This window comes from Flavihumibacter cheonanensis, from assembly GCF_022352215.1.
Classification (GTDB): domain Bacteria; phylum Bacteroidota; class Bacteroidia; order Chitinophagales; family Chitinophagaceae; genus Flavihumibacter; species Flavihumibacter cheonanensis.
The window spans coordinates 1-57,671 of sequence record NZ_JAKRWF010000006.1; the positions used below are offsets into that span (position 1 = coordinate 1).

Annotated in this window: 59 protein-coding genes (1 of these 59 running past the window's edge); 39 read left to right on the top strand and 20 right to left on the bottom strand. The window is 43.4% G+C overall.

What is annotated here, in order from left to right:
- Positions 1–112 precede the first annotated feature (112 nt).
- Positions 113–2,467: an outer membrane beta-barrel family protein gene (locus MD536_RS19830; protein WP_239603333.1), complete on the bottom strand. Its 2,355-nt coding sequence runs from the start codon at positions 2,465–2,467 to the stop codon at positions 113–115.
- A gap of 203 nt (positions 2,468–2,670) precedes the next feature.
- Between MD536_RS19830 and MD536_RS19835 the strand changes: the two genes are divergently transcribed.
- From MD536_RS19835 to MD536_RS19845, 3 genes are read left to right on the top strand one after another with little or no spacing between them, the layout of a single operon-like run.
- Entirely contained in the window at positions 2,671–3,156 is a 486-nt protein-coding gene (locus MD536_RS19835) for an RNA polymerase sigma factor (protein ID WP_239603334.1), read from the top strand.
- Positions 3,149–3,760, top strand: a complete 612-nt coding sequence (locus MD536_RS19840; RefSeq protein ID WP_239603335.1) for a hypothetical protein — start codon at positions 3,149–3,151, stop codon at positions 3,758–3,760. The genes MD536_RS19835 and MD536_RS19840 overlap by 8 nt, the downstream gene beginning before the upstream one ends.
- 28 nt (positions 3,761–3,788) lie before the next feature.
- Positions 3,789–4,643 (top strand): dienelactone hydrolase family protein, encoded by an 855-nt coding sequence (locus MD536_RS19845; protein WP_239603337.1) that lies wholly within the window; start codon positions 3,789–3,791, stop codon positions 4,641–4,643.
- A gap of 38 nt (positions 4,644–4,681) precedes the next feature.
- Here the strand turns inward: MD536_RS19845 and MD536_RS19850 are convergent, their stop codons facing one another.
- The 5 genes from MD536_RS19850 to MD536_RS19870 form a co-directional block, all read right to left on the bottom strand.
- Complete coding sequence (locus MD536_RS19850; protein ID WP_239603339.1) at positions 4,682–6,937, bottom strand: T9SS type A sorting domain-containing protein; 2,256 nt, start codon at positions 6,935–6,937, stop codon at positions 4,682–4,684.
- A gap of 12 nt (positions 6,938–6,949) precedes the next feature.
- On the bottom strand, positions 6,950–9,670 hold the full coding sequence (locus tag MD536_RS19855) for a sialate O-acetylesterase (protein ID WP_239603340.1): 2,721 nt from the start codon (positions 9,668–9,670) through the stop codon (positions 6,950–6,952).
- Positions 9,671–9,964: 294 nt separating this feature from the next.
- Positions 9,965–10,834, bottom strand: coding sequence for an OmpA/MotB family protein (locus MD536_RS19860; RefSeq protein ID WP_234868527.1), 870 nt, complete (start codon positions 10,832–10,834; stop codon positions 9,965–9,967).
- A 122-nt stretch (positions 10,835–10,956) separates the two neighbouring features.
- Positions 10,957–11,529: a 1-acyl-sn-glycerol-3-phosphate acyltransferase gene (locus MD536_RS19865; RefSeq protein WP_239603342.1), complete on the bottom strand. Its 573-nt coding sequence runs from the start codon at positions 11,527–11,529 to the stop codon at positions 10,957–10,959.
- 59 nt (positions 11,530–11,588) lie between these two features.
- Entirely contained in the window at positions 11,589–12,053 is a 465-nt protein-coding gene (locus tag MD536_RS19870; RefSeq protein WP_239603344.1) for a DUF4920 domain-containing protein, read from the bottom strand.
- 212 nt (positions 12,054–12,265) lie between these two features.
- Between MD536_RS19870 and recA the strand changes: the two genes are divergently transcribed.
- Positions 12,266–13,267, top strand: a complete 1,002-nt coding sequence (gene recA, locus MD536_RS19875) for a recombinase RecA (protein ID WP_239603345.1) — start codon at positions 12,266–12,268, stop codon at positions 13,265–13,267.
- A gap of 72 nt (positions 13,268–13,339) precedes the next feature.
- Entirely contained in the window at positions 13,340–14,128 is a 789-nt protein-coding gene (locus tag MD536_RS19880) for a phosphatase PAP2 family protein (RefSeq protein WP_239603347.1), read from the top strand.
- Positions 14,129–14,137: 9 nt separating this feature from the next.
- Here MD536_RS19880 and MD536_RS19885 read toward each other — a convergent pair whose 3' ends face one another.
- Genes MD536_RS19885 through MD536_RS19900 form a run of 4 tightly spaced genes read right to left on the bottom strand, consistent with a single transcriptional unit; the run spans position 14,138 to position 18,095 of the window.
- A complete protein-coding gene (locus MD536_RS19885; protein WP_239603348.1) occupies positions 14,138–15,412 on the bottom strand; it encodes a hemolysin family protein in 1,275 nt (424 codons plus the stop codon).
- 52 nt (positions 15,413–15,464) lie between these two features.
- A complete protein-coding gene (gene gmk, locus MD536_RS19890) occupies positions 15,465–16,040 on the bottom strand; it encodes a guanylate kinase (RefSeq protein WP_239603349.1) in 576 nt (191 codons plus the stop codon).
- Positions 16,040–17,344 carry a UDP-N-acetylglucosamine 1-carboxyvinyltransferase gene (gene murA / locus MD536_RS19895; RefSeq protein ID WP_239603350.1) on the bottom strand — a complete coding sequence of 435 codons (1,305 nt, stop codon included), beginning with the start codon at positions 17,342–17,344 and terminating at the stop codon, positions 16,040–16,042. Before murA ends, gmk begins: the two co-directional genes overlap by 1 nt.
- A gap of 34 nt (positions 17,345–17,378) precedes the next feature.
- Entirely contained in the window at positions 17,379–18,095 is a 717-nt protein-coding gene (locus MD536_RS19900) for a DUF4290 domain-containing protein (protein WP_239603352.1), read from the bottom strand.
- 82 nt (positions 18,096–18,177) lie between these two features.
- Between MD536_RS19900 and MD536_RS19905 the strand changes: the two genes are divergently transcribed.
- The 18 genes from MD536_RS19905 to yidD all read left to right on the top strand — a co-directional run bounded on the left by MD536_RS19905 (position 18,178) and on the right by yidD (position 34,038).
- A complete protein-coding gene (locus MD536_RS19905; RefSeq protein ID WP_239603355.1) occupies positions 18,178–19,296 on the top strand; it encodes a glycosyltransferase in 1,119 nt (372 codons plus the stop codon).
- Positions 19,297–19,329: 33 nt separating this feature from the next.
- Positions 19,330–19,680, top strand: a complete 351-nt coding sequence (gene gldC / locus MD536_RS19910; RefSeq protein ID WP_234868545.1) for a gliding motility protein GldC — start codon at positions 19,330–19,332, stop codon at positions 19,678–19,680.
- A gap of 98 nt (positions 19,681–19,778) precedes the next feature.
- On the top strand, positions 19,779–20,228 hold the full coding sequence (locus tag MD536_RS19915) for a GatB/YqeY domain-containing protein (RefSeq protein WP_239603358.1): 450 nt from the start codon (positions 19,779–19,781) through the stop codon (positions 20,226–20,228).
- 46 nt (positions 20,229–20,274) lie between these two features.
- Positions 20,275–20,826, top strand: coding sequence for a CvpA family protein (locus MD536_RS19920; protein WP_239603359.1), 552 nt, complete (start codon positions 20,275–20,277; stop codon positions 20,824–20,826).
- 88 nt (positions 20,827–20,914) lie between these two features.
- Positions 20,915–21,691, top strand: a complete 777-nt coding sequence (locus MD536_RS19925; protein ID WP_234868550.1) for an alpha/beta fold hydrolase — start codon at positions 20,915–20,917, stop codon at positions 21,689–21,691.
- A 29-nt stretch (positions 21,692–21,720) separates the two neighbouring features.
- On the top strand, positions 21,721–22,383 hold the full coding sequence (locus MD536_RS19930; RefSeq protein WP_239603373.1) for a CBS domain-containing protein: 663 nt from the start codon (positions 21,721–21,723) through the stop codon (positions 22,381–22,383).
- Positions 22,384–22,487: 104 nt separating this feature from the next.
- The gene (locus MD536_RS19935) at positions 22,488–23,939 is read left to right on the top strand and encodes a POTRA domain-containing protein (protein WP_239603377.1); all 1,452 of its coding nucleotides are present in this window, start codon (positions 22,488–22,490) and stop codon (positions 23,937–23,939) included.
- Positions 23,940–23,971: 32 nt separating this feature from the next.
- Positions 23,972–24,853, top strand: a complete 882-nt coding sequence (locus MD536_RS19940; RefSeq protein WP_239603380.1) for an NAD kinase — start codon at positions 23,972–23,974, stop codon at positions 24,851–24,853.
- A gap of 46 nt (positions 24,854–24,899) precedes the next feature.
- Positions 24,900–25,754 carry a type IX secretion system protein PorG gene (porG, locus tag MD536_RS19945; RefSeq protein ID WP_239603382.1) on the top strand — a complete coding sequence of 285 codons (855 nt, stop codon included), beginning with the start codon at positions 24,900–24,902 and terminating at the stop codon, positions 25,752–25,754.
- Between the two features lie 64 nt (positions 25,755–25,818).
- Complete coding sequence (uppS, locus tag MD536_RS19950) at positions 25,819–26,574, top strand: undecaprenyl pyrophosphate synthase (RefSeq protein ID WP_239603384.1); 756 nt, start codon at positions 25,819–25,821, stop codon at positions 26,572–26,574.
- A gap of 54 nt (positions 26,575–26,628) precedes the next feature.
- Entirely contained in the window at positions 26,629–29,355 is a 2,727-nt protein-coding gene (locus MD536_RS19955) for a BamA/OMP85 family outer membrane protein (protein ID WP_239603386.1), read from the top strand.
- Between the two features lie 28 nt (positions 29,356–29,383).
- Positions 29,384–29,896, top strand: coding sequence for an OmpH/Skp family outer membrane protein (locus MD536_RS19960; RefSeq protein ID WP_239603388.1), 513 nt, complete (start codon positions 29,384–29,386; stop codon positions 29,894–29,896).
- 68 nt (positions 29,897–29,964) lie between these two features.
- Complete coding sequence (locus MD536_RS19965) at positions 29,965–30,471, top strand: OmpH/Skp family outer membrane protein (RefSeq protein ID WP_239603391.1); 507 nt, start codon at positions 29,965–29,967, stop codon at positions 30,469–30,471.
- 69 nt (positions 30,472–30,540) lie between these two features.
- A complete protein-coding gene (gene murI, locus MD536_RS19970; protein ID WP_239603393.1) occupies positions 30,541–31,371 on the top strand; it encodes a glutamate racemase in 831 nt (276 codons plus the stop codon).
- Entirely contained in the window at positions 31,368–33,002 is a 1,635-nt protein-coding gene (locus tag MD536_RS19975) for a beta-N-acetylhexosaminidase (protein ID WP_239603395.1), read from the top strand. The genes murI and MD536_RS19975 overlap by 4 nt, the downstream gene beginning before the upstream one ends.
- A gap of 139 nt (positions 33,003–33,141) precedes the next feature.
- Positions 33,142–33,297, top strand: a complete 156-nt coding sequence (rpmH, locus tag MD536_RS19980; protein WP_072038984.1) for a 50S ribosomal protein L34 — start codon at positions 33,142–33,144, stop codon at positions 33,295–33,297.
- Positions 33,298–33,403: 106 nt separating this feature from the next.
- Positions 33,404–33,802, top strand: coding sequence for a ribonuclease P protein component (rnpA, locus tag MD536_RS19985; RefSeq protein ID WP_239603397.1), 399 nt, complete (start codon positions 33,404–33,406; stop codon positions 33,800–33,802).
- Positions 33,803–33,804: 2 nt separating this feature from the next.
- On the top strand, positions 33,805–34,038 hold the full coding sequence (gene yidD, locus MD536_RS19990; protein WP_239603399.1) for a membrane protein insertion efficiency factor YidD: 234 nt from the start codon (positions 33,805–33,807) through the stop codon (positions 34,036–34,038).
- Between the two features lie 200 nt (positions 34,039–34,238).
- On the opposite strand, the gene MD536_RS19995 is transcribed toward yidD, so the two are convergent.
- The 4 genes from MD536_RS19995 to MD536_RS20010 all read right to left on the bottom strand — a co-directional run bounded on the left by MD536_RS19995 (position 34,239) and on the right by MD536_RS20010 (position 36,515).
- Positions 34,239–34,832 (bottom strand): hypothetical protein, encoded by a 594-nt coding sequence (locus MD536_RS19995; protein WP_239603401.1) that lies wholly within the window; start codon positions 34,830–34,832, stop codon positions 34,239–34,241.
- A 61-nt stretch (positions 34,833–34,893) separates the two neighbouring features.
- Positions 34,894–35,499 (bottom strand): superoxide dismutase, encoded by a 606-nt coding sequence (locus MD536_RS20000; protein WP_239603403.1) that lies wholly within the window; start codon positions 35,497–35,499, stop codon positions 34,894–34,896.
- 133 nt (positions 35,500–35,632) lie between these two features.
- Positions 35,633–36,004: a hypothetical protein gene (locus tag MD536_RS20005; RefSeq protein ID WP_239603406.1), complete on the bottom strand. Its 372-nt coding sequence runs from the start codon at positions 36,002–36,004 to the stop codon at positions 35,633–35,635.
- 70 nt (positions 36,005–36,074) lie between these two features.
- Positions 36,075–36,515: a nucleoside deaminase gene (locus MD536_RS20010; RefSeq protein WP_239603408.1), complete on the bottom strand. Its 441-nt coding sequence runs from the start codon at positions 36,513–36,515 to the stop codon at positions 36,075–36,077.
- 3 nt (positions 36,516–36,518) lie between these two features.
- Here MD536_RS20010 and MD536_RS20015 point away from each other — a divergent pair, with 3 nt between their 5' ends.
- Together MD536_RS20015 and MD536_RS20020 are read left to right on the top strand one after the other, a co-directional pair.
- Positions 36,519–37,961: an aldehyde dehydrogenase family protein gene (locus MD536_RS20015; RefSeq protein ID WP_239603410.1), complete on the top strand. Its 1,443-nt coding sequence runs from the start codon at positions 36,519–36,521 to the stop codon at positions 37,959–37,961.
- 62 nt (positions 37,962–38,023) lie between these two features.
- On the top strand, positions 38,024–38,572 hold the full coding sequence (locus MD536_RS20020; protein WP_239603412.1) for a glutathione peroxidase: 549 nt from the start codon (positions 38,024–38,026) through the stop codon (positions 38,570–38,572).
- Positions 38,573–38,574: 2 nt separating this feature from the next.
- Here MD536_RS20020 and dusB read toward each other — a convergent pair whose 3' ends face one another.
- A complete protein-coding gene (dusB, locus tag MD536_RS20025) occupies positions 38,575–39,609 on the bottom strand; it encodes a tRNA dihydrouridine synthase DusB (RefSeq protein WP_239603413.1) in 1,035 nt (344 codons plus the stop codon).
- A gap of 76 nt (positions 39,610–39,685) precedes the next feature.
- Between dusB and MD536_RS20030 the strand changes: the two genes are divergently transcribed.
- The 6 genes from MD536_RS20030 (at position 39,686) to MD536_RS20055 (ending at position 45,628) form a co-directional block, all read left to right on the top strand.
- Positions 39,686–40,639, top strand: a complete 954-nt coding sequence (locus MD536_RS20030; protein ID WP_239603415.1) for a CPBP family intramembrane glutamic endopeptidase — start codon at positions 39,686–39,688, stop codon at positions 40,637–40,639.
- A gap of 14 nt (positions 40,640–40,653) precedes the next feature.
- Positions 40,654–41,502, top strand: a complete 849-nt coding sequence (locus MD536_RS20035; RefSeq protein ID WP_239603417.1) for a phosphatidate cytidylyltransferase — start codon at positions 40,654–40,656, stop codon at positions 41,500–41,502.
- A gap of 51 nt (positions 41,503–41,553) precedes the next feature.
- Positions 41,554–42,585, top strand: a complete 1,032-nt coding sequence (gene pheS / locus MD536_RS20040) for a phenylalanine--tRNA ligase subunit alpha (RefSeq protein ID WP_239603419.1) — start codon at positions 41,554–41,556, stop codon at positions 42,583–42,585.
- Positions 42,586–42,597: 12 nt separating this feature from the next.
- Positions 42,598–43,446, top strand: a complete 849-nt coding sequence (locus MD536_RS20045) for a 3-hydroxyacyl-CoA dehydrogenase NAD-binding domain-containing protein (RefSeq protein WP_239603421.1) — start codon at positions 42,598–42,600, stop codon at positions 43,444–43,446.
- Positions 43,443–44,465: an NAD-dependent epimerase/dehydratase family protein gene (locus MD536_RS20050; RefSeq protein ID WP_239603424.1), complete on the top strand. Its 1,023-nt coding sequence runs from the start codon at positions 43,443–43,445 to the stop codon at positions 44,463–44,465. The genes MD536_RS20045 and MD536_RS20050 overlap by 4 nt, the downstream gene beginning before the upstream one ends.
- Before the next feature lie 74 nt (positions 44,466–44,539).
- Positions 44,540–45,628: a carboxypeptidase-like regulatory domain-containing protein gene (locus MD536_RS20055; protein WP_239603426.1), complete on the top strand. Its 1,089-nt coding sequence runs from the start codon at positions 44,540–44,542 to the stop codon at positions 45,626–45,628.
- Positions 45,629–45,631: 3 nt separating this feature from the next.
- Here the strand turns inward: MD536_RS20055 and MD536_RS20060 are convergent, their stop codons facing one another.
- A complete protein-coding gene (locus MD536_RS20060) occupies positions 45,632–46,576 on the bottom strand; it encodes a UDP-3-O-(3-hydroxymyristoyl)glucosamine N-acyltransferase (protein ID WP_239603429.1) in 945 nt (314 codons plus the stop codon).
- A gap of 212 nt (positions 46,577–46,788) precedes the next feature.
- Here MD536_RS20060 and MD536_RS20065 point away from each other — a divergent pair, with 212 nt between their 5' ends.
- Genes MD536_RS20065 through MD536_RS20085 form a run of 5 tightly spaced genes read left to right on the top strand, consistent with a single transcriptional unit; the run spans position 46,789 to position 50,482 of the window.
- Positions 46,789–47,373 (top strand): pseudouridine synthase, encoded by a 585-nt coding sequence (locus MD536_RS20065; protein ID WP_239603430.1) that lies wholly within the window; start codon positions 46,789–46,791, stop codon positions 47,371–47,373.
- 45 nt (positions 47,374–47,418) lie between these two features.
- Complete coding sequence (locus tag MD536_RS20070) at positions 47,419–48,294, top strand: YicC/YloC family endoribonuclease (RefSeq protein WP_239603432.1); 876 nt, start codon at positions 47,419–47,421, stop codon at positions 48,292–48,294.
- A gap of 15 nt (positions 48,295–48,309) precedes the next feature.
- Entirely contained in the window at positions 48,310–48,783 is a 474-nt protein-coding gene (locus tag MD536_RS20075; protein ID WP_239603434.1) for a gliding motility lipoprotein GldH, read from the top strand.
- Between the two features lie 2 nt (positions 48,784–48,785).
- Entirely contained in the window at positions 48,786–49,769 is a 984-nt protein-coding gene (locus MD536_RS20080; protein ID WP_239603435.1) for a sensor histidine kinase, read from the top strand.
- A 5-nt stretch (positions 49,770–49,774) separates the two neighbouring features.
- Entirely contained in the window at positions 49,775–50,482 is a 708-nt protein-coding gene (locus MD536_RS20085; protein ID WP_239603437.1) for a response regulator transcription factor, read from the top strand.
- 3 nt (positions 50,483–50,485) lie between these two features.
- On the opposite strand, the gene MD536_RS20090 is transcribed toward MD536_RS20085, so the two are convergent.
- Genes MD536_RS20090 through MD536_RS20100 form a run of 3 tightly spaced genes read right to left on the bottom strand, consistent with a single transcriptional unit; the run spans position 50,486 to position 53,973 of the window.
- Entirely contained in the window at positions 50,486–52,324 is a 1,839-nt protein-coding gene (locus tag MD536_RS20090) for a BatD family protein (RefSeq protein WP_239603438.1), read from the bottom strand.
- An 11-nt stretch (positions 52,325–52,335) separates the two neighbouring features.
- Complete coding sequence (locus MD536_RS20095) at positions 52,336–53,034, bottom strand: SDR family oxidoreductase (protein ID WP_239603440.1); 699 nt, start codon at positions 53,032–53,034, stop codon at positions 52,336–52,338.
- A gap of 18 nt (positions 53,035–53,052) precedes the next feature.
- Positions 53,053–53,973 (bottom strand): DUF2167 domain-containing protein, encoded by a 921-nt coding sequence (locus tag MD536_RS20100; RefSeq protein ID WP_239603442.1) that lies wholly within the window; start codon positions 53,971–53,973, stop codon positions 53,053–53,055.
- A gap of 80 nt (positions 53,974–54,053) precedes the next feature.
- Between MD536_RS20100 and MD536_RS20105 the strand changes: the two genes are divergently transcribed.
- Positions 54,054–54,752, top strand: a complete 699-nt coding sequence (locus MD536_RS20105) for a YjjG family noncanonical pyrimidine nucleotidase (protein ID WP_239603445.1) — start codon at positions 54,054–54,056, stop codon at positions 54,750–54,752.
- A 229-nt stretch (positions 54,753–54,981) separates the two neighbouring features.
- Here MD536_RS20105 and MD536_RS20110 read toward each other — a convergent pair whose 3' ends face one another.
- Positions 54,982–55,644, bottom strand: a complete 663-nt coding sequence (locus MD536_RS20110) for a phosphatidylserine decarboxylase family protein (RefSeq protein WP_239603446.1) — start codon at positions 55,642–55,644, stop codon at positions 54,982–54,984.
- 63 nt (positions 55,645–55,707) lie between these two features.
- Between MD536_RS20110 and MD536_RS20115 the strand changes: the two genes are divergently transcribed.
- Both MD536_RS20115 and MD536_RS20120 read left to right on the top strand, forming a co-directional pair.
- Complete coding sequence (locus MD536_RS20115; protein ID WP_239603448.1) at positions 55,708–56,847, top strand: formimidoylglutamase; 1,140 nt, start codon at positions 55,708–55,710, stop codon at positions 56,845–56,847.
- Between the two features lie 22 nt (positions 56,848–56,869).
- Positions 56,870–57,671 carry the 5' portion of a D-alanyl-D-alanine carboxypeptidase/D-alanyl-D-alanine-endopeptidase gene (locus MD536_RS20120; RefSeq protein ID WP_239603450.1) on the top strand. 539 nt of this gene lie beyond the right edge of the window, so the window shows 802 of its 1,341 coding nt (coding positions 1–802); the start codon lies at positions 56,870–56,872; the stop codon falls past the right edge of the window.

Here is a 57,671-nt window from a genome sequence, read left to right on the forward strand (position 1 = left end):
TAGTAAGGAAAAAAACACACTTCTGAAGGCGAAGGGTGGTTGGAATTTCCCTTCTGGCTATCCTTTGCTTTCAAAAGAAAAAAGTTGATATTTTTTCACTCCCTCTAAAGGCCTATATACATAGGAAACGCCAGTTGAAGCTGATTGTTGCTACCCTGCTGTCCCTGCTTTGATTGAATCTTTCCCGCACATTCTGGTAGCGGATTTCACCCTGGATTTGTTGCGTAAAAAAGATATCTCTCATATTCAGACGGATCGTGCCTTTACCTTTCAGTACCTGTTTACCAATACCTGCTGCAACCTGGCCAAAGCCATAGATGGTAAATTGTGCATCCCTGCTTTTTGCATTGTAAAACCCGGATAATTCGGCGGACCATCCTTTGCCAAACTTAAACTGATTGTTGATATTCCCGTTGCCGCTGAACATTTCACTGTCGAAATCACTGTTCATTCCAACGCCGTTAACCTTCTGGTAAGTGCCGGTAAGATTGATGGTAGCAGACCACCATTTTGCCGGCTTAAGCTGTGCTGTCAGACTCAGGTTCAGGTTTTTCATATTAGCGAGGTTACCTTCCGTCAGAATAGTTACCCTGCCTTCGGTTTTGAAGATTTGTGAGAAATATTGCTTGGTATCACCGTATTCCAATGAGGTAGTCAACCAACCCTTATAGGTATGCGAAAACTGAAAATTCCAGGTAAACTGTGGTTGTATGTAAGGGTTACCCACCTGGTATGTATATTCATTGATAAAGAAAAGGAAGGGGTTTAGTTGCTGATAGGCCGGACGATTGATTCTTCTTCCGGTTTGTATTGTAAAAGTATGATTGGAATCCAGTTCATGTGTCAGGTAAATGCTTGGAAACAGGCTGGCATAACTGCGGCGAAAACTGGAGTCGTTTTTTTCCGGATTTCCCAGTTGTTTGCCTTTATAACTGGTCTGTTCAAACCGGAGGCCACCTTGTGCAGACCATTTCCCGATTTTTTTATTGGTATTCAGGTAACCTGCATAAATCGATTCTTCGTAGAGGAAATGATTGGTTTTACCATAATCCGGTATCCAGTTGCTGCCTGCGGAATTAAAATAATTGGCCTGGTTATTAGTTTTGACCCTGCTTGATTTAAGCCCGGCTTCCACCTTCCATTCGCCTTTCAGGATGGTGTTATAATCCGCTTTGGCTGTATATATTGAAATGGAAGCAGGTAAATCTCCTTTCAGGTATCCATCACTGACAACTGTTTCATCTGCAAGAGTAATAGTATTATGAAAAAGCTGGTTGTTCGTCATATCATAATGCATATAATCCAGGTCAGCAGTCAACTCGGAGTTTTTATTGATCGTATGTCGCATATTCAGATTCAAAGTACCGTTGATCCATTTATTGGAGTTTTTACTGATAGTTTGAACCGTTGAATCCGTAATGCGATCGGTATCCATTAAATATCCGGTACTTATGCTGTTGTATTTTCGTGGAGATATAAAACCGGTGCCTGTAATTCCGATAGTTGTTTTTTTATTCAGGGTATAATCAATGCCAGCCTTCAGCGAATTGTTATCTCCCTGCATGCGTAACATGGTTGGCTGATCAAAATAGCCGGTTGGGTTTCCGGCTGCATCCAGGTAGGTTCGTTTGATGTACAGGTTATTGAAATTCTTATTGGAGTTTTGAGTGTAGTTCAGAAACATATTGAACTTTTCGTTACGATAATTGAGGTTCAATCCGTTATTGGTTTTGAAGTAAGCACCCTGACCATAAGAGAGATTAAGGCTTCCATTCCATCCGCGTTGTTTGTTCTTTTTGGTTTTGATATTAATGATGCCAGAGTTTCCTGCTGCATCATATTTAGCAGGTGGATTAGTCATAATTTCAATCTGATCCAGTTGGTTGGCCATCATATTATTGAGCAAGTTTACCAGGTCTGCACCAGTCAGATAACTGGGCTTGCCATCAATCAGAACGAGTACTCCCTGTCTGCCTTTGAGACTTATATTTCCATCCCTGTCTACTGAGATGCCAGGTGACTTTTCCAATACTTCCATGGCGGTTGCTCCTGCATTGGAAATACCTGCATCCACATTTACGATGGTTCTGTCAGGTTTCACTTCAATCATCCGTTTACTGGCAGTAACTGTAACAGCTTTTAATTCATCAGAATTTTTGGAAAGAGGAACTACTTTCAGATCATAGTTCTCATTTTCAGTTTTCAGCGCAAACGCGGTGGTGTAATACGTTTGATATCCTACTGCTGACACCTGTAATAAATATTCACCTAGGTAAACCTGTTCCAGTTCGAACATCCCTGAGGCTCCGGCTACTGCCAGTTTCACCAGGCTGGAGTCGGAAGCATTCAACAGGCTTATCGTGGCTCCTTCCACAGCCTGCCCCTTTACCTTTCCGGTTTGTTGGGCAATTGCAGATAAGTTATTCATCAGTACGAATAAAACAAGTATAGAAAATCGATACAGCATGTCAGGTATTTGAAAACAAAATTTCAATTCCCTGGCGGTTACAAAAACCTAATTGGGATAACGGGTCAATAATTCCTGTCAATGCACAAGCGGTGAAAATCAAGTATGAAAGGCTTCGTATTTTATGAAAAAAAATTTGCCGGGAATGTAATTTCCGGGAGAGATTTGATACCTATTGAAAAATAGCTGAGATATACAGCACTATGGAGGAAGCGTTTTTTTTATCAGAGATCAGGGCAAACCAGGGAATTATCTATAAGGTAGTATCTCTTTATGCTGCAGACCCCGAGGAGAAAAAGGATCTCTACCAGGAAATCCTGCTCCAATGTTGGAAGGGCCGGTTGCAATTCCGGGGGGATGCCAAATTCAGTACCTGGCTCTACAGGATCAGTTTGAATACGGTACTTACCAGTAACCGTAAGAAGACTATGATTGAATACAAAGAAGTACTGCCTGAATCAGGCCAACTACCTCCCATTCAGTTTGAACAGGAAAATTCCAGGGCACTTCAGGAGGCTATTCGTCAGCTTACCGATTCAGACCGGGCTATCATTTTACTGCACCTGGAAGGTTATTCGAACCAGGAAATAGCCGACTGGATGGGGATTTCTTCCAATAGCCTGGCTGTAAAACTGTATAGAATCCGTCAACGATTAACGAACCTCTTAAAAACACCGCATCATGACTGAACAAACTAAATGGCAGGATTGGAATCCGGAAGATGCGGATCTGTCCCGGCTCCTTAAGCCGGGCAGGATTCAGCGAATTCAGCCCGGCCACCCCTTAATGAAGCTAAAAAAGGCCTTGCTGATGAATATGATATGGGGTATCCTGATTTTTTTGTTTTACATCTATATCCTGATTGTTTTTCCCTTTTGGCCAATACTGATTACAATAGTTATTACCATGGCTTTTACAGCATATGTACTGTTGAAGGCGTGGAAACTGTACGCTTCCATTCAAACCACAGTTTCTGCTACAAGGCCGGTTTTGGAAGAATTACGCATGCATCATCGGGAAATCTCAGACTGGGGGAGTGTTCAACAAAAACTAGGTTTGCTGGTGTATCCTTTTGCGGCTGCCGGTGGTTACCTGAGCGGTGGAATTCTTGGTTCAGGCAAAACGATTGAAGAACTGATGACGAAGCCGATTTTCGTTTACGCCCTGCCTGTTACTATGCTGGTATTGATTCCCATCTGTTACTGGCTGGCAAAATGGATGTTTAATAAGTCCTTTGGGAAACACCTTCGTTCATTGGAAGGTATCATACATTCACTGGAAGTGGACAATTAGTAGTAAATTCTCTTTTCAAAACCAAGTTATGGATCAGAGAATAATCCAGTTGTATGATGAATATACGCATCGCCCGCTTTCCCGAGAACAGTTTCTGAAAGGCCTGATAGCACTTACCGGTAGTGTTGCAGCAGCCCATACCATTCTACCATTGCTGGAAGGAAATTACCGGGCAGCTGAGACGATATCTGAAAATGAACTGTATACAGAGCGGGTTGAATATGCAAGTCCGTTTGGTACCATGAAAGCGTACCTGGCAAAGCCAAAAAAAGGCTCAAAATTTCCTGCTGTTGTAGTTATTCACGAGAACCGCGGATTAAATGCCCATATTGAAGATGTAGCCAGAAGAGCAGCTGCAGCAGGCTACCTTGCCCTGGCACCGGATGGTTTGTCGACTTTAGGTGGCACTCCTGCTGACGAAGATCAAGCTCGCCAATTGTTTTCAAAATTAATTCCAGAAGAAAATACTGCCCGGTTTGGTGCAGCAGTTCCCTATTTAAGTAAACGTGAAGATTGTACCGGCAGGGTTGGTGCGGTTGGTTTTTGCTGGGGTGGCGCGATGGCAAACCAACTTGCAGTCGCCGTTCCTGAATTGAATGCTGCGGTCGCTTTTTATGGAAGGCAACCAGCTGCTGAGCAGGTATCGGCCATAAAAGCTGCTGTACAATTGCATTACGCAGAGTTGGATGAACGGGTGAATGCAGGTATGGCCGACTATGAAACTGCATTAAAAGCAAATAATATCCCCTATGAATTGTATCTCTACAAAGGAACTCAGCATGCTTTTCACAACGATACTTCCTCAGCCAGGTACAATAAAGAAGCCGCTACACTTGCCTGGTCAAGAACACTGGCATTTTTTGAAAAATACCTGCGTTCCTGATTTGGCAATTCAATAGCAGCTTCTGTTAATCGTCGTTTTTATTTAGCGATAGTCAGTTTCCTGGTTACAAGCTGATTGCCCTGCTGTATCTGCAGGAAGTATACACCAGGTGTAAGTCCGCCTACCTGCATCTGCAATTGGTTGATTCCATTCTGTACTGCCATACGTTGTCCTTTTACCTGCCTTCCGTTCAGGTCAATAATCCGGATTTCGGCGGATCCGGCTTTTTGAGCAGGCCAGCTGATTAGCAAACGATCCTGTACTGGATTTGGGTAAATTTTAAACAATGGCATCAACTGGGCTCCTGATTCCATTTCGCTTGCAATTGCTGCGCCGCTACTTTCTTCCTCCTCATCATCATCGTCGTCATCGTCATCATCGTCGTTATCGTCTTCTTTTTTAAAACTCAACTTCAGCGAATAACAATTTTTAGCATGGTAAGCTCCGTTTTTGCCCACAACATAAATTGTATAACGCTCTTTCTTTTTGACATCGTCAAGCTCAATCAATTCATTGTTCTGACCGGTTTTAATGCTGCTTGAAATGAGTTTACCCCTTGAATCGTATAAATAAATATCGAAATCTGCAGGAAGGTTGGTCAATTCAACTTTTAATCCTCTGTTTGGATTTTTTGCATTGAAATAAAATCTGTCTGTATCCAGCGGGTTTGATATCAGCGCTTTAATGGATGAATTCATTTTTAATTGAGTGCCAAGCAAACTGATTCGCTCATATGGATCAGAGCAGTTTTGAGAAACCGGTCCTTCAGCAGGTTTGATGGCGAGATTGGAAAAATACAATAAGCCTATGCCCTGTTCATTTACAAGAATCGGAGCAGCCTGGTTATCGTGGCCAATAAAACTAAGGCCGGTGGGGTTTCCCGCTGTTCCCGGACCACGAATAAAATCAATAATGATAGTATTCTTGTCAATCGAAATTCCGGTAATGGGGAAAACTCCTCCTTCAAGCCGGAAGGAACTGTTGAGATCACCTAAAGCACTATACGTAGCTTTATTATCTTCCAGGCTAAGGGTAACCTGGGTTGCCAGGTTTTCATCACCTACTGCCGAAAAGGAGGCCTGCTTGGGCGCTGGTGCGTAAATAGAAGAGGGTAGATTTCTTACATTATAGATTTCTTTTTTAAGAAGATTTGTTATCCAGTCTCCAAACAAGCCATACCCGTTTGGAAAATTGTAGTGACAATAATTAATTATACCGCCATCAAATAATTGTTGTGTAGCACCTGTTGATAGGATGCTGATATCTTTTTTCTCATCATCGAGCTGGCGTTGGGCCTCCTGGATCTGTAGTGCTCCGTCAACGGAGGCGATTCCACATCCAAAACGAATCTGAAAAAGGTAGACACCTGCGATGCCAGGAAAATCTTTTTTCCAGTCGTCATATAAATTAAGAAATGCCTGCTTGTATTGCTCAGTTGTTAACTGTATACCACTCAAAGCTCCCAACGCATCGGATTCACCCTGGTGCCATACAATAGCCCGGATATTTTTTTCAAATCCTGCTTCTTTTACCCGGCTAAGTAATCTGCCGTAGTTGGAACTAAGGTCATCTGGATTGGCATCATTGCGCTGGAAAAAATTAATCGGCTGCCCGGGGTCAGCTCCATTGAAGATGGCAATCGGTATTTTCAGATCACCTGCCAGGTTGGATGCCATCCGCATGCCCCATTGCCCGGTGTTACCATTGTTTTCAAACCACACATTACCATCCCCAATAAACCATTCTTTGGAGAAACCGTAGGAACTGCTACCGCTGCCGTATACCCGAACAAAGTTCCGGTTGGGGGCATTAGCTGGAGCATTCGCATCGTTTTCAGGTGTGAAATTACCCCGAAGGTTGGCTACGGCATTAGATTGTCCCTGGATGATAAATGCATCTCCAGCTACTACCTGATCAGCTGATTGAAGCAAGGTTTGTGTCAGTCCCCTTACTCCAAAAAGATCGAACCGATATTCAGCCAGCTCGGCCTTAATTTCTTCTTTGATTTTAAAGTCAGCTTTTCCATTTCTGTATTTCAGCAGTAAAGAACGTTGTTCAACCAGCCGGTTGTTCCTGTATTTTTTCAGCAACAGGAAATTGTACCCGGTAACTGCATCTACACTGCCGGTAATGGGGATCTCTGCTTTATTGTTTTTTGGATTTCTTGGATATAGTTGTCTGTTCTGGGGATATTGGCTGATCTGAGCGATCGTCTGAAGCACAAAAACTGCAAAAAAGAGCGTAAGAGTTGGCCCCCGCCAATGGCGGAGAAAGGCCGGATAGCTGATTTTCATAACTGCTAAGGTTTACTGATTAGTTGCAGTCAATTTACGGTTAATTATCATGTCTCCATGATTAATTTTTAACACATAATTACCTCTGGGGAGATTGGGTAGTGTTAGTCGATATTGTATTGGTCCGGTTGCCAGTTTTTCTTCTTTTACCACCCAGATTCGTCCCATCATATCAAGGATGCTGAAAGTAGTTTTTGAATTGGCAACTGCCTGGAATTCAACGATCAGGTAATTGCTCACCGGATTCGGATAAAGTCTTAATCCATGCATCGGAACTAAGTTGGCATCAGCAACTTCCACAGCGGTGCCTATTCCTAACTGATTGGTTCCTGAACCGAAAGACGGAGATCCGGCAGGCAGCGGACTGGAAAATGCCTCGCCTCTTATTTGATAACAAACGGATGGTACTACGGTTCCCGTTTTACTGATCACTCTGATTCGATAGTTTGTATTCGATGGACCAAGGTTATAGTTGATTACTTCTGCAGTTGTACCACTGTTGGTAGAACTAGCCAATTCATTTCCGTTTACATCATAGAGATACAAATCATAATCTGCAGGTAAACTCCAAAGACTGATTTTAAAATACTGGAAATTCCAGGTTCTGAAACTGAACCAGTCAACATCGGAACTGCTTGCCAGAGAGGCAGACTGATTCGTATTATGCGCTAATGTTTTTGATTCACTGATCGAATTGTTTGGTTCATAATTATCAGGGCAGGGGGGATCATTGGAAGGTGTCGGATCCGGATCTGGTGTTGGATCTGGTGTTGGATCTGGAGTTGGATCAGTAGTGGGTGGTGGAGTTGGATTTGCAAGCGGACTGGAGAATGCTTCCAAAAGAAGTGAGTAACATCGGCTGGGATCATTTGCTCCGTTTTTGCCGACCACTCTCAACCGATAACTGGCATCAGCTAGCCCATCATTGTAAATAATGGTTTCATCTCCCGTTCCGCCGTTGGTAACTGATCGAATGAGTTCCCCGGTTGTTGAATAGAGATATAAATCATAATCTGCCGGAAGGTTACTTAATCGAACTCTGAAATACCTGAAACTCCAGATTCTGATATTAAACCAGTCCTCATCGTTACTGCTGCCAATGGAACCCTGAATTGTAGAGTTGTGTGGCAGAGTTTTTCCTGCAGAGATGGAATTGTTTGGTTCATAGTTATCCGGACAGATAGTGCCTCCTGTTGGAGGAGGTGTTCCAGCTCCTCCTGAGATGGGAAAATATTCGAAGTTGATAAGTCCCAACCCCTGGTTATTAGTTATAATGGGAGAAGCTCCACCCTGGTGACTACGATATGACACACTGGTTGGGTTATTAAATGTGCCTGAGTTTCGTGAGAAACTGATATATATGGTATTCCCGTTTATGCTTACAGATTGAATGGAATAACTTCCGCCGTCAAGACGGAAATCCTGACTGATGTTTCCAGACAGATTGAAATTGGACTGCTGGTCTCTAAGTGTCAGTGCAATTTGAGTAGCAGCACCCGAACTGTTAAAGGAAGAAAAATTGGCTGATATTGGTTCAGGGGATTCTATTGATGCCGGCATGGAAGCTCCGTAAAGATCTCTGCGGACCAGGGAAGTCAGCCAATCGCCGATATTACGATATCCATCAACAAAATTGTAATGGCAAAATCCAAGGCCGTTATTTTCAAATAACTGACTGGTATTGGTACTTGCGATGGTTAGTATTTCAGTTGACTCTTTGTCAAGCTGTCTTTGTGCTTCCTGCACTTTGATGGTGTTATCAGGAGAACTGATCCCGCAACCATGTCTGATCTGTACAATATAAAACCGATTCAATCCCGGGTAATCCGATTTCCAATCCTGCTGCAGGCTGGTAAATCCGTTTTTGTATTGCTGGGTTGAAAGTTGTGTGCTGCTCAGCATTCCCTGGTTATCGGATTCTCCCTGGTACCAAAATAAGGCCCGAATATTATTTTTTAGTCCGGCCTCTTCTATCCTGCGAAGCAGTCTGCCGTAATTTGTATTGGTTGAAAAAGGGTTGGCGTCGTTACGCTGGAAATAATTAAGCGGCTCTCCTGGTATTGCGCCATTAATGATAGCCACAGGCACATTGGTGGCGCCCACAAGATTCGACCCCAAACGCATACCCCATTGACCAACATGGCCGTCTACATCATACCATACATTACCTCTTCCAATGAACCAGCTTTTGCTATAACTCATAGTTGTACTACCGCTGCCGTAAACCCGAACAAAGTTTCTGAATGGAGCATTACTCGGATCATCAGCATTGTTCGCAGTATTCCCACTGCCACGCAAATTAGCAACAGCATTTGATTGCCCCTGTATTATATAGGCATCACCAGCAACTACATTATTGGCAGTTCGAATGTGATTTTCCGACCACCTGGTTGCTCCATAAAGTGCAAATCGATAGTTGTTACGCTCAGCCGGAATCTGAACACTAAAATTATAAGAGGCGGAACCATTGAAATAGTTGAGTGTAAAAGAATAGCTGTTGATCCAGTTCCCGTCCCGGTATACATACAAACGTATTTGCCGGTAGTTGGAAGTTTGCGATACATTACCTGAAACCGTTACTGTTGCTCTGTTGGTGTTCAGGTCTCTCGGGTATAACTGATTGTCGGATGGGAAAACGGATATCTGCGCATGGAGCGTTGATACCAATAGCGTACACGAAAGCAGACATGCCAAAACAGTTGACATGTAATGCCAGGGGCGATGGGGTTTCATGCCTAGAAGTTTCTACGGTTAAAAAAACAAACGGTTTACGCTAATAATCGGAGACAGAAAAGAATCAATAAGGTAGGATTGCAGGCTGGTCGATTCGTGTAGTATTATAAAGATAATTTATTTTGAATATAAGTTGGAGAGTAGTGATAAAAAATACTGTACAGAAGTTCAAAAATCAAAAATCAGGTAGTTTTACGATATGATATAACGGTGTGCTGTAAGCTTAATTTCTGAAATGTATAAGCATAAAAAAAGGCGCTCAAATAGCGCCTCTTTTTTTATACTTGCCTGATATTATTTCCTTTCCAGCAATTGGTAGAACTGATCAAGTTGAGGAAGAATTACAATCCTGGTACGACGGTTGGCCGCTTTCCCTGCTGCAGTTGAATTGTCAGCTACAGGTTTGTATTCACCACGACCGGCAGCCGCCATCTTAGCAGGATCCAGTCCGTGTTTTTTCTGAAGCACTTTTACTACACTGGTAGCGCGCATTACACTTAGGTCCCAGTTGTCTTTAATAATACCAATATTTCCACGAATTTCATTGTTGTCGGTATGGCCCTCCACCATGAATTCGATGTCAGGCTGGTTCTTCAGTACCAAAGCTACTTTACCAAGCACTTCTTCTGCTCTTGGAGTGATGGCATAGCTACCGCTTTTGAAGAGCAGTTTATCGGAAATATCAACATACACTACTCCTTTGTCAACTTTAATGTTGATGTCTTCGTCTTCCATGTTGCCAATGGCTCCTTTAAGGTTCATAACCAGGGCCATATTCAGTGAGTCTTTTTTAGCCATTTGGGTTTGCAGATCCTGAATGTAAGCATCTTTCAATCCCAGGTTTTCCATGGATTTTTTAATGCTTTCTGCCTGAGAAGCAGAAATCACAGAGAGATCCTGCAGTTGTTTCAAGGCGGTAGTGTTGTTTTCTTTCAGGAAATCCATCTGCTTGTTCAGATTCGCAATTTCAGACTCTAATCCGGCCCTTTTACGAGCTTCTTCTGCTTTAGCGTCTTCGCAGCTTTTCAGATCGTTCTGCAATTGATTGTGCTTGTCGCTCAATTCCGCATAACGAGCCTGTTCAGCTTTGAATTTTTTGGAGCTTACACAGGAGATCATGGAAACTGATGTGAAAGCTGCAAGTACTAAGTAAGAAACTTTCATTTGGTTATAGTTTTTAGTTAAAATTTCGCATAAATGTACGTCTAACTATCAAGTTTTGTGCCTCAAATCGGGGACTTTTAACAACACTTGAAAGTATACGTAAGAAACATAATGTGTTCTGCCTATTTGCCTTTCAAATCTTGCATTCCCAATTCGGGGTGTCTTCCTTTAACCGGAGCAAAAAATTCCACAATTTTCGGGAAATCTGCCTCCGGGCTTTCCCCGGGATAAAAGGGTTTTGATAGCTTCAATTCTCTTTTAGAAAAATCCATGCCAGCCATTACAATAGGTACGCCTGCAAGTTTGGCAATATGCCAGAAACCGGTTTTGAGTCGTTCCACTTTTTTCCTGGTACCCTCCGGAGATAAGGCCAGGACAAAATGCTTACGCCTGGCAAACTCCTGTACTACCTGATCAACAAGATTATTCTTGTTGTTTCTGTCTACAGGGACTCCTCCGGTTGCCTTGAAGAACCAGCCAAAAGGTCCGTCAAACAACTCTTTTTTACCAAGATAATGGGCATGCGGAATCGGAATGATACTTCGGGCAGCCATCCCTGTTACAACATCCCAGGCACTTGTGTGTGGGCCTACAATAATAATAGCCCGGGTGAGTCCGGAAGGCCATTCCCCATCCAGCTTCCAGTGATTCCAATTCCACCACCATTTCCAGAATAGTCTGCCAGTTTTATTCACTGGACAAATATAAAAAAGGCTGCCACAAGGACAGCCCGACAATTTTATTCAACCTCAGATCAGAGTACCAATACTCCTTTTGCTACGAATTGTACTTCTTTCTTTGGAGCCTTAATTTTTTCAATTTCATCAGCAGGTTTACCGGCATCTTTGGCATAGTGCTTCTGCTGCTTCACAGAAACTTCTTTAACTATGGCTTCTCCATCCAACACTACTTCTTTGCCCTGTATATCTTTTGGCATAAAAAAACCATAATCCTTAAATTTTACCATTAGGGTTTCTCCGTTCTCTTTCTCTACTTTCATCCAGCAGCCCTTTTCCTGGCAAACCTCTACCACCTTGCCACTGATTTTTCCAGTAAATCCGGAATTTGACATTTTGGAGGACAACTCATTTACACTAATTGCTCCGTCTGCACTTGCTCCGGCACCATAAGTTACACCCTTGTTGGCGGATACAGGCGATTGAGCAACAGCTGATCCCGTCAATACAAACAATCCTATGGCTAAACTGAGTATTCTCATGATTTTACTGATTTAAAGACAAAGATACAATTCCGAAACTACACCTGTCCAGGCGCTCTGGCTCCTTATGTGAAAAAAATATTAAAAGGTCAAGGGTGATTTAGCGGTAAAAAATTTAGTGAAAACTTGCTAAAAATATTAGTGTTGATATTTATTTCTCATCTATCTTTGCTGTACAAATAAATTTGAACAGTACTAAAAACAACAGCTATATGTCAAATGCAGAAAAATTGAAGGCGCTGAAGCTGACCATGGACAAAATCGATAAGGATTTTGGGAAAGGGTCTGTGATGATGATGAACGAACGATCATCAGAACCCCAGGAAGTTGTATCCACGGGATCTCTGGGCCTGGATGTGGCCCTTGGCATTGGTGGTTTCCCCAGAGGGAGGATCATTGAAATATACGGACCTGAATCATCCGGTAAAACCACCATTGCGATTCATGCCATCGCTGAAGCCCAGAAAAAAGGTGGAATGTGCGCCATAATTGACGCTGAACATGCTTTTGACAGTAGTTATGCTAAAAAATTAGGTGTGGATGTTGATAATCTTTTGATTTCCCAGCCTGATTATGGTGAACAGGCACTTGAAATTGCAGACCGTTTGATTTTATCCGGAGCGCTGGATGTAGTTGTTATTGACTCAGTAGCTGCCCTGGTACCAAAAGGCGAACTGGAAGGGGAGATGGGCGACAGTAAAATGGGATTGCAGGCAAGATTGATGAGCCAGGCACTTCGGAAACTTACCGCAACTATTAATAAAACCAATACCATCTGCATCTTTATCAACCAGTTGAGAGAAAAAATTGGTGTAATGTTCGGTAACCCCGAAACAACCACTGGTGGTAATGCGCTGAAGTTTTATGCATCTGTGAGGCTGGATATCCGCCGGATGAGCCAAATCAAGGATGGCGATGAAGCTGTTGGTAATCGGGTGAAGGTAAAGGTGGTGAAGAACAAAGTCGCTCCTCCTTTCCGGGCTGCAGAATTCGATATTATTTTTGGGGAAGGAATTTCCAAAGTAGGGGAGATTATTGATATGGGAGTGGATCTTGGTATCGTTCAAAAAAGCGGTAGCTGGTTCAGTTATAATTCGGACAAACTGGGCCAGGGAAGAGACGCCGTAAAACAATTGTTACGGGATAACCCTGAATTGCAGGCAGAGATTGAAAAGAAAATAAGGGAAAAGATTGCTGAAATGCAGGCAGCATAAAAAATCAAAAGGCCTGAGATCTTTAGATCCGGCCTTTTTTGTTGGTCTTTTACGATTTCCTATTTTGCATCAATGACCTTTTTAAACAGGTGCCTGTTCAGTGCCATTTTTTTTGTCTTTTGTCTACCGGTTTTTGGCCAGGAAGATAGTCTCCCAGCCAATTATTACCGGATTAATAAAACATATATCGGGAGTTATTTTACGGATTTTCCCAAGGTTGTTACTGCTCCTGCAAGATACTCCAGTAAAGACTGGAGAACTGTTGCAATTGTAGTAGCGGGTACCGGTGCGATGATGACACTGGACAGGAGCATCAAACAATGGGTCCAGGCTAACCGAAATAACTTCTTAAGCCAAACCTCCCGAATTATAGAGCCTTTTGGTAATGAATATTCCCCATATTTGGTGGGTGCCATGTATCTGACAGGCGTATTAACGAAAGACAGAAGGATGGAACATGTTTCGCTTGTTTCTGCCAAATCCCTTGTTTTTACTACGTTGCTGACTGCCGGATCAAAACAATTGGTAAGACGCCGCCGCCCCGCTTATACAGATGATCCTTTTGAATTCAATAGCATGTTCCAGGGTGGACGTGAGTGGACTTCTTTTCCATCTGGTCATGCGAATACTGTATTCACGGTAGCAACCGCAATTGCGCTACAATACAATGACAAAAAATGGGTGCCTTACGTGGCGTATGGTATTGCTGGTTTAACCGGGGTGTCCAGGATTTATGATAACAGGCATTGGGCAACAGATGTAATAGTTGGAGCAGCGATGGGACATTTTATTACTAAAACACTGTATAGGATTGAAGAAGCAAAGGCAAGGAAGAAAGAATTGAGATCATTTTCGTTCTAGTTCGCGCTGTTATTTCAGCAATTTAAGTTTTACCATTTCAATTCGGGTATGACTAACTGATAGAATTTCAAATTCAAAATTGTCAACAATAATCCTTTCCTTAACCTTGGGAATGGTTTCGTGATGCTGGATAATAAATCCTGAAAGAGTTTCGGCTTCCTCCCGGGAGAATTCAAGATCATATTTTTCGCGCAGGTAATCCAGTTCCAGTCTTCCTGAAAAAATAAATTCCCGGTCATTTAATTTTTTCTCTTCCAGTTCTTCAGTGTCGTGTTCGTCCTGGATTTCTCCAAAAATTTCTTCCAGCAGGTCTTCCATAGTTACTATACCGGAAGTGCCGCCAAACTCATCCACCACCCAGGCCATACTTTTACGTTCCCTTGTGAATTTGTTAATCAGATCCGTTGCATTCATACTTTCCGGAACAGCTGGAATGGGAAGCAGTACATCTGAAATGGTCGCTGGCTTTTCAAACATATCCAGTTGGTGTATATAGCCTACGATATGATCGATATTCCCTTCGTATACGACAAGTTTACTTAGTTTGGTTTCAATAAACCGCTCCAATGCCTTGTCAACCGAATTGTTTATTTCAATGCCCTCAATCTCCTTTCTCGGAATCAGACACTGCCTTACTCTTACTGTTGGTAGTGAAAGCGCATTTTCAATCAGGTGGGCATTCATGTCCTGTCCATCGCCTTCCGACTCATAACTGGCTTGCTGGTAGTAGCTGTCCAGGTCAACTCTGAAAAAACTTTCTTTCTTTTCATCAATGCGGACGTTGAAAAAATACTTCAGGATCGCCTGTGATAAGGTAACCAGCATATCCGCCACGGGATGTGTGATCCAGAAGAAAAAATTGGCAAAAGAAGCTACTCCTGAATTGAGTAACCATTCATTTTTCGATCGCCAGATAGCCCTTGGCAGGAATTCGCCAAAAAAAATAAAAATGATTCCTGCAAGTGTTATTTCTACAAATAAATGAGTGAAATCGGCCGCCCCTTCCGGAAGAGTTTTTTCGAGATATAACCAGGCTGGCTCCAAAGCCTGGCCAATCATTAATCCATACGCAACCAAACAGAAGGTTAGCCAAATTAAAACCACCCCGATAAAAAGTGAAGATCGTTCAAAAAAATAACTGACCAATGTGCCACCTGTTCTTCCCTGTTTTTTACGCAATTCAACAGAAAGGCGGTTAATGCTTCCAAAAGCAGCTTCTATGCCTACGAAAAAGCCTGCCAGTAAAAGGAAAAATACAATAAGGCCGATCGTGTTCCAATTCATACACTACGAATATAAGCATAGTTTTGGCATAGAAAGAACTGCTGCCTGCGCTTTATCGGTTAAGAAAAGAACCAATTAGTCCGGCAGCTTCCTGGCAGGCTTTCTCCAGTTGATCATTTACAATTACATGATCAAAATGATGTTTGAAGCCGATTTCATAGGACGCTTTATTTACCCTGGCGGCCAGGCTTTCTGCTGATTCTGTACCCCTGCTTACCAGGCGTTTTTTCAGTTCTTCTACTGAAGGAGGTTCGATAAACAGCGAAAGGGAATTGTGCGGGTATTGCTGTTGAATATGGATAGCCCCTTTTACATCTATGTCCAGCATGGGTACCTGGTGTAGTGACCAGATTCGTTCCATTTCAGACTTAAGCGTACCATAATATTTACCTTCATAAACCATTTCCCATTCCATAAAATCATTTTGACGGATATGATTTTTGAATTCTTCTACCGACATGAAATAATAATCTTTTCCATGTTGCTCCATGCCTCTCGGTGAACGGGTTGCAGCGGATATAGAAAAAGCCAATTGAGGGAACTTTTTCAGAAGATAACGGGTGATAGATGTTTTGCCTGCTCCCGAGGGAGCAGTTATGATGATAATTTTTTTATTGCTGTATTCCATCAGATCCTTTTAATATCCGCTCCTAATGCTTTTAGTCTGGTGTCCATATATTGATATCCGCGATCTATCTGTTCGATATTCTGAATGATACTTTTCCCTTCAGCACTCAAGGCTGCTATGAGCAGAGAAACTCCCGCACGAATGTCCGGACTGCTCATGGTAATTCCTCTCAGTTTTTGTTCGCGGCCATGCCCGATCACTGCAGCGCGGTGGGGGTCACATAAAATAATCTGGGCACCCATGTCAATCAGTTTGTCAACAAAAAACAAACGACTCTCAAACATCTTTTGGTGAATCAATACAGACCCCTTGGCCTGTGTGGCTACTACCAGTACAATACTCAGGAGATCAGGTGTAAATCCAGGCCAGGGATGATCTGAAATGGTAAGTACGGATCCATCCAGGAAGGATTGAATCTCATATACTTCCTGTTCTGGTATCAGGATGTCATCCCCCCGGAATTCCATTTGAATTCCCAATTGCCGGAATTTTTCCGGGATGATGCCCAGGTGCTCAATGCCGGCACCCTTTATTTCAATCTGACTCTGAGTCATGGCTGCCAGACCAATAAAGGAACCAACTTCTATCATATCAGGCAGCATGCTGTGCTCCGTACCTCCCAAATAATCTACCCCTTCAATGGTCAAGAGATTACTTCCAATACCCCTGATTTTCGCACCCATCCGATTCAGCATTTTACATAACTGCTGCAAATAGGGCTCACAAGCTGCATTGTAAATGGTTGTTTCTCCTTTGGCCATCACGGCTGCCATCAAAATATTGGCTGTTCCTGTTACAGAGGGCTCATCCAGCAACATATAACAACCTTTCAGTTGAGAGGCATCAAGATGAAAAAAACCATCCTCCGGATGGTATTCAAACCGGGTACCCAATTTTTCAAAACCGATAATATGTGTATCAAGGCGCCTGCGACCAATTTTATCACCACCGGGTTTTGGAATGAATGCCGTTTTAAAACGTGCCAGCAGTGGTCCTGCCAACATTACAGATCCTCGAAGCCGGCCGCTTTTAGTACGGAATTCAATACTGTTCAGGTAATCTATATTAATGTTATCTGCCTTGAAAACAGCAGTGTGCCTGTCGATCCGGTTTATTTTAACTCCGATATCTCCGAGTAATTCAATCAGTAAATTGACATCTAAAATGTCTGGTATGTTTTCAATGCGGACTTCTTCCGGTGTTAAGATAACAGCGCAAAGAATTTGAAGCGCTTCGTTTTTGGCACCCTGGGGAATAATACTACCCGAGAGCTTTTTGCCTCCGGTTACTTCAAAACGATCCATGAAGTTGATGGATTAATGTGTAATGATTGGACAGTTATTTAAACCGCTTCTTGAACTTTTGACCGCGGTTGCCGCCGTTGCGGTTGTCGCCGCCGCCACCACCCCGCGAATCACGTTGTTCATTCCGGCCCTGGTTTCCGCCACCCCGCTGCTGGAACTTCTGAGGCCGTTTGCCTCCTCCGCCCCGATAATCACGCTGACCTTCATTGGCACGGTAAGCTTTCACAAAGGGTGTATTGGTGAATTCCAATTGGCCTCCTGTGATTGAGCTCAATTCACTTTGAATGGCATCGTCGTGCACATTTTCCTTATGCCAGTTGCTGTAAGCCAGCTTCATATAATAAGCAATAGCATTGGCGAATCCCTGTCTTTTTTCCGGATTTTCCTCCGCAAGCGCTTTTTGAATTACTACCTCTATGTTTTTTCCAATATGCGAATAGCGGGGGTATCCTTTGGGATAACGAAGTGGAGATGGCTTTGCTTTCAGTGTTTCTTTGGTTGGAATGGGGTAGGGAGATTCCACTTCCAGTTTAAAGTCAGATATAAGAAACAAGTGATCCCACAGCTTATGACGGAAATCTTCTACGTTCTTAAGATGAGGGTTTAAAAAGCCCATCAGTTCGATCACCGCCTTGGCATTCTTCTGTCTTTTTTCTGTGTCTTCCAGCGACATCAGGTATTCAATCATGTTTTGAATATGCCTTCCATACTCGCGCATCACAAGGTGATTTCTGGTAGTGTTGTATTCCATTCAGTCAAATTGTCGTATTGCAAATGTAAGTCTTGAGATTCAGGAAAATGAAGCAATTTGCAGCGTTTCTTTAAATATGAGCATGAAATCCATAGCCTGTTTTATTGATCCCCTTGTTTCTGCCAGTCCGGACACTGCGGAAGCCGCATTCCAGGAAGCCCTGCCTTCACTTATTAGCAGGCTGCCGGAATACCGTTTTATCCTGTTAAGCAGCTTTCCGGATTTAACCTGGGAAGAAAACCTTGGTGGCCAGGTGGAACTCGTTCAGCTTCCCCTACCTAAAATTTTCCTGGCGAGTTATGAAACCAGGTTGAAAAAAGGGCTGAAAACCTGGATAGATCAGTATCAGCCTTCGGTTTTTATCAGCTTTGATAAAGAAGCGGTGGTTGAGGGTGCTCGAAATACCCTGTTATTTGGTACGGCATCTCATCTCCTTGTTGATTCGAAGGGAAAAAGAATGACAAAAACACCGGCAAAATTACCGGCCTGGACCGGCGCCAGCATTATTTGCCTTCCGTTTACTTCAGATAAAGAGCAGGTCCTTCAGGTTTTTCCGACTATTGAAAACCAGCTAAAAGTACAATATCCGGCCCTTCAGCCTGATTGTCAGTCTATTTCATGGTCAGAGCAGGAAACTATTAAAATAAGGCATTCCGGGGGACGGGATTATTTTCTCTATGTAGGACCGCTACATGCCGGCAATCAAATCATAGAGTTGTTGAAATCCTATTCCCTGTTGAAAAAATGGCTGATGACCGGTATGCCGTTGATACTGGCCGGGCCGGCTACTGAAGAAACTTCACAGTTGGAAAGCCTTCTTAAGACTTACAAATACCGGGCAGACATAACCCTTTTGCCAGACCTGGATCCGGTTGAATTAGGTCCGCTTTTGGCAGGTGCTTACTTGATGGCCTATCCTTACCGGGAGGGCACTGCAACCTGGCCGCTGGAATGGGCAATGAGTGCAGGAACGCCATTGATTACGACCAGTCATCCGGATACGAAAGAAATTTGTGGGGAGGGAGCCTGGTATGCTGCGTCCGGCGATCTGGATGCATGGGCGCATCAGATGATGTTGCTGTATAAAGACGAACATCAACGCAGCCGGCTTATTGAAAAAGAGCAACAGCAGCACATAATCCTGAATCAGTCGCTCACACTAGACCAGTACACCCTTTTTATCCGTCAGCTTTCTGCCTGATTAATCCTAGTTTTGCAGCCATAAACAGCTTATATGCAGCAATCTACAATTACTATTGATGTTCAACTGGATCCCGATAAAGTTCCCGCTCAGATCAGCTGGAGTGCTACTGCAAGTACTGCCGAAGAAGCTCAAAAAGCAAAAGCAATGATGCTCGCTTTCTGGGATGGTGCAGAAAAAACCGCTCTCCGTATTGATTTATGGACCAAGGATATGATGGTAGATGAAATGGCTGATTTTTTCTACCAGACCTTGTTGACAATGGCTGATACCTATCAGCGGGCCACCCGCAACGAAGAACAGGTAAATGATCTGCGAAATTTCGCAAAGGATTTTTATAAAAAATTCCAGGAGCAACAAATGAAGGAAAACCAATTGAAGTGAGAAGTATGAAGTTTGAAGTATGAATTCACTGCTTCCCTCTTCCATTTTTCCTTCCTCCTTTCCTCCATTCTTCCATTCCTCCTCTTAAATTCCATACCATGACATTAGAAGAAAAAATAATGGCCGAAATGAAAGAGGCCATGAAAGCAAAAAACGAAGCTGCGTTAAGAGGCCTGCGCGCCATCAAAGCTGAAATTATCAAAGCCAAAACTGAACCTGGGGCGAATGGTCAGCTTTCTGAGGAAGGTGCTGCCAAAATGTTGCAAAAAATGGTAAAGCAGCGTCGGGATTCCCTGGAAATATTCAGACAACAAAACCGGGAAGACCTGGCTGCTAAAGAACAGGAAGAAATTGCTGTAATTGAACAGTTTCTTCCAAAACAATTGACCGAAGACGAACTCCGGGAAGCGTTGAAAGCCATTATTGCCGAAGCAGGGGCCAGTTCGGTTGCGGATCTGGGTAAGGTAATGGGATTGGCAACTAAAAAGCTGGCCGGACAGGCGGATGGTAAAGCTATTTCTGCGCTTGTTAAATCACTTTTGTCATAATCATCAATTACCCGTCGGGTAACCGACAGGTAATAAATCTGCTGGTTTGATAGATATAGTAACATTATTGGTGTTGGCGCTGGCTGTATTCAAAGGAATCCGCAACGGATTGGTGATGGCTGTTTTTTCATGTATTGCCCTGTTTCTTGGCGTATTGGCAGCATTGAAACTATCTGCCACAACCGCAATTTGGTTGGAAGATACTGTCCAGGTTTCCGCCCGTTGGCTGCCCTTATTGTCTTTTCTGTTGGTTTTTATTGTTGTAGTGCTCCTCATAAACATGATTGGGAAACTGTTGGAAAAAACAACCGAATGGGCTTTCTTAGGCTGGGTAAACAAGGCAGCAGGAATCGTTTTTTATGCAGTCATCTACCTGCTGATATGGTCTTTGTTTATTTTTTACCTGGATAAATTATCACTGATCAGTCAGGAAGCAATGGAATCTTCTGTTACTTATCCTATAATTGCACCGTGGGGTCCTGATGCAGTTGACTGGATAGCCTCAGTAATTCCGGTTTTTAAGGATATTATGACTGAGATAGGTGGATTCCTGGAACGATTTTCCGAAGAAAAAAATCCATCTATACGTACTGTTTAGCAACCTGGATGCAGATGTCGCTACTAGTAATTATTGAGCTAAATGGACTATTTTAGCAATTCATTGGAAGTATTATTTTTACGAAGAGATGCAATACGAGATCAAACAGCTGGATAAATTCAAGTACATCGAAGAAGGGGAAGGAGAACCTTTGGTCCTGCTCCATGGTCTTTTTGGGGCCCTGAGCAATTTCAGAGACCTGATCGAATACTTTCGAAATCACTATAAAGTAGTGGTTCCCATGCTGCCATTGTTTGAACTCGACATCCTGCATACTTCTGTTGGAGGTCTGCAGAAATTTGTTTACAAATTCATCGAAGCTAAAGATTACCGGAATATCCATTTACTTGGAAACTCACTCGGTGGGCATGTAGGCCTCGTTCACGTTTTAAAGCATCCGGAAAGAATTCGTAGCCTGATCCTGACCGGTAGCTCAGGTCTATTTGAGAATGGAATGGGGGATACTTATCCCAAACGCGGCGACTACGAATACATCAAGAAAAAAACAGAAGTCACGTTTTATGACCCCAAAATGGCTACCAAAGAGTTGGTGGATGAAGTTTATGAAATCACTACCAGTCGCCTGAAAGTCATAAAGATCATCGCCCTTGCAAAAAGCGCAATCCGCAACAATCTAGGTGAAGAACTTAGTCAGATTCAGCAACCAACCCTCCTGGTTTGGGGAAATAATGACACCATTACACCTCCCTTTGTTGGAAGAGAGTTTAATAGATTGATTCCCAATAGCGAACTGCACTTTATTGATAAATGCGGACATGCGCCAATGATGGAGCGTCCCGAAGAATTCAACAAAATTCTTCATAAATTTTTGACGAAACTCAATGAGCCGGCAGCGGTTGCCTGAGAATTGTCGTCTATACATAAACGAAATAAGTGATCAATAAGGACCTGATATCGGTTTCACTCCCTGTATTGTCTGTAAAAGACCCGATTTACAGGGCTATGCAGTTGATGGATGACTGCAATGTGATCCATTTGCCACTTGTTGAAGAAGACATTTTTCTGGGGCTTATTGCTGAATCGGACTTACTTAACAGTGAAGACGACAGTAAAACACTCGAAACCATCAGCGGTGCTATTTCCAGAGTGAGGGTGAGTCCGAACGGACATTTTACGGAGGCGGTTCAGCTGGCAAACGAATATGGGTTGGCAGTAGTACCAGTTACGGAAACCAATTTTGAGTGGGTGGGGGCCATCGCGGCAGCCGATCTGCTTAAATTTACCGGCCATATGATAGGAGCCGATGAACCAGGAGGTATCATAGTCCTGGAAATGGATAAAAGAAATTTCGCCTTCTCTGAAATCTACAAATTGGTAGAAACAAACGATGCCCAAATCACCCAGCTGAACACTTACTTTGACAACAACCTGGGCGTTTTATATGTTACACTTAAATTGAATAAGTTCGAATTATCTGACATTGTTGCCACTTTTCAGCGCTATGAATACCAGGTTCGGTACTATTTCGGAGAAGAAATGTATGAAAATGAACTTAGAAACAACTACGACCATCTCATGAATTACCTTAATCTGTAAAAAAAATCAAATTTGATTTCCAGTTTTGGCTGAATCCTGTATTTTCATAGGTACCGTGCATGAAAGGAATGAATATTGTGTGGAAATATAGAATCTGTCTGTTAATGCTCTTCTGCTGTTTTGGAAGAGGCCTGTTTGCACAAACAAGTTTGCCGATTACCGATGAAGCTAAAACAGCGCCTGGCTTAAGCCCGCCGGGGGCAATGCCCGTTGAAAGCCCTCCTCAAAGAAGGTTATTCATGATTGATAAAATTTATATCAACGGGAACAAAAAAACCAAGGACTACATTATCAAAAGAGAGCTCCCTTTCAAAGAAGGTGATTCGGTCGCCCTCAATCAACTGGTTGCCCAATTCCGGCTGGGGAAACAGCAATTGGTGAATACACGCTTGTTTAATGATGTAGTAATTTCACTTCGGAGTTTCAGGGGCTACCTCGTTGATGTAGAAATTGATGTGAAAGAACGATGGTATATTTTTCCCATTCCTTACCTGAAACCAATTGACCGGAATTTGCAAACCTGGGCAGATAAGGGGTACAGCCTGGACCGGATTAATTACGGTGCTAAGCTCAATTATTATAATACTACGGGAAGAAACGATGTTTTGAAAGTTTGGTTGATTACCGGCTACTCACGGCAGGTCCAGGTTTCTTACAACCAGCCATTTATGGATGGATCTCTGAAAAGCGGTTATGGCATCAACTTCAACTATTCTGCAATGAAGGAGGTGAATCCTCGTACCGTGAATAACAAACAGTTTTTTTTAAGGGCGGATTCTCTTCCAAAAGCCGGACGGTTCCTGGAAGAAACCATGACCGGCTCTGTTCAATGGAATTACAGACCCGGACTTAAAACCCGCCACGTAATAAGAGCTGGATTTGGGATGAGTAAAATTGATAGTGCGGTTTGGAATGTGAATAACAATTACATCAGTAAATCCGGCAGAACCCAGGTAGTTTACCCCGAGATAAGTTATACCATGAACTTTCTGGATGTGGATTATGCACCTTATCCTCTGAGAGGTTTCATGGCTGAGACTCAATTGATCCGTCGTGGTTTCGGATCAGATGTAGGCATGTGGCAGTTGAATGTGAAGGCTACAAAAGCCTGGGAGATCGGGGCAAAAGGATCTTTCTCAACCCAACTGACAAGTACGGTGCGGCTTCCTTTCAAACAGCCTTTTAGCCAGCACCGACTGATGGGATATGGAGACTTTTACCTGCGGGGAATGGAAAAATATGTGATTGATGGTGTGTTGGGTGGGATGACCAGGAATACGCTTCGTCGGGAAATTCTAAATTTTTCAGTTCCCCTTCCGATCCGCAGCCAGAGTCATGACCGGGTACCTTTCAGAATCTATGCAAAAACCTATGCCGACCTGGGTTACTCCTATTCAAAGTATTTCCGGGAAAATTCACTAAATAATAAATTGCTCACAACAGCCGGCTTCGGAATTGATGTTGTTTCACTGTACGATGTCGTATTGCGCTTTGAATACAGCTTCAATCAACTAGGGCAAAACGGCTTCTTTTTTCACGTCCGGAATGATTTTTAATGCCCTATCTTTCCGGTGGCTAAAACAGATACATGAAAGTGGCGATTTACAGCCGGGTAATCGACCAGGATGATTATTCGGAAATACAGAACTTATTCGATGAACTCAATAGCCTGCAGATAGAGCCGGTTATTTACCAGGCATTTTTTGAACAGATAGCCCCGGTTGTGCGCTTCCACCTCGATAAACTTACCACCTTCAGCAGTTCCGAAGACCTCGATGAGTCTATTGAATTTGTTATCAGTTTAGGTGGAGATGGAACCCTGCTTGATACGGTAACCCTGGTTCGAAATAAAAAAATCCCAATCCTTGGAATTAATTTTGGCCGACTTGGATTTCTGGCAAGCATAGGCAAAGAAGAACTTAAAACTGCTGTTGCTTCCATGGTAAACCGACAGTTTGTAATCGATCGTCGCTCTCTGATCCACCTGGATGCGGATAAGTTGCTGTTCGGCGAAACGCCTTACGCACTAAATGAGTTTGCTATCCATAAAACGGATATCTCTCCGATGATTAAGATTCACACCTATCTGAACGGCGAATTCTTAAACACTTACTGGTCGGATGGCCTCATCGTCAGTACACCTACCGGATCAACTGGCTATTCCCTCAGTTGCGGTGGACCGATTGTATTTCCGGATTCCGGAAGTTTTGTAATAACCCCGGTAGCCCCTCATAACCTGAATGTTCGGCCTTTGATAGTACCGGATGATAACATTATATCCTTTGAAGTTGAATCCCGTTCGGATAATTTTATCTGTGCACTGGACAGTCGCCGCGAAATTGTTAGCAAAAACATACAATTAGCCGTAAAACGAGAGAAATTTGACGTAAGTATTGTACGTCTCAATGAAAATAATTTCCTTAGCACTTTAAGGAACAAACTTTCATGGGGGTTGGATACACGTAATTAGCATTTCCTTTATCTGCTCCTGATTTGATTATACGTTATATTGCAATATGAAGAAACTGATTCTGCCGGTATTGGCAGTACTTACCATGCATTCCGCTGTCCGGGCTCAGATGGAATCTGTAACCCAGGAAGGTGAGATTGGTGTATCTATAGGTGGCGCCCACTATTTTGGCGACCTCAATACAGCTGCCAAGGTGAACAGGGCCAAACTCGCATTTGGTGTATTTTTCCGCAAACAGTTTGGCAACTATATAGCGGTTCGTGTAGGAGGGCAGTTTGCCCAGCTGGGTTATGCCGATAAATATTATGCTGATAATGAATTTCAGCGTCGAAGAAACCTAAGCTTTAACAGTAATGTCTGGGAACTTGCCTTACAGGGCGATTTTAATTTCTTTAAATACGTTCCAGGTTCTTATGATTATCGGTTTACTCCCTATGTAACCATTGGGGCAAGTATATTCAGTTATGATCCCTATGCCTATCTGGGTGGACAAAAATATTTTCTTCGGCCACTGGGTACTGAAGGACAGGGTTCCGCTGCTTATCCCGACCGGAAACCCTACAGCAGCATGGCTTTTGCTATTCCCTTTGGGGTAGGGGTTAAATATTCGCTTAATGAGCGAATAAATGTTGGATTTGAAGTACTACATCGCTTTACCAATACGGATTACCTGGATGATGTCAGCACGACCTATGTTGGAGCAGATAAATTTCCACCCCTTCCGGATGGAACTTCCACTCCGGGTTTTTTGCTTCAGGACAGAAGTTATGAAGTAGGAGAAATCATTGGGATTGAAGGTCGCCAGCGGGGTTATGCAGGACAAAAAGACCAATTTATTACCGCCCAATTCACCATTAGTTTCAACCTGACCAGTTATCGCTGTCCAACCGCAAAACTGTAGGTCAAATCCTGTTCTGCGTCGGGTTGATCAATTTCCGTACCTTCGCAGCCTGAAATTTGTTTATATGAGTTCGCTAGAGGCGAAAATTGACCGGCAAAAGCTCCCCCGTCACATAGCCATCATCATGGATGGAAATGGTCGTTGGGCCCAGGAAAAGGGTCACGACCGCCTTTACGGTCATTTTCATGGTGTTGAAAGTGTAAGAGATATTGTAGAAGGTTGCGCTGAACTGGGAGTTGGGTATCTTACCTTATACGCATTTAGTACAGAAAACTGGGATCGGCCGGCTAATGAAGTGAACGGTTTGATGGAGTTGCTGGTTGACACGATCCGCAAAGAAGTGGAAACCCTTAACCGCAATAATATAAGGCTGCATGTAATCGGAGATACCGCCATGTTGCCCGAATATGCGCAGCAGGAATTACGGGAGGCACTGGATATGACGGCTGCGAATACCGGCCTCGGGCTGGTTATGGCGCTTAGCTACAGCAGCCGGTGGGAGATGGTGGAAGCTGTAAAAAAAATTGCAGTAGATGTGCAGCAAGGGCTCTTACAACCTACTGATATTGACCAGTCTATATTATCAAAGTACTTGTGCACCAGTGAGTTCCCTGATCCTGAATTGATGATTCGGACCAGTGGAGAATACAGGATCAGCAATTTCCTCCTGTATCAGCTGGCCTATGCCGAACTTTATTTTACCAATGTCAGATGGCCTGATTTTCGAAAAGAAAACTTATATGAAGCAATTCTGGATTACCAGCAAAGAGAAAGACGTTTCGGAAAAACCAGCGCCCAGGTTCAGGAAGCACCCCTTTAACAAAGCTTTTTTAAACAATCCTCTTAATTTGCCTACTTTATTAAAACCAACTGGATGCACTTACGAATAGTCGTTGTTGCTTTACTGCTTATGTTGATTGGACGAAATGCGATGGCGCAGCAACCCGATACTACCCGACCCACTGCAATTGATCCAGAATTGGAGGAATTAGCAAACACCAAAAGTCCCAAAGAATATATTATTGCGGGCATCACTGTTACTGGTACTAAATACCGCGATGAAGCCCTTCTTTTATCCATATCCGGATTATCTGTCGGAGATCGTGTAGTCATCCCCGGTAGTGACAATATTAGTAAGGCTATACTTAACCTCTGGAAACAGAATTTGTTCTCCGATGTAGAAATTTATTACACAAAAGTTGAAGGACGTAATCTTTATATTGAAATAAATGTTACAGAAAGACCCAGTCTTTCAAATTTTTATTTCAAAGGGGTGAAAAAATCGGAACAGGAAGATCTTTCAGGCAAAACAGGTCTTGTAAAGGGACGCGTTATTACCGAAAACATGAAAAAAACAGCTGTTGAAAATATCATCAAGTATTATGTTGAAAAAGGATTTCAGGGAGCAAAAGTTAGAATTGAAGAAACTCCCGATCCTGCTTTTGTCAATACCCAGCAGTTGACCTTTCGTATTGAAAAGGGAAATAAGGTACGCATTAACCAGGTGAGCTTTTTTGGCAATGAAGAAGTAAATGAACTCCGCCTGAAGAAAAAAATGAAGGGTACCAAGGAAACAACCCGACTGACTCTTTATCCTAAAGTTGATTCAAGTAGTTACGGTGTTCAGAAACCGGTTTCTTTTAAGGAATACGTAAAAGACTTAGGGTTTTTATCAGTAACTAAAACGGGTAATTTTCTCGATCCTTACTTCCGCTTTAAATTATTCAGCTCTGCCAAATACAATGAGACGAAATACCTGGAAGACAAGGAGAAAATTCTGGAGTATTACAACTCTTTGGGTTTTAGAGATGCCGCGATCATAGAAGATACGATGTATTACACCAAAAAAGGCAACCTGAACATCGACTTGAAAGTTGATGAAGGAAGGCGTTACTATTTTGGGAATATCGCCTGGAGAGGAAACACACAATATTCCGATTCCATCCTCAATGTGTTATTAGGAATTAAGAAGGGAGATATCTACAACCTGGAAACACTGAATAGCAAACTGGGAAAACAAATGTCTCCGGAAGGTGGTGATATCAGCGGACTGTATATGGACGATGGATACCTGTTTTTCCAGGTAGATCCTATTGAAACAGCCGTATATAATGACACCATCGATTTCGAAATCCGGATGAGAGAAGGCCCGCAAGCTACCATCAAGAATGTGAACATTGCAGGAAACGATAAAACCAAGGAGCATGTGGTTCGTCGTGAAATCAGAACAGTTCCGGGTGATAAATTTAGTCGGGCTGCCCTGATCCGTTCCAACCGTGAAATTGCCAACCTGGGTTTCTTCAACCAGGAAAAAATTGATATTAACCCGGTACCCAATCCGGATGATGGTACAGTGGATATTAATTATAAGGTAGAAGAAAAATCCAACGACCAGCTGGAATTATCTGCGGGCTGGGGTGGTAATATCGGTTTGACAGGTACACTGGGTGTTACCTTCAACAACTTCTCCATCAAAAATATTTTCAATAAAAAATCCTGGGATCCCCTGCCATCTGGCGATGGGCAAAAGCTAAGTCTCCGATTACAGAGTAACGGACGCCAGTTTCGTTCGTATAATTTCAGCTTTACGGAACCCTGGCTGGGCGGTAAAAGAAGAAACTCCTTTACGGTAAGTTTTTATAGTACCCGCTTTGCCAATTCTTTTAATCCCTTTAACGGTCTGTTTGATAGAAGAGCAGGTGACACATCTTATTTAAGAACGCTGGGTGTTTCTATTGCACTTGGAAAACAGTTGCGTTGGCCGGATGACTTCTTTACACTGGTTTACTCATTGAACTTCACACAATACAAGCTTAGAAATTATCCAAATCTATTCCCGGGTTTGAATAATACTACAGCTCATAACCTGAGTTTAAAACTTGCATTAAGCAGGTCTTCCATCGATCAGCCGATCTTCCCCAAGAGCGGTTCCAATTTCATGGCAAGTGTACAGGCAACACCGCCCTATTCGCTTATTGATCCGGGGCGTGTAAAATCTGCAAACCCGTATGAATTGCCGGAGTTCCATAAATGGCGCTTTACGGGTGAATGGTATGTGCCTATCGGAAGACCGATGGGTGCGGACAAGAGCCGTCAATTTGTATTGAAGGCAGCAGCTAAATACGGCTTTATGGGCCGATACAATTCCAAACTGGATTATTCTCCGTTTGAGCGCTTCCAGGTGGGTGATGCGGGCCTAACCAATAACTTCGGTTTGCTTGGATATGATATCATCGCACACAGAGGTTATCCGGTTTATGATAATTCGGATCCAACCGTTAACCCGGATCGCTCGTCTGCCAGTCAGTTTTTTACGATTTTCAACAAATACACGCTGGAACTGCGTTATCCGTTTTCAACCAACCCGAACAGCACTATTTTTGGATTGGCATTTTTTGAAGCAGCAAACGGATGGTATAACTATAAGGATTATAACCCTTTCCAGCTCAGACGAAGTGCAGGTGTGGGCATGCGGTTTTTCCTGCCTATGTTTGGATTGCTTGGATTTGACTATGGTGTAGGATTTGATCGGTTAACGCCCAATGGCAAACTCCGCGACGCGGCCAGGTTTACCTTTATGCTTGGTTTCGAGCCGGAATAATTACATAATAACTGTAAAATAGATAGTTATGAAAAAACTACTGATTCTTGGTGTGGCTTTCCTGTTATCTGCAGTAGCAGTTCAGGCACAACGCTATGCAATTGTGGATACCCGTTATATACTGGATAAGTTGCCGGAATATAAAGAGGCTCAGGAAGCGCTGAACAAAACCAGTGAAATCTGGCAGGCTGAAATTGACTCAAAGCAACAGGCACTCAATAAATTATACAAGGATTATGAGGCTGAGAAAGTGATGTTGAGCCCTGAGCTGCTGAAGAAAAGAGAAGACGAAATCTTCAACCGGGAAAAAGAAGTTCGGGAACTCCAGCGGCAACGTTTTGGGTTTGAAGGAGATCTCTTCAAAAAACGCCAGGAACTGGTGAAACCCATACAGGATAAGGTTTACGCCGCCATTCAGAAAATCGCAGTGGCCCGGATGTACGACTTTATTTTGGACAGAAGTGAAGGAATTACTGTTATATTTGCCGACCCCAAGCTCGATAAAAGTGAAGATGTGCTTAGGGAATTGGGTGTTAAATAACGTTAAATTAGACGAATTAAGACAACTAAAACCAAAACGAAAACAACTTAAAGTAACAAAAACATCGCATGAAAAAAGTTTTATCTGTTCTGATGGTGGCGCTTGGAATCGCAGCGTTCAGTCAGTCTGCACAGGCGCAGACCAAAATTGGTTATATCAGCTTTAATGAAATCGTGGCCCTAATGCCTGAAGCGAAAAAAGCTGACTCTGCATTGGTTCAATTCCGGGATGCTTTAATTCAGAGCGCACAGGAAAAAGAAACTGCTTTGAATGAAGCTATTAATAAGTTCAACGCAGATTCTGCAAAAATGACACAAGCTGTGAAGGATGTTAAAAGAAAAGAATTACAACAAAAGCTGACTGAACTTCAGGGTGAAGAGCAGCGCATTCAGCAGGAATTGCAAAAGCGCCAGGAAGAACTGAGCGAGCCTATCCAGAAAAAAGCAATGGATGCGGTTCAGGCTGTTGCCAAAGAAAGTGGATATGCGTATGTATTACCAAAGGAGTACCTGATTGTTTCTCCTCCCGGTGATGATTTGCTCCCACTGGTAAAGAAAAAATTAGGTCTTAAATAACGATACTTTTCACAGGCTCTGTATGAACGCCGGGATAGCATCCCGGCGTTTGTTATATTTGGCAAACTCATGGAAAAGCAACTGGCACCCATTGGTGTATTTGATTCCGGTTATGGGGGATTGACGGTTCTGAAAAAAATCGTTGATATATTGCCTGCGTACGATTATCTCTACCTTGGAGATAACGCAAGAGCGCCTTATGGTACCCGTAGTTTTGAAACGGTCTATCGCTATACACTGGATTGTGTAAAGTGGTTTTTTGCGCAGGGGTGCCCACTCGTAATTCTTGCTTGTAATACAGCCTCTGCAAAGGCATTAAGAAGTATTCAACAACAGGATTTGCCACAACTTGCGCCAACAAATCGCGTTTTGGGGGTTATCCGTCCTACAACCGAATTGATTGGGACCTTAACCAAAACGGGCAAAGTGGGTATTCTAGCCACCAAAGGAACGGTCAGTTCTGGGTCTTACCCGATTGAAATTGAAAAATTTTACCCCGGTATTTCGGTTTATCAGGAGGCCTGCCCAATGTGGGTACCACTGGTTGAAAACAATGAACATGCCGGGATGGGTGCTGATTATTTTGTGAAAAAGCATCTTGATTCCTTATTGGAAAAGGACAACTCAATAGATACCCTTTTACTGGCCTGTACTCATTACCCGCTGCTGATGGATAAGATAAAGCAGTTTCTTCCGGGGGGTATCCAGGTTATTTCGCAGGGAGAAATTGTCGCGAATAGCCTCTCGGATTATCTTCAAAGACACCCGGAAATGGAAAAGCGTTTGTCCAAAACCGGTAGTAGAAGGTTTTGTACGACGGATGATATAACAGATTTTGAACAACATGCCAGCCTGTTTTACGGAGCAGCAATAAAGGCAGAAAAAATTAATCTCACATGATTCGGATGCTGTTAGCATTAATGGTAGTATGTATAAGTTTTATTGCATCGGCACAAAGCAAACCAGCTATAGTGCCCGAACCTGTTCAGATGGAAATGCTACCAGGGAAGGGTTTCCAACTTACGGTAGCTACCAGTATTGTAACCGACAGTAGCTGGATGGTACAGGCGAATTATTTTCAGCAGGAAATAGCTAGGCAAACTGGTTTGACGCTTCCGGTTTGGGCGGCCAATGACATGAAAACACCTAAAAAGTCAGCAATATATTTGGTGAAAGACTCCGTATCGTTGAATCGCCCGGAAATGTACCTGCTGCAGGTTTATCAAGGGGCCGTTAAGCTGAGTGCTGCAGGTGTTCGTGGATTGGTAAACGGCATGCAAAGTTTTCTCCAGTTATTGCCATTAAGAGTTGTGACTTCCATCGAGCTGCCCGCTCTTTCAATGCTGGATTATCCGAGATTCACCTACCGGGGTATGCACCTGGATGTAGTTCGCCACATTTTTCCGGTTGACTATATCAAAAAATACATTGACTATCTCACGTTTCATAAGCTTAATACGTTTCACTGGCACCTGACTGATGACCAGGGATGGCGGTGGGAGGTCAATTCCTACCCCAAATTGAATAGCATCGGATCCTGGAGAGACTCCACCCTTATTGGACATTTTAAAGATCAGCCAGCCCGCTATGATGGAAAGCGCTATGGTGGGTTTTATACAAAGGCAGAAATACGGGAGATCCTGGAATATGCAGCCGTAAGAGGCATTACCGTAATACCGGAACTTGATATTCCTGGTCATAGTCGGGCTACCATAGCCGCCTATCCTGAATTCAGTACTCGTCCGGATACTACCTGGAACGTTGCAACTACCTGGGGAATGTACAACCGGCAGAACAATGTGCTGGCACCCAATGCCGCAAGTTTTTCCTTTTTAAGAACTGTCTTTCAGGAATTGACCGAGTTATTTCCTTCCACCTACATTCATTTGGGAGGAGACGAATGTTCCAAACTCTGGTGGAAACAGGACCCTGCCACACAGGTATTTATGAAAGAGAAAGGGCTAAAGGATGAAACGGCACTTCAGACTTATTTCATAGAACAGGTTGCCGGATATTTAAAAGAATCGGGCAGAAAAGCGATTGGTTGGCATGAAATTGCTGAAGGAGAACTGGATACGGCAACCCTCATTATGAACTGGGGAAATGAAAAGCAGGCACTGGCTGCCGCTCGTAAAGGCTTTTCACTGGTCATGTCGCCCGGAAAACCTTTTTATTTTGACCATTATCAATCAAAAGATCCGAAAGATAGCCTGGCGATTCACGGTTACAATCCGTTAGAGGCAGTTTATAAATATGATCCTGTTCCTGCTGCGTTCAGCAAGGAGGGATTGGCACATAAAATCATTGGGGGACAGGCGAACGTCTGGACGGAGTATATGGAATATTCAACCAAGGTAGACTATATGATCTTTCCAAGGATGTCTGCAGTTAGTGAGGCGCTTTGGACGCCGGCTGGCAGGAAAAATTACCCGGATTTCCTGAACCGATTGGAAAAAACGATCATTCCCAGGTATCAGTTTTGGAATAGTTCCTGGTTTCCTCATTACCGGCAATGGGGAATGAGAGATTAAGCCTTTTTTATTCCAATATTTTATTACCTTTGCCGTCCCTTTCACGACACAAGCGGGTATGGTGGCCCGATGTGATTGGAAATCAGCTGACTGGCTCTCCACAGGAAGCGAATTTTTGAGTTGTAAAAACCATTGAAAAATGAAAAGGACATTTCAACCACACCGTCGTCGTCGTAAAACCGTTCACGGTTTCCGTAAGCGCATGCAAACTGCTAATGGCCGTAAAGTGCTGGCCAGCCGTCGCGCAAAGGGTCGTAAGAAACTCACTGTTTCTTCTGAAAGCAAGCTGAAATAAGCAGGCCGCCCTACGCGGTTTTCGATGATACGCATTAGCTCTGATCCGATTAGGACCAGAGCTAATTTTGTTTTCAGCCTTTCTGAGTAACTTACTCATCCGGAACATGCAGCAAAAAATACATTTGTATACACTTAAAGCAAGGGAACGGCTCAAACATCGAAAGAAAATAGATGCGCTGTTTACAACAGGACAAAAGTTTTCCCAGGGTGAAATCCGGGTGGTATTTACTACAAGCCCGGCTGAAGGCCGGATCCGGGTGCTTGTTGGGGTGGGGGTCAGTAAGCGTTATTTCAAAAAAGCGGTGGACCGAAATCTTATTAAAAGAAGGTTGAGGGAGGCTATCCGGCTGGCTAAGCCAGCTTTTGAAACAGAAATTGAGCAGGTGGGTATCCACCTGGATCTCTTTTTTCTATTTACCGGCAAAGAGATTATCGGATTTGATGTATGCCAGGAACTGGTAACAGCAGCATTTAAAAAATTAGTCCGCAAAATGAAACCGTAAAAATGCCTCAACTCCTAAAAAAAATTGCCAGCTTCCCTTTTATCGCTCTTATCAAGCTATATCAATGGCTGATTTCTCCAATTCTGGGGCCCAAATGCCGTTTTACCCCTACCTGTTCCCAATATGGGTTGGAAGCGTTTAGAAAACACGGCCCGATCAAAGGTTTTTGGCTAACGCTGAAACGAATTTCCAGATGCCATCCCTGGGGTGGTAGTGGGTATGATCCGGTGCCATAAAAGGTGAAAGGTGAAAGATGAAAGGTGATAGAGGGTGAAAGGTGAAAATTACTGGAGTAAAACAAAGTGGGTACCGGAAGTCCGGCACCCACTTTATTTTAGGTTGAAATCCATCTAAAAACAGGTGAATTTTGGTTTCTTCATTTCACCTTCCAATCGTTTCACCCTTTTTCACCTTTCACTTTTCACTTTTCACCCTATTATTGCTTCAACATATTCGTCAGCCGATCCAATGTTGCGCGGGCGTCTTTATTGGTGATGAATTTGTAAACCTCAGGAACTTTTCCATCTTTATCGGGGCTAAGCGATGCAGGAATCCCTCTGTAAGGGCCAACAACTATAGCGTTGTCTTCAGCACTGATTTTTTTGAGATCACCTGGAGCCAGAAAATGATTTTTCCGCTCAGGAGTAACATTGGTGCCCACCATCAATTGCTGTAGGCTGTCCATACGATTCATCAGTTCTACCTGCGTAATTCTGGACTCCCGGGTACTGGCATCCCCAAATGATTGAAGGGATCCAATTAATGTATCTTTTTTCAGATTCAATAAATAAACGCCAGGTTCTGTAACAGTCAGGTCTCTGCTACCGGTTCCGTCATTTAACGTGATTTTGTCTCCTTTGAGTGTAATAACTTCTTCATTATGCTGGGTACCAGGTTCAAATTGAATGGCATCACCAGTTTGAGAAACAGTAAATTTTCCGCTTGCCATCACCACCACTTTTTTCTGAGGAGGTGTGGAACAGGCTGCTAAAGCAAGTAAAGCAAGACTTCCAAAGATCAATTTTTTCATGGTATCGCTTTAAAATAAAGATCCCGCCCTTGGCGGGATCTCTGGTTTGAAAAATCAGGTATTATTTGGCAGCAGCGAAACGCTCAGCCACTTTTGACCAGTTGACAACATTCCAGAATGCTGACAGGTAATCAGCTCTTCTATTCTGGTATTTCAGATAGTAGGCATGTTCCCAAACATCAACGCCCAGGAGAGGAGTTCCTTTCACTTCAGCAACATCCATCAATGGATTATCCTGATTTGGGGTTGAACTGATTTCCAGTTTTCCATCTTTAACTATCAGCCATGCCCAACCGCTTCCAAAACGGGTCATGCCGGCAGTTGCAAATTTTTCCTTAAATGCGTCAAAGGAACCGAAGGCAGCGCTAATGGAATCAGCCAAAGCGCCAGTCGGTTGGCCGCCTGCGTTAGGTGCCAGGCTTTCCCAGAAGAAAGTGTGGTTCCAGTGACCACCACCATTATTACGTACTGCAGCAGAAATAGATCCCGCGGCAGCTACGAGTTCTTCAATTGATTTATTTTCATTCGGAGTGCCGGCAATAGCTTTATTAAGATTATCAACATAAGCCTGGTGGTGCTTTCCGTGGTGAATCTGCATGGTTTGTGTGTCAATATGAGGCTCCAGTGCATCATGAGCATATGGGAGCGCCGGTAATGTAAATGCCATAGAATAACTATTTATGATGAATAAAAATGAGGCTACCGAAAGGAGTAACAAATTTAATGGCTCAGGGCCAGAGCGCAAAACAATAAAAAAGCCATCCCGGCGAGGAGATAGCTTTCTATTCTGATACAATTTGTTAAAAAGGGTTACATTCAAAATCTGCCAGGTCGATGGCATCCCAGTATGTCAACCAGTAGTCAATTACATTTCCCTGCTGAATCATGCCTTCCGATCTGTTGTAAAAAGACTGTACTCCAAAGCGACTGAAATTACCGTAAACAACGGCTCCTCTCAGCGGTGTAAATCCGCCCCAGCTGCGGATCACAGTATATCCATAACGGGTTTCTACAACAAAAAAATCACAGTCGAATCCGCTATAAACAACCACCCCTCTTTCCTGGCTTAACCAGTAACGTTCATCAATAACCGGCCCTGGTTCAACATAAGTGCGTGTACAGGAAGCAAGTACCAGCACGAGAGGTAAAAAAAGGAGTAGCATTTTTTTCATGGCCTTGAGTTTTATACAACATAGACCATAAAGCAGGTTTGGGGCTTAACAAGGGATTGTTAAAATCAATTCACCGCCTGGCTCTGAAAAAACGTTTCATCAGTTCCGCTGCTTCTTCCGCCAATACCCCATTGCGGATAATAGCTTTCGGGTGGAAAGGAGACTGGTCGCGTGTAAGACGTGCGAATCCGTTTTTTTCATCTGAAGCGCCCCATACAATTTTGCTAAGTTTACTCCAATAAAGGGCTCCTGCACACATCAGGCAGGGTTCTACAGTTACATAAAGAGCGGCATCAGGCAAGTATTTAGCACCAAGAAAACTGAATGCAGATGTGAGGGCAATCATTTCAGCATGTGCAGTTGGATCATTCAGCTGCTCCACCTGGTTATAACCCCGCGCAATAATCCGATCATTGATCACAACCACCGCACCCACCGGCACTTCTCCGGCATCATATGCCTGACGGGCAAGTACCAGTGCCTGTTTCATAAAATGTTCATCCGAAAGCATAGGATGAAGGTACAGAAAACAGGATTGAACCAGGATTGCATACAATTGTTGTATTTTGAAAGTATGATACCAGATATTACCCAGGAACAATTGGATGGATTAAAGCAGCGCTTTCAATCCGGATTGCTGGCAGCTTATAAAGCTCGTATACAAATTCTCAAACAGCTGAAGCAGTCAGTTTTTCGGAACGAAGCGGCTATTTATGATGCCCTTAAAGCTGATTTGCATAAATCAAAAGAGGAATCATGGGTAACCGAAATTGGTATCACAATCGCCGAAATTGATCATGCCATTCGACACCTGAAACAATGGATGCGTCCTCGGAGAGTGGCAACCAACCTGGTAAATCTTCCATCGGCCAGTTACCTCTATCCTGAACCACTGGGTGTAGTATTGATTATTGCTCCCTGGAATTATCCTTTTATGCTGTTGCTTGGTCCAATGGTGGGCGCATTGGCAGCAGGTAATCTGGTTGTAGTAAAGCCAAGTGAGTATGCTCCTGCTACTGAAAAAATCCTGGGAAAAATCATTCAGGAAACCGCTTTACAGCAGGAAATTTTGTTTGCACCAGGAGATGGAGCGGTAGTAGTTCCCGCCATGATGCAATCTTTCCGGTTTGACCATGTGTTTTTTACAGGAGGTACTAAAGTTGGAAAAAAAATATACGAAATGGCTGCCTCCAAACTTGTGCCGGTTACCCTGGAGCTGGGCGGTAAGAGTCCCTGTATTGTGGAAGAGGACGCCAGGGTTGAAGTGGCTGCCAGAAGGATTGCTGTTGCCAAGTTTTCTAATGCCGGACAAATCTGTATCGCGCCTGATTACCTGCTCGTGCATGAGCGGATTCGTGAAAGACTGGTTGAAGCCATCAAGTTAAATATCCGGAAATTTTATGGTGAAAATCCGCAGCAATCCGGGGATTATTGCCGCATCATCAACAAGTCTCAATTTGACCGGCTCAATTCATATTTAAAGGGAGGAGTTTTGCTGCATGGCGGAAACAGTGATGAAAGGGATCTCTATATTGAACCAACCCTGATTAAACCCGAATCGCTTTCAGTTCCAATTATGCAGGAAGAAATTTTTGGTCCCATTTTGCCGGTTTTCAGTTTCAGTACAAAGGAGGAGGCACTGGCGATTGTGCAGCAACATCCGAATCCGCTTGCTTTTTATGTTTTTACATCCAGCAGTAAAAAAGAGGAGGACTGGATTCAAGCCATACCAGCTGGAACCGGATGCATAAATAATGCTGCCTGGCAGTTTACCAATGCGGCGCTTCCCTTTGGTGGGCGGGGCGATAGTGGAATTGGGGCTGCACATGGAAAATTTAGTTTTGATCGCTTCACGCATTATAAAGCTGTTATGAAAACACCCGCCTGGTTTGACCCTGCCATCAAATATCCTCCTATGAAAGGAAAGCTTTCACTGTACAAAAAAGTAATTGGATGAATCATAAACACACAGTCCTGTCTGTCCGCCAACGCTTATTAAAATTCATTTATCCACTCCTTATGAAATTGGGGAAATGGACGGGAATGAAGGCCGCAGTTCTTTCCAACAGGGATGAGAAAAAACCACTTACGTCAATCTATAACCGAACTGTTTACCTGGCCAGTGGACAACAATTGCCGCTTGAACAATTCAAAGGGAAAAAAGTATTATTGGTTAATACTGCATCGGATTGCGGATACACTGCACAATACGAAGAATTGCAGCAGTTGTATGAGCGATTCCCGGATCGGTTAAATATACTGGCCTTCCCGGCTAATGATTTCAAAGAACAGGAAAAGGGTGATGATGCCTCTATTGAACAATTCTGCAAATTAAATTATGGGGTTAGTTTTCCGGTTGCAAAAAAATCGAGTGTTATACCCGGTCCCTCCCAACATCCGGTGTTTCACTGGTTGTCGAATCCTGCAGAAAATGGATGGTGCAACAAGTCTCCGGAATGGAATTTTTCCAAATATCTTTTAAATGAAGAAGGTGTGTTAATCAATTATTTTGCCCCTGGTGTGTCACCATTGGATGTATCGGTAATTGAAGCGGTAAACAACGGTTAGGATTAGTCGCAATTATAAGATAGATTATCCATTTCTACCTGCCGGCGTTCAAACTGGAAGCCGGTGTATACACGAATGATTTCATCCAGCACAGCATCAATTTCTTCAACCGTTTTGAAAGTTACCAGTTTGAGGCGGTATTCCTTGATGTTGGGCAATCCTTTCAGGTAATTGTTGTAATGCCGTCTCATTTCATTAATGCCTGGAACCAGTCCTTTCCATTCAACTGATTTGTGAAGATGTCTGCGGATCACATCAACTCGTTGCTCTATAGTTGGAGGGGTCAGATGCTCACCTGTGGCAAAAAAATGTTTGATCTCATTGAAGATCCAGGGATATCCGATAGCAGCTCTGCCGATCATAATACCATCTATACCGAATCGCTTTCTATAGTCAAGTGCTTTCTCCGGTGAGTCAATATCTCCGTTGCCGAAAATGGGAATCTGGATTCTGGGGTTATCTTTTACCCGGGCAATATACGTCCAGTCTGCTTCACCCTTATACAACTGACTGCGCGTTCTGCCGTGAATGGCCAGGGCTTTGATGCCGGTATCCTGTAAGCGCTCTGCCACTTCACCAATATTAATGGAGTCGGCATCCCAACCCAGGCGGGTTTTGACTGTTACGGGTAGGTTGGTGGACCGCACACAGGCAGCAGTGAGCCGAACCATCAGGTCAATATCTTTCAATACAGCAGCTCCGGCTCCTTTAGTCACAACTTTTTTAACCGGGCAACCGAAATTAATATCCAACAGGTCAGGTTGAACCGTGTCCACAATTCGTGCGCTCATCGCCATGGCTTCTTCATCGCCGCCGAAAATCTGGATTCCAATGGGGCGCTCCGCTTCGTAGATATCGAGCTTTTGGCGGCTTTTGATCGCATCCCGGATTAGCCCTTCGCTGCTGATGAATTCCGTATACATCATATCAGCTCCGTTCAGTTTACAAACTGCCCGGAAGGGGGGATCACTCACATCCTCCATGGGAGCGAGTAGAAGTGGAAAATCCGGAAGTTCTATGGAGCCTATCTTCACCATGCCGCTGTTTGAAAACGGCAAAGTTACGCCATAAAATGCCAGTTCTGCCCAAAAAAACGCATCTTGCAGGCATCGTATGAATACTTATCTGAAGTATAAACCCGCCTGGTTGCAACTGGTCGTTTTTGGCAGCCTGACGTTCGGGATGTATTTGGCATTGGGCTTGGTAGCATTTTATGGAATTGCCCAGGGTATGGGAGTAACTCTGGAGGATATCCAGCAGATGAATCTCGAAAAGTCCGGAGTGGTTGCAGCACTGAAATGGTTGCAGGCCATTTTGAGTGTTGCCATTTTTTTATTGCCGTCTATTGTTTTTGCCTACTTGAGTGATCGCCGTCCATTTGCCTATATTGGTCATAAAGCGCCCCAGCCCTCCAGTTTCTGGTGGATAGGAGTGGCACTTATGTTGCTGGCCTATCCGGCCGCCTCCTGGCTGAATATGGTAAATCAGCAAATCCACTTGCCTGCAGCTTTTAAGTCGATGGAAGCGTCCATGCGGCTGGCGGAAGACAATGCCATAAAACTGATGAAGGCTTTCCTGGATATGAAAAGCCCGACTGATCTGATCGCCATGCTTTTTCTCATAGCAGTATTACCTGCAATCTGTGAAGAGTTTTTTTTCAGGGGAATACTGCAGCGCCTGTTTATCCAGATTAGTCGGCGTCCCTGGATTGGCATCCTTATTACTGCTGTCCTCTTTTCTGCATTTCATGGCCAGTTTTTTGGTTTTTTTCCCAGGCTTTTACTTGGCATTCTGTTAGGTGCGATTTACTGGTACAGTGGCAGTATCTGGCCGGCCGTGCTTGGCCATTTTGTGAACAATGCCGTACAGGTGATCCTGGTCTATCGTAATAAAAACTTCATAGAACAGGAGCCGGTAATAGAACCTGTTTATGTTATCCTGAGTGTATTGGCGATAATTGGAATTACCTGGTTTATGCAACGAATTTCACATACTCATTTCGGAGAGTTGTACGATACGGATGATGATCTTATACTGCCTTCCCGAAGAACCAACAATGATGTATAACCGAATGTACTGCCATGGCGTTTAACTGGAAAACATTCTGGACCCGGGCATCCACCGCCCTGATTTTTGTTGCGGTAATGCTGACCGGCTTGTTCTGGAATCAGTATGCTTTTTTTCTGCTGTTCACTGTTATCCATTTTGGGTGCTGGTATGAGTATCAGCAACTGGTTGGGAAATTTGAACCCCGCTATACTAAAATCACACCGGTTCATCGTTGGGCTGTTCAACTAGCAGGCTGGTGTGTACTGCTTTATTTCACCGGTGATCAGTTTGTTTGGGGAGATCTGTCGCTGCATGCAGTCGGTTGGTGGTTGGGGCTATTGTTACTATTCATGCTGCCGATAACGGAACTTCTTTTTTCCCGGAATATTGAGTTGATAAACATCCGCTATTCCTTTTTGGGTGTCTTGTATATCTCCCTCAGCTTCGGCCTGCTCATGCATTTGCGTGCCTTGCCAGAAATTGGCAAAATCGCACCACTTGCCATTATTTTTACCATCTGGATAAACGATACAATGGCTTATCTCGTAGGATCAATGATTGGCCGCACACCTTTGAGTGCCATTTCTCCCAAAAAAACCTGGGAAGGTACATTAGGGGGCATCCTGCTGGCCGTTGCTGCAATTTCAATTTGGGCATGGCTGATTGATTTGCCTGTGCCTCATGCCATCGCAATTTCCCTGATTGCCGCAATCAGCGGAACAGTTGGCGACCTGCTGGAAAGTAAACTGAAAAGAATGGCAGGTGTTAAGGACAGCGGACAAATCATGCCCGGTCATGGTGGATTTCTCGACCGGTTTGATTCTTTATTGCTGGCTACACCCTTTGTATGGATCTATTTCCAGTTATTCATCCTTCGATAAGCTGTTTCATTCCTGCGCTGCTTCTCAGCCTGGCTTCTTATCTTTGTTGATATGGAAATGATCGTTAAGCAAATTGAAGCATACCGGGAAGAGATCAATGGCCTGGAAATGAACGGACCAGCCTCCCTGGAGGAATATCGCCTGAAATTCTTAAGTACTAAAGGAATTGTAAAGTCTTTGTTCGGAGAGATGAAAAACATTCCTGCTGACCAGAAAAAAGAATTCGGTGCTGTTCTCAATGCATTCAAACAGTTTGCTGAAGAAAAATATGAAACCTGGAAACAATTGCTCGAAAGCCAGTCTGACCAGGGGCCGGCGGGAATAGATTATACCCTTCCCGGCGATCCTCTGCCTGTTGGTTCACGTCATCCCATTAGTCTGGTACGAAACGAAATTCTGAGCATATTTCGCCGGCTTGGATTTTCTGTTGCGGAAGGACCGGAAATTGAAGACGACTGGCATAATTTCTCTGCATTGAACCTGCCGGAAAATCATCCTGCGAGGGATATGCAGGACACCTTTTATCTCAATCAGAATCCGGATTGGTTATTGCGTACGCATACCAGTAACGTGCAAATCCGCGAAATGGAAAAAGGCAAATTGCCGATACGCATTGTAAACCCCGGACGTGTATATCGAAACGAAACCATTTCTGCAAGAGCCCACTGTTTCTTCCACCAGGTAGAGGGATTGTATATCGATGAACAGGTATCCTTTGCCGATCTGAAACAAACACTTTATTTTTTCGTGCAGGAATTGTTCGGGAAAGAAGTAAAGATCCGTTTCCGGCCTTCCTATTTTCCTTTTACAGAACCCAGTGCGGAAATGGATATCAGTTGCCTGCTCTGCAATGGAAAAGGTTGTAATGTTTGCAAACATACCGGTTGGGTCGAGATTTTGGGGTGTGGAATGGTACATCCTCAGGTATTGGAGAACTGCGGCATTGATTCGAATAAATATACCGGCTATGCTTTCGGAATGGGCATTGAAAGAATCACGATGTTGAAATATCAGATTAATGACCTTCGCCATTTCAGTGTGAATGATGTCCGGTTCCTTCAACAGTTTACGGCAAGTATCTAAATGGATGCAACCATGAAAAATCGCTCCCTGTTAGTTTGTGGTGCGGGTACAATGGGTGCTGGCATTGCTCAGACCGCCGCACAGCACGGCCTCTCTGTGCTATTGTTTGACCTTTCAGCGCCTGTTTTGAAAAAAGCGGAGGAGCAGATCAGGCAGCGGTTGGAAAATCTTGTCCAAAAGCAAAAAATCTCAGAATCAGCTTTTGATTCAATCCTGCAGTCCATAGAATATACTACAGACATCTCGCTCTGTAAAGCGCCTGTTTTGCTGGAGGCAATTGTTGAAAAACTTTCCGTTAAGACCAAACTGTTTGAAGAACTGGCGGCTCTTAATGGTCCTTCATCCATCTATGCCACCAATACTTCTTCTTTGTCCGTTGAAGAAATTGCAGATGCGCATCCCTATCCTTCCCAGGTAGCAGGAATGCATTTTTTTAATCCTGCTCCATTGATGAAACTGGTGGAAGTAGTAACAACATCTCACACCTCCCCTGCAGTAGTACGAAAAATAACAGAACTGGCCACCAGTATGGGTAAGACGCCGGTAATCTGTAAAGACGCTCCCGGATTTATTGTTAACCGTGTTGCAAGACCCTTCTATATCGAAGCACTCAGACTGGCGGAACAGGGTGTCTCTATTTCATTAATAGATGATTTGATGGAGGCAGCAGGGTTTAAAATGGGACCATTCCGGTTGATGGATCTTATCGGAAATGATGTGAACTATGCTGTCAGTTGCAGTGTTTATGAACAACTCGGAAAACCCGAACGACTTCGTCCCTCATCGGTACAGGAACAAAAAGTAAAAGAAGGTAAGCTGGGCAGAAAAACCGGAGCCGGTTATTACACCTATAAATCATGATTGCAGTATCTCCTCATCCAACAATAAAATCCGTACTGGTAACTGGGGCAACCGGCTTTTTGGGCGCCTATATTTTGGAGGTTCTGATTCAGAAGGGATATAAGGTTAGGGGACTTTCGAGAAGTACTTCATCCATGCCTTTTTTTATTGCTCCAGACATCCTGCAACAGGTTGAATGGGTGGAAGGCGATGTGCTGGACCTCGGTTCATTGGAAGACGCACTGCAGGGAATGGATGCTGTAATTCATTCCGCAGCAATTGTATCCTTTCATCGTGCGGACCGGAAAAAAATGTATGCCACCAATATAAATGGCACTGCTAATATTGTTAACTTTTCTATCGAAGCAGGTATCAAACGTTTCGTTCATGTCAGCTCTGTAGCCGCCCTGGGCAGAACAGCAAATGGCGAATCCGTTACGGAAGAAAAAAAATGGGTGGACAGCAGGTTAAATACGCACTATGCGTATACCAAATACCGGGCTGAGATGGAAGTTTGGAGAGGACTTGCAGAAGGGCTTGAAGGTGTTATTGTAAACCCGAGTACAATTCTTGGATTTGGCAATTGGGATACTAGCAGTTGCGCCATATTTAAAAATGTATACCAGGAATTTCCCTGGTTCACCACCGGTGTAAACGGGTTCATTGATGTACAGGATGCAGCCAGGGCAATTGTTGGCTTACTGGAGCATTCTGTAACAATGGAACGTTTTATATTAAATGGAGAGAGTTGGAGTTTTAAACAACTACTTGAAACGATTGCAAAAGGGTTGAATAAAAACCCGCCCTATAGAGAAGCAGGTCCTTTTTTAAGCAGCCTTGCGTGGAGATTGGAAAAAATAAAAGCTGCTTTTACCGGAAAAAAACCATTGCTTAGCCGGGAAACTGCAAAAATAGCGCAGAGTAAAACCTATTTTGATAATAGTAAATTGCTGCAGTTCATTCCGGATTTTCACTATACTCCCCTTGAAAAGGCGGTGCTTTCCGCTTCCGAACGGTACTTACTTCACTATTCAGGATAAATGGCTTCTTTTTTGCATTCACTATATACCATCGACTGCAAATTCACGTTCAAATTACCAGAAATCAATATCGCATGAAAAGAATATGGCTTCTTACCGTTTTCATTTTTCTGTTTTCCTTGCCTGCAGTGTTGGCTCAGGAAAGATTTACTGTAACTGGAAAAGTGCTGGACTCAGCCAGTCAGCAACCTCTAAAAGGTGCATCTGTATTTTGCCAGAATACCACTTTTGGAGTTATTACCAATAATGATGGTGAATTCAGTATTTCACTACCTAAAGGCGGATACGATCTGGTAGTTTCATTTACCGGATATCAGTCGGGAGAACAGCGCATCAATGCTTCCAATACAGAACCTTTGTTCATTCAACTGATCCCAAAGGATAATAGTATGGAGTCAGTAACTGTTGCGGGCAGTAATGAAGTGCCTGATGGATGGAATAAATACGGAAGTTTTTTTAAAGAGCAGTTTTTGGGCACAACTATCAATGCCAGGGAATGTGAACTGGAAAATCCGGAAGCACTGCGTTTTTTCTACAGCAAAAAAAGAAATCGGTTAAAAGTGCTGGCAAAGGAAGAGCTCCGGATAGTGAACCGTGCACTGGGTTATAAAATCCGTTATGGACTTGATTCCCTGAGTTACGAATACGGCACTAAAGTCTCCACTTTCAGTGGGTACCCATTTTATGAAACTATGAATGGCACTCCGGAAGAAGAAGCTGTATGGGAAAAGAACCGGAATAAAGCATATAAGGGAAGTAAGTTGCATTTTATGCGCAGCTGGCATGCGAAAACCATAGAGGAAGAAGGGTTTGTGCTAGAGCAAGTTACCAATCAGGATGCGCGTGAATTTGAATCAGCCCGTCTGCCCGAATACTATGATACCAGTTTTTATTTTAAAGACAGTGGGGTAGTTGAAATTCTGTTACCTGGAAAATTCCGGATCAAGTACTACAAAGAGATGCCAGATCCGGCTTTTGTAAAGTTTTATAAACTGCCTCCACATATCCGGGTACAGTTAACTGTATTGGATATCCTGGACGATTTTGTTATTGAAGAAAACGGTTACTGGTGGGAACAGGCAGACCTGATCAATACCGGTTACTGGAGTTATGAACGCATTGCAGATGCTGTGCCTTATGATTATAGCCCGCAAAGAGAATAGCAATCAGGCATTCAGTTTCTTCCATATTTCGGGAATTCGTTTGATCCAAACGAGTTCCCTTTTTTTTGTGGATGCATCTTCAGCGGGTGAGCCAAAATAAACCTTACCGGCTTCCAGATCTCCGCCTACACCAGACTGAGCCAGCACAATTGCATTTTTGCCGATCGTGAGTGTTTTACTCACGCCAACCTGTCCCCATAAAATCACACCATCTTCTATAGTGGTAGCACCTGCAATCCCCACCTGTGCAGCAAATAAACAGTTTTTTCCTATGATGGTATCATGACCAATATGAACCATGTTGTCGAGTTTGGTTCCTTTTCCGATACGGGTATCGTGACTAACTCCACGATCTATAGTACAACCCGCACCAATTTCAACCTGGTCTTCAATGATTACTCTGCCACAACTTTCCATTTTTTTATACCAGACTTCACGGTCCTTTTTCCCGTTGTAGTAAAATGCATCAGATCCGATAACGGAACCGGACTGAATGATGACGTTGTCGCCAATAATGCAATGATCCAGGATGGAAACATTTGGATGAATCCGGCAGTTTTTTCCTATCTCGACCTGGTGACCAATGAAAACATTTGGCGCGATATAACTGCCTTCACCGATTTTTGCACTCTCTGCAACGGAACGAAGCGCAGGCTGAAAGGGTCTGAAATGAGCCACAATGGTAAGATAAGCTTCGAATGGATTTTCTACTACCAGTAAGGCTTTCCCATCAGGCACACTAACCTTGTCTGTATTGATGATGATAAAAGTTGCAGCAGACTGAATACATTTCTGATAATACTTGGGATGGTCAACAAAAACCAGGTCGCCCTTTTCTACGCGATGTATTTCGTTGATACCTGTTGCCTGTCCGTTTTTATTGCCAATTACAGTTGCATTAATCAGGTCGGCAATCCAGGTGATAGCAACAGGTGAAGGAAACTGCATAGTTTAAAATTTGAACAAAGGTAATTGCATTGAATTGGATTGATAAAGTCCATCCTTTTCCACAGACGGAAATAAAATGTGAATAAAATTTTTGTAAATATTTTTTTCAATAGAGAAAATTATTTTTAATATTGTGTAGGGAATTTCTGTTCCCTACTTACTAACCCATCATAATAATAAAGCTCGGTTTACTCCCGGGCTTTTTTTTATACATGTTATTCTACTTCGTACTATACAAACCTTACGAGGTTTTATCACAATTCAGCAGTGAAGGAGATAAGAAAACGCTGAAAGATATTTGCTCAGTGCCGACGGATGTTTATCCGGTTGGCAGGTTAGATTATGATAGCGAAGGATTGTTGTTGCTCACAAACGACCGGACAATGAATGCTGCACTTCTGCAACCTGCAAAGGGGCATTCCCGTACCTACCTGGTGCAAGTGGAAGGTGCAATAACCAGCCAGGCATTACAGCAATTACAGCATGGTGTTGAGATTTCAGTGAATGGAACAACCTATCTGACCAGGCCTGCAAAAGTGAGACTATTGGAAAAAGAGCCAGTCGTACCTGAACGAAATCCGCCAATCCGATATCGAAAAAACATACCGACCAGTTGGATTGAATTGACCTTGACAGAAGGGAAGAATCGCCAGGTAAGAAAGATGACGGCTAAAACCGGTTTCCCAACGCTTCGGCTAATACGCTACCGGATTGGAAACTTAAGTGCCGATGGCTGGGAATCGGGCGAACTCAGAACCTATTCCAAAAAGGAACTAACGGCTCTGGTATTTGCGTAGCCATAGTCAATAGATTCCTTACCTTGCCCAATAAAACAGATTCTCATGCTGAAATCAATGACCGGATTTGGAAGAGCTGAACGGAATGTCGGAGACAAAACATTTTTGATAGACATCAAATCATTGAACGGGAAACAATTTGATTGTTCCCTGAAAATGCCTGCATTTATTAAACCTTTCGAGTTTGATATCCGTAAGCGCCTTTCTGAAAAACTGCAAAGAGGAACCATCGATTGCACCATCAGCCTGAAGCAAACCGGAACTGCAAAACCCGTAAGTATTAATATCTCGCTGGCAAAAGCTTACTTTCAGCCGATTGCTGAACTTTCCAAAGAGTTGGGGTTGGACGATTCCCATATTCTGGGAAATATATTAAAGCTTCCCGAGGTTATTACTCCAACCTCTGATACATTGACAGAGGACGAATGGCTGGTTTTTCAGTCGATCCTCGATGAAGCTGCAGATGACCTGAACCAGCATCGCCTGAAAGAAGGAAAAGTGCTGGAGGCTGATCTGCTGAACAGGATTTCCAACATCGAAAAGCAGGAGGAACTGATTGCAGCGTTGGAACCGAAGCGGAAGTTGAAGATTCGGGAGGGGCTGGTAAAACTGCTGGAAGAAAATGTAGGCGCAGAACAGTATGACAAGAACCGATTGGAGCAGGAGATTATTTACTACATCGAGAAAATTGATATAAGTGAAGAACAGGTTCGGCTGAAGAACCATTGTGACTATTTCCGCACCCTCCTTCGTGATAACGATGCGGAAATCGGGAAAAAGCTTTCATTCCTGCTCCAGGAAATTGGCAGAGAAATTAATACCACCGGGGCCAAAGCCTATGACTCCACTATCCAGCAATCGGTAGTGCTGATGAAAGATGAGCTGGAAAAAGCAAAGGAGCAGGTTCTGAATGTCTTATAAGCTATTTTTACGGATATGAAAAGATTCCATTTTGCATGGCTTCCGGTTTTGATGCTATTGTTTGTTTCCTGTCAAACCATTGACGTATTTGAACGCAACGCAACGCTGGAAAATCATAGCTGGCAGGTTGCTGATAAGCCATCTTTCGAATTCAATATTACAGATACTGTATCACGATATAATATTTTTGTAGTAGTGCGTCATGCAGATGCATACCGCTATAATAATTTGTGGTTGAATATCCATACCCGGGCGCCTGGTGATTCTGTATCACAGGTGCAGGCCCTTGATCTGCAATTGGCAACCAATGATAAAGGTTGGTTGGGTACAGGAATGGATGATATTTATGAACACCGGGTTCGAATTTCCCAGGCTCCTGTTTCATTGAAAGCTGGTACTTACCAATTCAAGTTGGAACAGATCATGCGCGATGATCCGCTGGAACATATCTTAAATGTGGGAGTTCGGGTCGAAAAAGCTCCTGACTAATTATGCCTTTCCGCTTTTTACCCAAACAGAAACTGGCATTAGCTACCATTCTCTATTGGGTTTTGCTATTGTATATCATAGCTGCCTTGCTTTTCTGGTATATCCGGTTACAGGAGCAAAGCAACCAGATGGCTAATTACCGGCTAATGGAACTGGTTGCTGATGATCCGCAATACCTTAAAAAAGTGGAACAGATCAATGAAGAGTCCATTCGTAAAACACACCAGTACCGTGGAGAAGGGGCTACCTTTTTATTCATCATTCTCGTGGGAGCTGTTTTTGTTTTCAGGGCTGTACGGCGGCAGTTTAAAGTTGCCCAGCAGCAACAGAATTTCATGATGGCTATTACCCATGAACTGAAAACACCAATTGCAGTAGCCAAACTGAACCTGGAAACTCTTCAGAAACACAAACTGGATGAAGCGAAAAAAGAGAAACTACTCCGGATGACCCTTCAGGAAACCAACCGGCTCAATACACTTACCAACAATATTCTTATTTCATCCCAACTGGAAGGAGGTGGTTACAAGCTCGTAAAGGAAGACCTGGATTTGTCTGCCTTGATTTCCCGGCTGGTTATGGATTTTAAACAACGGTTTCCAGACCGCAACTGGATCCTTGAGATACCTGATTCTATTTATCTCAAAGCCGATCCGTTACTTATCCAGATTCTGATCAATAACCTGCTGGACAATGCTGTTAAATATAGTCCCAGGTCAGCAGCAGTTCAGGTGAAGTTAGCACTGGGTACAACTAATATTGAAATGTCAATAGCAGACCAGGGACCCGGAATACCAGATGAAGAAAAAGGGAAAATTTTTAAGCGGTTTTATCGAATCGGGAATGAATCCGTACGAACCACCCAGGGAACGGGATTGGGTCTCTATCTCTGCAAAAAAATAACGACAGATCACCGTGGCTCCATTCGGGTTTCAGACAATCATCCCGTTGGTGCTAACTTTATAGTTCAGTTACCCAACAATTAAACAACATGGCAGACACTATATCCATATTGCTGGTTGAAGATGAAGAAAACCTGCATGAGGCATTAAAACTGAACCTTGAACTGGAAGGATATGAAGTAAGTTCAGCCTATGATGGTTTATCAGCTGTAAAGGCTGTTCAGCAGGAGTATTTCGATCTGGTTATATTGGATATCATGCTTCCGGGCATGGACGGACTCACCGTCCTGGAATCCATTCGCATTCAGCACAATGAAGTGCCCATATTAATTTTAAGTGCTAAAAACAGTAGTGCTGACCGGGTTACAGGTTTAAAAAAAGGAGCCGATGATTACCTGACCAAACCATTTAACCTGGAAGAATTAATGTTAAGGGTCCATAAACTGATTCAAAAAAATAAAAAATTAAAGGATAAGGATACCATTGGAGATACCTACCAGTTTGGACCCAATAAAATTGATTTCAGGGCGCAGGAAGCTACCACTCAGGACGGACAAAAGATCCAGCTCAGTAAAAAGGAAGCTATGTTATTGAAACTGCTTATCGAAAACAAAAACGAAGTGGTGCCGAGGGAGAAGATCCTACAGACTGTTTGGGGATACAATGTATACCCGACTACGCGTACCATTGATAATTTCATTCTTAGCTTCCGCAAATATTTCGAAGAAGATAGCCGTAATCCTAAATATTTTCACTCCGTGAGAGGGGTGGGTTATAAATACGCGGAAAATGAATGAGCGTCAGGATTGCTGCACTTTAGTTAGTAATCCTTCTACTTCAATCAAAATAGCTGCAGCATCCGCATCTGCTAATCCAGGTGCATACAAAGCCCACTCGCAACGATTCCAGATCGAATCAAGCGCGGCCAGGTCAGCATCACTCCAACCCCTTGCTTTCAGCATCGGAATTACGGTTTCTTTCTTTCTTTCAGATGGAGTAAGTTCAAAATGATCGCCGATGCAATTCCAGATGCTTGTTTCCAATTCCTTGAAGAAAAGTACCGGATCCTCTTTTCCTGCTGCCCATCTGGGCGGTATCAGATAGTCCGATATTGTTCTATGTACAGGTTCCAGCTTAATAGATTCAGATTGAAGCGGGGCTGGATTTTCAAGAGGTTTGCCTGGTTTTTTTCTTGCCATTATGAGCCAGATCATGCCGCCAAAAACCAGCAAGCCTACACCTATGATTATGAGTTTATCTGGAGATAAAACCGGTTCTGAAATTTGTTGTGTCTTGGGTTTCCCTGGTATTCGGTTAAGGGAGGCTGTTACTGTAAGACGGATACTATCTGTTCTTTGTGTTTGGTATGATTTTGTAGCCGGATCAAAAAAGCTGAATTCAATACCTGGCAATTGGAAGGTGCCGGGTGTTGAACTGGTAATGGTATAGGTAATTGTTTTTTTACCCTCCATTGGACTAATGCTTTTGTTCAGCTCTTCGGTTATTTGCGGATCAAAGCTGGTGATGCTATCCGGTAAAAGCCATTCGGGTGCATTGATAAGGGGAAGGTTACCGCTACCTTCAATTTCCAGGATATAGGTCAGGTTTTCACCCGCTGCTATTTTGTTTGTGGAACTAGTTCCTTTGATGGTGAATTTGCCAACTGCGCCGGAGAAGCTGCCGGGGGCTCCTGGTGGAAGCGGAAGAATGGTTACTTTACGAGCCGGACTTGCAACTGTTATCTGGTGTTCTTCCCAACTTCCGGATGCATCTCCCATAAGGTCATCAATCAGTCGTTGTAAGGAACTCCTGTTGGTTGAACCGGATGTCTGGTCGGTCCGAAGAAAGCGAACCTTGTTTTCCAGTTCAACCGGTTCCAGTTCAAAGGTTCCTTCCTGTAGAGGGATGAGTTGGGTTTTACGAATGATATGCGATTGGTATTCTTTACCATCCCGTTCCTCAATAGTAGGACCAGCACCGTCCAGTTCGATCATATCGTATACACTGAAGCCATTCATAGAGGGGCGTTTGCTGACTCTGGAATCGGAACGTAGTCTTGTCAGCAATTTATAGGTGGAAACGATGGATTCTCCAACATATGCAGTGGTCTTGTCGAGATCCAAAACTACTAGGAGTCCTTTTTTTATCTTCTCTGCAGGCGTTTCTCCAGGTTGAAGAATATAATCTTCCTGGATCTGGCGGCGGTAAGCGCTGATGCCCGGATCAATCGGGTAAGGATTAGCCGACTGAGGAGTGGCACTACCAACGTCAATCCTCAACTGGTTTGACTTTGTTCGTTTTCCATTGATGAGTGCAGTAGCTCCCTGTATGATTAATTTACCGGTACGCTTAGGTCGCAGAATGAATGTCATCGCCTGGTACCTTGAAATTTCACCATTCACCAGGCTCATGCCACTTGTTTCAATGGGTCCCTGCAATACATTGAAATCAGAAAACGCTGGTGCTTCAAAAGATTCAATCTGGCTGGCATTTTCGGCAATGAACTGCACTTGAAGAATATCGTTCAGTCCAATAGACTGCTTATCGGCAAGTGTAGTAAAGCTAACCTGTGCTGTTGAAAAAAATGGCAACAGTAAGAAGAATCCAAACGGAAGTATTGTAGAAAAACGAAGCTGCATGTAAGCACAAATTACAAATCACCTAATTGAGGGCGAAGAATAATGTCTTCAACGCATGCCCTGCTTGACAAACGGCTGGTGGCAACAATCATCAGGGCAATATCCCGGGCTTCCATCATGCGATCCGGGTCTATTCCTGATCCGGACCAGCTATCTGTATAGGCAGCACCGGGTAGAACTGCAGTAACCTTTATTCCATGGGGTTTCATTTCTTCCCGAAGGTTTTTGCTAAATCCGAGCAGGGCATATTTGCTGATGCTGTAAGCGCCTCCGTTTGTGTAAGCGGCAATGGAAGCGATGGAACAGATATTGAAAATATGGCCCGACTTTCTGGCCATCATACCTGGTAAAAAATGACGGGTAAGATGGTAGGCAGATAATAAGTTAACGGAAAGAGAAGTTTCTAGCGCACCCTCTTCTTCATTGTGGATGCTTCCTGGTATAAAAAGGCCAGCATTGTTAATCAAAATGTCGGGAACACCGTGAGATAATACCCATTCGGCAAAATCCCGAACTTCCTCCCGTTTGGAAAGGTCGGTTGGACGAGCTTTAAATTCACTTGCAGGAAACCTGGTCTGCAAGTCTTTCAGCGTTTCGTATAACTGGAAATCATTCCGGCTGCATAAAAAAAACTGATGTGCTTCTGAAGCAAACTCCTCGGCCACAGCTTTTCCAATGCCCTTGCTGGAGCCTGTAATCACAATAATCATGCGTAAATGTACGCCATCTTATGCAGTTGTTTTACCGGGTTTTCTTTTAGAATTGCTAAAACGACGCATAAAGAAAAAGGTGCCGATCATCAACAGTGATCCGGCTGCAATAGGTTTAGGGAACGCAGACAACATACTCTTCTGCTGCTTTCCTGAAATAAGTTCCTCCAGTTGCCAGTTATCTTCGGAAGTAACCGGCTCTGCCTGATCGGAGTAACGAAATCCTTCCAGGAATTCACTTTGTGACAAGATAAAAGGTAATATCTTTTTTATAGCAGGTAACTGATCCATTGTACCAACAGCATTAATCTTTAGAACTCCGTTTTTACCGAGTAAGCGAAGGTTGTAATTAACCAGCGATTCATCGCTTCCATTTACATTGACTTCGGTAGCCCAATAAAGCGCTTTTTTATATTCATCGAAATAGGGGACCATTACCCAGTTTTCAACCTGTAGCGCATTGAATCCCAGTTCCAGTCTTTTTTCATTGGCTTCCTGTAACTGTTCGCGAATATTATTAAGCAATTCAAGATGGTCAAATTCTTTCTGATTTTCACTTGAAACATATCCGATCGGAGCATAACTGATTACAAAACTATAATCGTTGTTAATGTTGGATGGCATAAAATCGGATCGAACAATCATGCCGAGAACCTCATCATCCGGAATATTTCCCCAGATATTTTCAAGAATATACCTGGCCTGATCTGGTTCAATAAAATAATGTCCGTCAGGAACTTTCATTCGAATCGACTGGTCTGAAAACCGGAGTTTGCCAGAATGAAATTTCAAAACCTGGTTTATGGAATCTGCCTGTTTTTTGAAAGTCGCCTGAATTTGAATGGCTTCAGAGGATGCCAGCTGAACACTGTCAATTGGTTCGGAATAGGCAGACATAGAAGCAATCAGAGCGCTGCCTGCGAGTAGAATTTTGGTCATAGGGATCAGAATATTTAGGGTGCTACGGACTGCCAAGATAATAATTCTTTAGAATCATGCAATACCTTTGTCCATCATATATGAAGCATTATTCACATTTATTCTTCGATTTGGATCATACACTGTGGGATTTTGAAGAAAACGCGAAAAAAACCCTGGAACATCTTTACAATGAAATGGATTTGTCTACAAAGGGCATAAGTGATTTTACGTATTTCCATAAACAGTACAGTGCGCACAATGACCGGTTATGGGAGCGTTATCGAAAGGGATTGATCAAGGTGGATGAGCTTCGCTGGAAGAGGATGTGGCATACCTTGCTGGACTTCAAAATCGGTGATGAACAATTGGCAAAAGAATTAAGTACGGCTTTCCTGGCTCATCTGCCACACCGGAATATATTATTTCCTCACACCCATGAATTACTGACATACCTGCGTGAAAAAGGGTATGAATTACACTTAATCACCAATGGATTTGAAGATGTTCAGCATGCCAAACTCAAGAATGCAGGAATAGCTCATTTTTTTGGGGAAGTTATTACATCCGAAGGCAGTAATAGCCTCAAACCCAATAAGGAAATCTTTGAATTTGCATTTCGGAAAACGGGTGCTGTTCCTCATACCAGTATTATGATCGGCGATCACCTGGAAGCGGATATTATGGGTGCGAAAAATGCCGGGATGGACCAGGTATTTGTGAACCATATCCGCGAAACAGCAAGTTTTGCACCAACTTATACTGTGTATAGTTTAAAGGAAATGATGGATATATTTTAAGGGAGGAATGGAAGAGGGGAGAAAGGAAGAGGGAGGAATGGAGAAGGTAACAACGGAAACTGGAGACAAAGGAGACAGGGGGTTCATTGATAGCAAAGGAGGTACTACCGTTCAATGCCAAAGAAAAACCGTGTGGTGGGTACCACACGGTTCATACTATTTGCGCGTTTAGTTATGCCCGGGAATCCTTCTCAAGGTCTTTCACTTCTCACGTCTGACGTCTCACCTTTCACTTCTTCATCGTCGCCAACACATCCACCCCACCCTTCACAGCCTGGCCGAGTTGTACATTTACCTCGGTTCCAACCGGAAGCAATACATCCACACGGCTACCGAATTTAATGAAACCCAGTTCTTCATTCTGTTTCACTTTCATACCAGTTTTCAGGTAATTGACTATTCTTTTGGCAAGAGCACCAGCTATTTGTTTTACGAGAATTTCTGTATTACCGGTTTTTAAGACAACGCTGTGGCGTTCATTTTCCGTGGATGATTTGGGATGCCAGGCCACCAGGTATTTACCTTTGTGGTATTTGCTGTATACAACTTCACCGGATATAGGATTGCGGTTGACATGCACATTAGCCGGACTCATAAAAATGCTTACCTGCAGGCGTTTGTCGTGAAAATATTCTTCATCAAATACTTCTTCAATAACCACCACTTTCCCATCGGCCGGGCAAATAACCTTATCATCTCCGAATGTATGTGTTCTTTTAGGTAATCTGAAAAAGGATATGATGAAAAGCAGCAGACCAAGTAATCCAACAAAAATAATCCAGCTGATCAGGGGTGCAGATGCACTGATAAAAAAGAATGACAACAGGTTGAGGATTACAAAAATCAGGGTGGCTATTGCGATGGATTTATAGCCTTCTTTGTGAATAGTCATGTTGGTTGATTAAACCATAAAATTAGGCATAACGCTAAAGAGTCCAATTATTATCTTGCAGCCATGAGTGAAATGCAACATTTAATGGATTTTGTATTACCGGTTTCCTTGGCAGCCATCAGTGAAGACCAGGGTTTTCGCGCAGGTCAGATGGGAAAACAAATCCTGGTCTATGAAGAAGACACTTTCCCGGAATTGGAGGCTGTAGATCTGGTTTTAGTTGGTTGTGGAGAACAGAGAGGGCTGGGAATGGGCCGACCCTTTTGTAAGGGAACTGATCAGATTAGGAAAATGTTTTATAGAAGTTTTTACTGGCATACCGAGATCAGGATTGCAGATATCGGTAACATCAAACCCGGTGCATCACTCAGCGATACCTATGCAGCACTAAATCTTGTCATCCGGGAATTGACAGACGCAGGAAAAAGGGTATTGATCATTGGAGGATCACATGATTTAACACTTGCGCAATACCATGCTTATGCGGGCAGACAGCAACTCATTGAAGCTGTTTGCATTGATGCAAAAATTGATCTGGACATGGAAGCGCTTCCCCAGGCAGATCATTTTTTAATGGAAATGCTGACCGGCGAACCCAATTTCATGAAACATTACAGTCACCTGGCTTTCCAAAGTTATTATGTACATCCCTATATGCTGGAGAATATGGATAAACTCCGGTTTGATTGTTTCAGGGTTGGAACTGTTAAGGAGCAGATTGATGAAATGGAACCAGTCATACGGAACTGTCGCATGGTAAGTTTTGATTTGTCAGCAATGGCCCATGCCTATGCCCCGGGATCTGCTATTTCTCCCAACGGCCTGAATGGAGAAGAAGCCTGTGTACTCGCCCGCTATGCAGGCATGAGCCCGGTTGTAAACAGTTTTGGCATTTACGGGTATCAACCGGCAAAAGACCCGGAAGAACTGACGGCTCAGCAGATCAGCCAGATGATTTGGTATTATATTGATGGCATTAATAAAGGGAAAACGGAGGCTGTACTGAAGGAAAGGGATTCTTTTTATGAATACAATACAGCTTTTGCAGAAGTGGAAACCCTTTTTCTGCAAAGTAAACGGACCGGCCGCTGGTGGATGCAATTGCCCGATACCCGCTTCATCGCCTGCTCCTATAAAGATTACCTGATCGCGAGTAATAATGATATTCCCGAACGTTGGTTAAGGGCGCAGGAAAGAAACTGAGTATTTTAGTTATTTTTAAACAATGCGGTTACACACACATGTTGTACTTCCAGCTATGCTGGTGTTTGTTTTGTCGGCCTGTTCGGTATCCAGAAAATTGGATCAATCCGCACAACAACTTATCCTGAATGAAGACGGATTGAAGCAGGCACATGTAGGCATCAGTATTTACGATCCTCAGAAAGCCGTTTATTTATACAACTACCAGGAAGATAAATACTTTATTCCGGCAAGTAATACCAAACTGTTCACGCTGTATTCAGGGATGCGTTACCTTGGCGACTCGCTTCCTGGCATCCGATATGCTGAAACTGCAGACAGTATCTACCTCTTACCAACCGGAGACCCCAGTTTGCTGCATCCTGATTTTGCTGTTCACCCGGTAATCGATTTTTTGAAATCAAATCAGAAAGAGCTGGTTATTCAGCAGGAGAACTGGCGGGAGAAGGAACTGGGTTATGGCTGGTCCTGGGACGATTACAACAGTTCTTATATGGCAGAGCGGAGTCCGCTACCGGTATATGGAAATATCATCCGCTGGACGCAGGTGCTGGAAAAATCCGAATCAGAAAATGGACAACTGCAAAACGAAGCCTTTGTATACTCTGAACCGGAAGTTTCCTGGAAAGTGAATTTTAATCCGGCCAAAACTTCCAGTTTTTCGGTTATTCGTGATCGGTACTCGAACCAATTTACTATTTCGGAAGGGAAGGAGATATTAAAAACACTGGAAATCCCCTTTGTAACAAATAGTCTTTTTTCGGCGCTTGATTTATTAAGAGATACGATCGGCCGTTCCATTCTTTTGGTGCCTGGTGAGAATA

Excerpts from the sequence above, each read along its gene's own strand:
- gmk (WP_239603349.1), bottom strand. The coding sequence starts at position 16,040 with ATGGAATACAGCAATAAAAAAATTATCATCATAACTGCTCCCTCGGGA.
- MD536_RS20080 (WP_239603435.1), top strand. The coding sequence starts at position 48,786 with ATGCCTTTCCGCTTTTTACCCAAACAGAAACTGGCATTAGCTACCATT.
- murA (WP_239603350.1), bottom strand. The coding sequence starts at position 17,344 with ATGGATCGTTTTGAAGTAACCGGAGGCAAAAAGCTCTCGGGTAGTATT.
- MD536_RS20055 (WP_239603426.1), top strand. The coding sequence starts at position 44,540 with ATGAAAAGAATATGGCTTCTTACCGTTTTCATTTTTCTGTTTTCCTTG.
- MD536_RS19905 (WP_239603355.1), top strand. The coding sequence starts at position 18,178 with ATGAAATCCATAGCCTGTTTTATTGATCCCCTTGTTTCTGCCAGTCCG.
- MD536_RS20115 (WP_239603448.1), top strand. The coding sequence starts at position 55,708 with ATGAGTGAAATGCAACATTTAATGGATTTTGTATTACCGGTTTCCTTG.
- MD536_RS20095 (WP_239603440.1), bottom strand. The coding sequence starts at position 53,034 with ATGATTATTGTGATTACAGGCTCCAGCAAGGGCATTGGAAAAGCTGTG.
- MD536_RS19830 (WP_239603333.1), bottom strand. The coding sequence starts at position 2,467 with ATGCTGTATCGATTTTCTATACTTGTTTTATTCGTACTGATGAATAAC.
- MD536_RS20020 (WP_239603412.1), top strand. The coding sequence starts at position 38,024 with ATGAAATTGGGGAAATGGACGGGAATGAAGGCCGCAGTTCTTTCCAAC.
- MD536_RS20010 (WP_239603408.1), bottom strand. The coding sequence starts at position 36,515 with ATGCTTTCGGATGAACATTTTATGAAACAGGCACTGGTACTTGCCCGT.
- pheS (WP_239603419.1), top strand. The coding sequence starts at position 41,554 with ATGGAAATGATCGTTAAGCAAATTGAAGCATACCGGGAAGAGATCAAT.
- MD536_RS19915 (WP_239603358.1), top strand. The coding sequence starts at position 19,779 with ATGACATTAGAAGAAAAAATAATGGCCGAAATGAAAGAGGCCATGAAA.
- MD536_RS20005 (WP_239603406.1), bottom strand. The coding sequence starts at position 36,004 with ATGAAAAAAATGCTACTCCTTTTTTTACCTCTCGTGCTGGTACTTGCT.
- MD536_RS20100 (WP_239603442.1), bottom strand. The coding sequence starts at position 53,973 with ATGACCAAAATTCTACTCGCAGGCAGCGCTCTGATTGCTTCTATGTCT.
- MD536_RS19845 (WP_239603337.1), top strand. The coding sequence starts at position 3,789 with ATGGATCAGAGAATAATCCAGTTGTATGATGAATATACGCATCGCCCG.
- rnpA (WP_239603397.1), top strand. The coding sequence starts at position 33,404 with ATGCAGCAAAAAATACATTTGTATACACTTAAAGCAAGGGAACGGCTC.
- MD536_RS19955 (WP_239603386.1), top strand. The coding sequence starts at position 26,629 with ATGCACTTACGAATAGTCGTTGTTGCTTTACTGCTTATGTTGATTGGA.
- recA (WP_239603345.1), top strand. The coding sequence starts at position 12,266 with ATGTCAAATGCAGAAAAATTGAAGGCGCTGAAGCTGACCATGGACAAA.
- murI (WP_239603393.1), top strand. The coding sequence starts at position 30,541 with ATGGAAAAGCAACTGGCACCCATTGGTGTATTTGATTCCGGTTATGGG.
- MD536_RS20075 (WP_239603434.1), top strand. The coding sequence starts at position 48,310 with ATGAAAAGATTCCATTTTGCATGGCTTCCGGTTTTGATGCTATTGTTT.
- MD536_RS20090 (WP_239603438.1), bottom strand. The coding sequence starts at position 52,324 with ATGCAGCTTCGTTTTTCTACAATACTTCCGTTTGGATTCTTCTTACTG.
- MD536_RS19995 (WP_239603401.1), bottom strand. The coding sequence starts at position 34,832 with ATGAAAAAATTGATCTTTGGAAGTCTTGCTTTACTTGCTTTAGCAGCC.
- MD536_RS20030 (WP_239603415.1), top strand. The coding sequence starts at position 39,686 with ATGAATACTTATCTGAAGTATAAACCCGCCTGGTTGCAACTGGTCGTT.
- MD536_RS20035 (WP_239603417.1), top strand. The coding sequence starts at position 40,654 with ATGGCGTTTAACTGGAAAACATTCTGGACCCGGGCATCCACCGCCCTG.
- MD536_RS19835 (WP_239603334.1), top strand. The coding sequence starts at position 2,671 with ATGGAGGAAGCGTTTTTTTTATCAGAGATCAGGGCAAACCAGGGAATT.
- MD536_RS19900 (WP_239603352.1), bottom strand. The coding sequence starts at position 18,095 with ATGGAATACAACACTACCAGAAATCACCTTGTGATGCGCGAGTATGGA.
- dusB (WP_239603413.1), bottom strand. The coding sequence starts at position 39,609 with ATGGTGAAGATAGGCTCCATAGAACTTCCGGATTTTCCACTTCTACTC.
- MD536_RS20070 (WP_239603432.1), top strand. The coding sequence starts at position 47,419 with ATGCTGAAATCAATGACCGGATTTGGAAGAGCTGAACGGAATGTCGGA.
- MD536_RS19870 (WP_239603344.1), bottom strand. The coding sequence starts at position 12,053 with ATGAGAATACTCAGTTTAGCCATAGGATTGTTTGTATTGACGGGATCA.
- yidD (WP_239603399.1), top strand. The coding sequence starts at position 33,805 with ATGCCTCAACTCCTAAAAAAAATTGCCAGCTTCCCTTTTATCGCTCTT.
- MD536_RS20110 (WP_239603446.1), bottom strand. The coding sequence starts at position 55,644 with ATGACTATTCACAAAGAAGGCTATAAATCCATCGCAATAGCCACCCTG.
- MD536_RS19850 (WP_239603339.1), bottom strand. The coding sequence starts at position 6,937 with ATGAAAATCAGCTATCCGGCCTTTCTCCGCCATTGGCGGGGGCCAACT.
- MD536_RS20045 (WP_239603421.1), top strand. The coding sequence starts at position 42,598 with ATGAAAAATCGCTCCCTGTTAGTTTGTGGTGCGGGTACAATGGGTGCT.
- MD536_RS19940 (WP_239603380.1), top strand. The coding sequence starts at position 23,972 with ATGAAAGTGGCGATTTACAGCCGGGTAATCGACCAGGATGATTATTCG.
- MD536_RS20000 (WP_239603403.1), bottom strand. The coding sequence starts at position 35,499 with ATGGCATTTACATTACCGGCGCTCCCATATGCTCATGATGCACTGGAG.
- MD536_RS19975 (WP_239603395.1), top strand. The coding sequence starts at position 31,368 with ATGATTCGGATGCTGTTAGCATTAATGGTAGTATGTATAAGTTTTATT.
- MD536_RS20065 (WP_239603430.1), top strand. The coding sequence starts at position 46,789 with ATGTTATTCTACTTCGTACTATACAAACCTTACGAGGTTTTATCACAA.
- MD536_RS19965 (WP_239603391.1), top strand. The coding sequence starts at position 29,965 with ATGAAAAAAGTTTTATCTGTTCTGATGGTGGCGCTTGGAATCGCAGCG.
- rpmH (WP_072038984.1), top strand. The coding sequence starts at position 33,142 with ATGAAAAGGACATTTCAACCACACCGTCGTCGTCGTAAAACCGTTCAC.
- MD536_RS20105 (WP_239603445.1), top strand. The coding sequence starts at position 54,054 with ATGAAGCATTATTCACATTTATTCTTCGATTTGGATCATACACTGTGG.
- MD536_RS20050 (WP_239603424.1), top strand. The coding sequence starts at position 43,443 with ATGATTGCAGTATCTCCTCATCCAACAATAAAATCCGTACTGGTAACT.
- MD536_RS19935 (WP_239603377.1), top strand. The coding sequence starts at position 22,488 with ATGCTCTTCTGCTGTTTTGGAAGAGGCCTGTTTGCACAAACAAGTTTG.
- MD536_RS19880 (WP_239603347.1), top strand. The coding sequence starts at position 13,340 with ATGACCTTTTTAAACAGGTGCCTGTTCAGTGCCATTTTTTTTGTCTTT.
- MD536_RS19960 (WP_239603388.1), top strand. The coding sequence starts at position 29,384 with ATGAAAAAACTACTGATTCTTGGTGTGGCTTTCCTGTTATCTGCAGTA.
- uppS (WP_239603384.1), top strand. The coding sequence starts at position 25,819 with ATGAGTTCGCTAGAGGCGAAAATTGACCGGCAAAAGCTCCCCCGTCAC.
- MD536_RS19840 (WP_239603335.1), top strand. The coding sequence starts at position 3,149 with ATGACTGAACAAACTAAATGGCAGGATTGGAATCCGGAAGATGCGGAT.
- MD536_RS20085 (WP_239603437.1), top strand. The coding sequence starts at position 49,775 with ATGGCAGACACTATATCCATATTGCTGGTTGAAGATGAAGAAAACCTG.
- MD536_RS19860 (WP_234868527.1), bottom strand. The coding sequence starts at position 10,834 with ATGAAAGTTTCTTACTTAGTACTTGCAGCTTTCACATCAGTTTCCATG.
- porG (WP_239603382.1), top strand. The coding sequence starts at position 24,900 with ATGAAGAAACTGATTCTGCCGGTATTGGCAGTACTTACCATGCATTCC.
- MD536_RS19855 (WP_239603340.1), bottom strand. The coding sequence starts at position 9,670 with ATGAAACCCCATCGCCCCTGGCATTACATGTCAACTGTTTTGGCATGT.
- MD536_RS20015 (WP_239603410.1), top strand. The coding sequence starts at position 36,519 with ATGAAGGTACAGAAAACAGGATTGAACCAGGATTGCATACAATTGTTG.
- MD536_RS20060 (WP_239603429.1), bottom strand. The coding sequence starts at position 46,576 with ATGCAGTTTCCTTCACCTGTTGCTATCACCTGGATTGCCGACCTGATT.
- MD536_RS19885 (WP_239603348.1), bottom strand. The coding sequence starts at position 15,412 with ATGAATTGGAACACGATCGGCCTTATTGTATTTTTCCTTTTACTGGCA.
- gldC (WP_234868545.1), top strand. The coding sequence starts at position 19,330 with ATGCAGCAATCTACAATTACTATTGATGTTCAACTGGATCCCGATAAA.
- MD536_RS19925 (WP_234868550.1), top strand. The coding sequence starts at position 20,915 with ATGCAATACGAGATCAAACAGCTGGATAAATTCAAGTACATCGAAGAA.